Here is a 54322-nt window from a genome sequence, read left to right as displayed (position 1 = left end):
GAGGGCGGCGGAGGAGGCCCAGGCGGCCCTTTCGGGAAGCCTCTTCCCGCTGGACGAGGAAAGGGGGCAGTACCGGGTGGTGGCGGGGGGGTACACCCTGGACTTCGCGCCCCTGGAGGGGGGCCTCGAGGACGACCTCTTACGCCGGGACTACCGCCTAAACGCCCTGGCGCTCCTTAGGGGTAGGGTCTTTGGCCTACGGGGGGTGGAGGAGGACCTGAGGAGAAGGGTCCTGGTGCCCGTGCGGGAGGAAAACCTCTACGGGGACCACCTGCGAAGCCTTAGGGCTGTGCGCCTTGCCGCCAGCCTGAGCCTCGGGCTCCCCAAGGCCACGCGGGCGGCCCTGAGGCGGCACGCGGCCTTTCTCCAGGGAAACCCCCACCTCCTCCCCGCCCGGGAGCGGGTGCGGGAGGAGCTCACCCGGCTTCTCCTCTCCCCCAGGGCGGCTTTTGGGCTTGGGGTCTTGGCGGAGGTGGGCCTTTTGGAGGTGTACCTTCCCGAGCTGGCCTTCCTGGTGGGCCTGGAGCAGGGCGGGGTGCACCACCTGGACGCCTGGCGGCATACGCTTTCGGTCCTCTTCCACCTCCTTTGGCTCTGGCCGGAGGCCCCTCTCTCCGCGCGGCTCGCCGCCCTCTACCACGACGCAGGCAAGCCCCTCACCCGCCGTTTTGACCCCAAGGTGGGGCGCTTCCGCTTCCTGGGCCACGCGGAGGTGGGGGCGGAGGTGGCCCGGGCCGCCTTGGGCTTTCTGGGCTTTTCCAAGGAAGCGGTGGAGGAGGCGGCGGGGCTCATACGCCGGCACATGGACCGCCCCCCCGAGGAGAAAAAAGCCCTAAGGCGCTTTTACTTCCGCCGCCAGGCCCTCCTCCCCGCCCTCCCCTACCTGCAGGCCGCAGACCGCCTGGGGGCCAAGAAGGTGGCGGAGGAGGCCTGGGCCCTCCTTTGGGCCTACCAGGAGGCCCTGAAGACCCCCCTTCCCCAAAAGCCCCTCCTCTCCGGGGAGGAGGTCATGGCCCTTTTGGGCCTGAAGCCGGGGCCAGAGGTGGGGCGGGCCCTGGAGGCCCTCCTCGAGGCCCAGGCCCTGGGGGAGGTGGAAACCCGGGCCGAGGCGGAGGCCTTCCTCCTCGCCCGCTTCGCGCTAGGCTAAGGGGCATGAGGCTTTGCCTAAACCCACCCCAGGTGGTCCCTACGGAAGGGGGGTTTCTGCTCCTGGACCCCTACGGGGTTTTTCCGGAGCCCGTCTTTGTCACGGAGGGGGGGCTTTACCTCCTGAGGCTCCTCGAGGGGAAGACCCTGGAGGAGGTCCAGACCGAACTCCTAAAGCAGGGGGTCCTCCTCCCCAAGGAGGAGCTGGAAGGGTTCGTCAAGGCCCTAGAAGGCGCAGGCCTCCTCCTCACGGAGGAGGTGGAACGGAGGCTCAAGGAGGCGGAGGAGGAGCTCAAGCGCGAGCGCCCCATGCGCCTGGCGGGCCGCTCCTACCCCGAGGAAGGAGAGGCCGCCCGGGCCTTCCTGAGGGCCTTCCGGGCCAGCTTCCCCGGGGAAGGGCGAAGGGCCGAGGTCCTCCTCATGCCCCACCTGGAGCCCTCCCGGGTCCCCGAGGCCTACGGGGCGGCCCTGGCGAGCCTGGAGAAGACCCCGCCCCCCGAAAGGATTTACCTCCTCGGGGTGGCCCACCGGCCCCTCAAGGAGAAGGCCGCGGCCCTCCCCGTGCCCTTCGCCACCCCCTTCGGCCCCGCCGAGCCCGACCTAGAAGCCCTCCAGGCCCTGGACGCCCTCCTGCCTTTTGAGCTCTTCAACACCCCTTTAGCCTTCCGGGAGGAACACAGCCTGGAGCTTCCCCTCTTCTTCTTGAAAGGGGTCTACCCCGAGGCCAAGCTCCTCCCCCTTCTCATCGGGGAGCGGAGCCCCGAGCTCGGGGAGGCCCTTAGGGTGCTCATGGGGGAGTTCCCGGGCCTTTTGGTGCTGGCGGTGGACCTCTCCCACGTGGGGCCCCGCTTCGGGGACCGGCCCTTAGACCCCGCCCTGGCGGAGGCCGCCCGGGAAAAGGACCTGGGCTTCCTGGAGAGGCTCGCCCGGGGGGAGGCGGAAGGGGCCCTGGCCCACCTGGGGAGGAACCCCACCCGCATTGACGCGGTGGAGGTGGCGGCCACCCTCCTCCCCCTCCTAGAGGGGCGGCAGGGGGCGGTCCTGGCCTACCGGCTGGACCTCGAGGCCCCCACCCTAAGCGCCGTGGGGGCGGGGACCGTAGCCTTCTAGGAACCCCACCCAAGCTTGCGCTTCGGCGGGGGCCCTGGGTTACCTCCGCCGGGCTCGGGCGGACCCCGCCTTGGCCTTCTTTGGGGCCTCCTCGCGGTAGGGCAGGAGGTCTATTTGCCGCAGGCGGGGGTTGGCCCCGGCAATGACCACCTCCATGGGGTCCCCCAGGCGGATGCGCGCGCCCTTGGGCCCGAGGAGGGCCAGGGCCTCCTCGCTGTAGGTGAAGGGCCCTAAGGCCTCGAGGCGCACCAGCCCCTCCACCCCATTGGGCAGGCTCACGAAGGCCCCGAAGGAGGCCACCCCCGTGACCCGGCCCGAGAAGCGCTCCCCCACGTGGAGCTCGGCCCACTTGGCCATGTAGTACTTGGTGAGCTCCCGTTCCGCGGCCTCCGCCTTCCTTTCCATCTCCGAGGCGTGCTCGGCCACCTGGGGGAAGGTTTCCAGCCAGCGCGCCTTCTTGGCCGGGGTGAGGGTGCGGCGGAGGAGGGCCTTCAGGACCCGGTGGACCACGAGATCGGGGTAGCGGCGGATGGGGCTCGTGAAGTGCAGGTAGTGGGCCATGGCCAGGCCGAAGTGGCCCAGGTTCTCCGCGGCGTAGCGGGCAAGCCTAAGGGAGCGCAGGACCAGGTTGGCCACCACGGGCTCCTCGGGGCGGCCCTTGGCCTCCAGGAGCACCCGCTGGAGGGCCTTGCCCTCCACCTCCTCCGGCAGGGTGTAGCCGAGCCTTTGAAGGGCGGTCCTTAAGCGGCCGTAGGCCTCCTCCAAGGGCTCCTCGTGCACCCGAAAGAGCCCGGGGAGCCCCTTTTTCACCAGGTGCTCGGCCACGGCCCGGTTGGCAAGGAGCATGAGCTCCTCAATGAGGCTCCGGGCCTTGGGCTCCTGCTGGGGGATGAGGTGGAGCTCCCCCCCCTCCCCCACCTCCACCTTCACCTCGGGGAAGCTGAAGTCCAGGGCCCCCTCCTCCAGCCGCCTCTGCCGGAGCCTTTGGGTGAGGTGGAGGAAATGCCTTAGGTCCTCCGCCAAGAAAGCGTGCTCCTCAGGGAGGCCAAAGCCTTCCGCAAAGGCCTCCACCTCGGTGTAGGTGAGGCGGGCCACGCTGCGGATGACCCCTTCCGCGAAGCGCACCCGCTTCACCTTCAGGTCCTTGTCCAGGTGGAAGAGGACGGAAAGCACCAACCGGTCCTCCCCCGGGACCAAGGAGCAGACCCCGTTGGAAAGCCTTTCCGGGAGCATGGGGAGGACCCGGCCCGGGAGGTAGACGCTGGTCCCCCTCAGGAAGGCCTCCCGGTCCAGGGGGCTTCCCTCCTTCACGTAGTGGGAGACGTCGGCGATGTGGACCCCGATGCGGTAGCCGTCGGGAAGGACCTCGATGTGGATGGCGTCGTCAAAGTCCTTGGCGTCCACCCCGTCTATGGTGAAGACCCTGAGCGCGCGGAAGTCCTCCCGCCGCCTTAGCTCCGCCTCGGGGATGGCAAGGGGAATGGCCTCCGCCTCCTTTAAGACCTCCTCGGGGAACTCCGCCCGGAGGCCGTACTTGGCGATGACGGCCTCGGTTTCCGTCTCGGGGCTATCCCCCTCCCCCAGGTACTCCAAAAACTCCCCGTAGGGCCTTCTCTCGTAGTGGACCTGGACCACGATGCGGCTCCCCCGCTTGAGGCCGTGGAGCCCCTCGGGGTGGAGCTTGAGCTCGGGCAGGCCCGGCTCGTCGGGGATGAGGACGGCGTACCCCCTTCGGAAGTCCAGGGTGCCCACCAGGCGCTCCCGGGCCCGCCTAAGAACCCGTTCCACCACCCCCCAGGGGCGGCCGTCCCGCCCAGGGGGCATGACCCGGGCCTCCACCACATCCCCCGGCCAGGCCTCCCCCGTGTACCCCGGGGGGATGAAGAGGTCCTTCTCCCCAAGGCGCACGAAGCCGTACCCGTCCCGGTGGATCTGGATGGGCCCCTGGACGCGGTTTGGAAGGTAGTAGAGGCTCCCCTTCTTCTCCAGAAGCCCTTTGCGCACCAAGGCCTTGAGGTAGGCCTTGGCCTCGGCCTTGGGGATCCCCAGGCGGCGGAAGACCTCTTCCAGCCGGTGGGGCCGTCCCGTCCTTTTGAAAAACTCCAGTAAGGTTTCTTCCATCCTATAAGAGCCCTTCCAGGGCTTTTTCCGTGGCCTTGAGGCTTTCCTCCAGGGCGGAAAGGGCCTCGTCCACGTGTTCCTTGCCGATGATGAGGGGGGGCTCGAGGCGCACCACCTTGGGGTTGTTGAGCCCGAAGGCGGTGAGAACCCCCCTTTCGGCCAGCTCCGCCACCACCAGGGCCCCGATGTCCGCGTCCTGGAACTCCACCCCCAGCATGAGCCCCCGGCCCCGCACCTCGGCGATGAGGTGGGGGAAGGCCTCGGCCAAGCCCTTAAGCCCCTCCATCAGGTAAGCCCCCACCTCCAGGGCCCGCTGGGGCAGGTTTTCCTCCAGGGTGACCTCGATGGCCGCCAGGGCCGCCGCCGCGGCCAGGGGGTTGCCGCCGAAGGTGGAGGAGTGGTAGAGGGGGTTTTCCTTGAAGACCGAGAACACCTCAGGCCGCCCCACGCAGGCCCCGATGGGCATCACCCCACCCCCTAGGGCCTTGGCGCTGGTGAGGAGGTCCGGGGCGACCGCTTCCCATTCTACACCCCAAAGCTTCCCCGTGCGGCCTAGGCCGGTCTGCACCTCGTCAGCGATCATCAGGGCGCCCCACCTCCGGGTGAGCTCCCGCACGCCCCTCAGGTACCCTTCCGGGGGCACCCGGATCCCCCCTTCCCCCTGGACGGGCTCCACGATCACCGCGGCCACGGTCTCGTCCATGGCCTCTTCCAGGGCCTTAAGGTCCCCGTAGGGCACCACCCGCACCCCGGGAAGGAGGGGCTTGGCCGGGTCCTGGTACTGGGGCCTGGGGGTGAGGGAAAGCGCCCCCATGGTCTTCCCGTGGAACCCCCCCTCGGTGGTCACCAGGGTGGGGCGGCCCGTGTGGGCCCGGGCGAGCTTGATGGCCGCCTCCACCGCCTCCGCCCCGGAGTTGCCGAAGAAGACCATCTCCAGGCCCTCGGGGGTGATCTCCGCGAGCTTGGCGGCGAGCCTGGCGGTGGGCTCGGAGACCAGGACCCGCACGGACATGGGCATGCGGTCCAGCTGGCGCTTCACCGCCTCCACCACCTTGGGGTGGCGGTGGCCCAGGTTCAGGGTGCCGTAGAGGCCCAGGAAGTCCAGGTAGCGCTTCCCCGTGGTATCCCAGACGTAGGGCCCTTCCGCGTGGGACTCCACCCGGTCCAGGCCCGTGAAGCGGAGAAGGCCCGCAAGGCCAGGGTTCACGTGCCGCTCAAAAAGGGTGAAGGCATCGGTCATGGGCCCATTGTATAGGGCCTGAGGCGCTGTAGGATGGCCTCGGGGATGCGGGCGGCCCGCCCCTCCACCTGGCAGAGGTGGCGGGTGAAGCCTTCGGCAAGGAGTCCCTTGGGCCCCTCCACCCGGTAGGCGAAGCGGAGGGCGCGGGAGGAGAGCTCCGCCAGGCGGGTGCGCACGAGGACCTCCTCCCCAAAGCGGGCGGGGGCGCGGAAGGTGAGGCCAAGCTCCACCACGGGGAAGAAGACCCCCCTCGCCTCCACCTCGTGGTAGGGCAGGCCCACCCCCTCCAGGAAGTCCACCCGGGCGGCCTCGAGGTAGACCGCGTAGACCGAGTGGTGGACCACCCCCATCTGGTCGGTTTCCGCGTAGCGGACCTTGATGCGGGTCAGGTGCTCCATGGGCGGAACTCCAGGCGGGGAAGGTGGCGCAGGCGCACGCGGCGGGCCAGGGCGGACTGCAGGCGGGAAGAGAGGCGCGCCAAGGCCTTAAGGGCCTCCCCCGCCTCCCCGAAGGCCTCCACGTAGACCGTGAGGAGGCGGCCGTCCGGGGAAAGCTCCACCCCCTCCACGGTGAGGAGGAAAAGCCGGGGGTCATCCAACCCCCGGATCTCCTCGGCCAGGGCCCGCTTCAGTTGGGATTCCAGGTGGGCCCTTCCATGCCCCATGCCCTTAGCTTACCCCGTTTTGGGGCAGGCCTACTCCAGGGCCTCAATCCCCGGCAGGGTCCCCTTCTCCAAAAACTCCAGGCTGGCCCCGCCCCCGGTGGACACGTGGCTGAAGCGGTCCTTAAGGCCTAGGCGGTTCACCGCGGCCACCGAGTCCCCGCCCCCCACCACGGTGAAGGCCCCCTGGAGCTCCGAAAGGGCCCGGCCCACCTCGAGGGTCCCCTCGTCAAAGGGGGGCACCTCAAAGACCCCCATGGGCCCGTTCCAGAAGGCGGTCTTGACCCCGGAAAGGGCCTCGCGGAAAAGGGCCCGGGTCTTGGGGCCGATGTCTAAGCCCATGTAGGGGATGGGGATGGCGTCCGCGGGGAAGACCTGGGTCTCCACCCCGGCCTCTATCCTTTGGGCGGCCACCACGTCCACGGGGAGGTAGACCTTCACCCCCAAGGCCTCGGCCCGGGAAAGGAGGTCCTTAGCGAGCCCCAGGCGGTCCTCCTCCACCAGGCTCTTCCCCACCTCGCCCCCCAAGGCCTTAAGGAAGGTGAAGGCCATGGCCCCCCCGATGAGGAGGCGGTCCACCTTGGGAAGGAGGCTTTCCAAGACCCCGATCTTGTCGGAGACCTTGGCCCCCCCGATGACCACCGCGTAGGGCTTCTCGGGGTCTTGGAGAAGGCGGGAAAGGGCCTTCACCTCCCTCTCCAGGAGGAAGCCCGCGTAGGAGGGGAGGAGCCTCGCCACCCCCACCACGCTGGCGTGGGCCCGGTGGGCGCTCCCGAAGGCGTCCAGCACGAAGGCCTCCCCAAGGCGGGCGTAGCGGGCGGCAAGCCCGGGGTCGTTCTTCTCCTCCCCCGACTCAAAGCGGACGTTCTCCAAAAGGGCCACCTCCCCCGCCTTTAGCCCCTCCACCGCCCTAAAGGCCTCCTCCGAGCCGGGAGGGTGGGGGACGAAGCGCACCCCGGGGAGGTGCCGGGCCAGGGCCTCGGCCACGGGGCCCAAGGAGTACTTGGGGTCCGGCCCCTTGGGGCGGCCCAGGTGGGAGAGGAGGACCAAGGAGGCCCCCCCTTCCAGGAGGTGGCGCAGGGTGGGGAGGCTTTCCAGGATCCGGGTTTCGTCCTGGACCACCCCTCCTTGGATGGGCACGTTGTAGTCCACCCGCACCAGGACCCGCTTGCCCTTAGGGTCTAGGTCCCGCAGGGTGCGCATCTAGACCCCCTTCTTGAGGACCAGCTCCACCAGGTCGGCCACCCGGTTGGCGTAGCCCCACTCGTTGTCGTACCAGGCGAAGACCTTCACCAGGTTGCCCAGGGCCTTGGTGAGCTTGCCGTCCACGATGGAGGAGTGGGGGTCCATGACGATGTCCTGCAGGACGATCTCGTCCTCGGTGTAGGCCAGGATGCCCTTCAAGGGCCCCTCCGCCGCGGCCTTGAGGGCGGCGTTCACCTCCTCCGCGGTCACCTCCCGCTTGAGGAGGGCGGTGATGTCGGAGATGCTCCCCGTGGCCGTGGGGACCCTGAGGGCGGTGCCGTCAAAGCGCCCCTTGAGGCTGGGAAGGACCAGGGCCGTGGCCTTGGCCGCCCCGGTGGTGGTGGGGATGATGTTGATCGCCGCGGCCCGGGCCCGGCGCAGGTCCTTATGGGGCAGGTCCAGGACCCGCTGGTCGTTGGTGTAGGAGTGGACGGTGGTCATGAGGGCCCGCTCCACCCCAAAGGCCTCCTCCAGGACCTTCATCACCGGGGCCAGGGAGTTGGTGGTGCAGGAGGCGTTGGAGAGGATGTGGTGCGTTTGGGGGTCATACTGCTCGTGGTTTACGCCGAGGACGATGGTGACGTCCTCCCCCTTGGCGGGGGCGGTGATGATGACCTTCTTGGCGCCGGCCTCGAGGTGGGCCTTGGCCTTCTCCGCGTCGGTGAAGACCCCGGTGGACTCCACCACCACGCTCACCCCCGCCTCCCGCCAGGGGATCTCCTTGGGGTCCTTCACCGCCGTGGCCCGGATGGCCTTGCCGTCCACGTAGAGGTTCTGGTCGTCGTAGCCCACCTCCCCGGGGAAGCGGCGGTAAATGGAATCGTACTTGAGAAGGTGGGCCAGGGTCTTGTTGTCCGTGAGGTCGTTGATCAGGGCCACCTCCACGCCCCGAGCGTGGAGGATGCGGAAGACCTGACGCCCGATGCGGCCGAATCCGTTGATGCCTACCTTCATAGCGTTCCTCCTTCCGCCCCCAAAGGGGCCTTAGGGGGCATTCTACCCCTTATGGGGAAAGGGAAAGCCATAAGGAAGGATGGGGGTGGGGATAAGCCCCTCTAGGGGTGGGCTTCGGGAAAGGAGCGGGCCAGGAAAAAGGCCAGCGCCCCGGCCAGAAAGGGCGGCACGCTCAGGAAAAAGCGGAAGGCTTCATCCGGGCGGGGGCCAGGGTGCTCCCCGCTCACATACCCGAAGAGCAGGGCCAGGAGGGCGAAGGTCAATCCCTGCAAAGGTCCAGAAAGCCGCCCGATGAACCCGTTCACGCTGAAGTAAACCCCCTCCCGCCGGGTGCCGGTGGCCTCCGCATCCCGGTCAATGATGCCGGCGATGATCACATCCCCCAGGACCAGGACCCCGCTCAGCCCCAGGGCTACCCCTGCCCCGGCGAGAAGGGCCTGGGGCAGGGTGTGGGGCAGGTAGAGGAGAAGGCTGGCCAGGGCCAGCACCCCGATGGCCGCCATCCAGGCCCGCTTGCTCCCCCAGGCCACAGCCCACCGCGCCCAAAGGGTCACGAGGGGCACGGCCAGGAGGAAGGTGGCCCCGAAGAGCAAGGACGCGGCCTCCGGTCCTAGACCCAGGCTGTAGCGCACGTAAAAGGGGATCCCCGCCCCCAAAGTGCCCAGGACGAACTGCAAGAGGGCGTTGGCCAGGGCAAAGATCCAAAAGGCCCGGTTGGTCAGGGTGTAGCGAAAGGCTTCCAGAAACCCCACGGCAGGGGTTTTCTGAGCCTCAGGGTCCTCCCGGCACCCTAGGAAGGACACCAGGGCCAGGATCCCCCCAAGCCCCGCGTAAAGGAGGGCCGTGAGGGCAAAACCGATGCGGTCAAAAAGCAAAGGGGAAAAGGCCAGGCTCACGATAAGCCCCACCATCTGGAAGCCCTGCCGGAAGGCGTTGGCCCGGGCCCGCTCCGCCAGGGTGCGGAAGAGTTCGGGAAAGAGGGCCATATAGTTGACCCAAAGAAGGGCAGAGAAGGTTTCAAAGAACAGGAGGGCCAGCAAGCAGTACCAGAACAGGGCCGGCCCCCGGAAAACCTCAGGCACGGCAAAGGTCAAGACAAAGGCCAGCAGCAAGAAAGGAAGCCCCCCGATGAGCCAGGGGCGACGGCGGCCCCAGGGGGTGCGGGTGCGGTCGGAGAGGTAGCCAAACATAGGGTCGTTCACCGCGTCCCAGAGGGAGTACACCGTGCGGGCCAAGGCAAAAGCCCCCACCGCCAGCCCTAAAACATCCACGTAGTAATAGGCAAAGAAGGTGCCAAAGGTCTGGGACGGGAGGATGAGGCCCAAAGTGCCCAGGGCGTAACGCCAAGGAGGGGTCTTCACCGCCCCCTCCGCCAGGCCTCCCCCACCGTCCGCCAGGTGAGGGGGACAAACTCCTCCAGCACCCTCTTCACCTCTGGGTCCCGAAGGAGGGCCAGATCGGCCGACCGGCCCTCCCCATCGGGCAAGGCCGCGTTCTCCGGGGTGGGCAGGGCCGCGTGGTGGATGAGCTGGTACACCCCCGGTCCCAAAGCAGCCAAACGCTCCACCAGCCAGGCTTTCCGCTCCGCGGGCGGCACCCCGTACCCGTCCAGCACCCAGACTTTGGGGAAAGGGGCCCGTTCCAGGAGGCGCTTGAGTTCCGGGAGGAAAAGGGGCGGGGGGCCAAGCTCCTCCAGGTTTTCCGGAAGAAGGGGGGGCAGGCCGTGCCGCTCGGCCAGACGCAGGTACACCTCGGCCAGCTCCGGGCGCAACACCGCCCCCATGTGGGCGTCCAGGTGGGTGGGGTCCAGGCCCCAGGCCCGGGCTAGGCGCACCTGGGCCTCCAGCTCCTCCTCCACCTCCCCGGGGTCCAGGTGGGTCCAGGCGGCCTCGAGGGTGGGCCAGAAATGGCCGGTGGGGTCCCGTAGGCTCTTCCCCGGCGTTAGGGGCCGGAGACGGGGCGCGGGCAACTCGCTGGTCAGGGTGAGGTGAACCCCCAGGTCCGCCCCCCTAAGCCCCACCCCCCACCCCCCTGGGACCATGACCGAGCCGGTAGGAAAGCCCAGCGCCCGGTAAGCCTCCGTCTGAGCGTGGGTTAGGCCTAGGTCGTCGTGGTGGAGGAGCAGGACCCGCTTGCCCGAAAGGCCCAGCGCCTCCCAAACGTTCCTTACCATGCCGTCCCCCTTTCATGGATGGGCTCGAGGTATTCCACCGCCACCACCGTACGGGACCAGAGCCGCTCCCCCTCCCACGCCTCCCCCAGCAAACGGTAGGGCCCTGGGGGCAGTTGGCGGAGGGCCTGGACCACGGGCAGGAAGCCCGCCTGGACCTCCGCGGGGGCCTCCCAGAGCTCCATCAGGTGGAAAACCCGCTGCACCTCTCCCGGGCCCAGGACCACCCGCCCCTCCCAAAGGGCCAGGTTTTGCGGGCCCTCCAGGCGCAAGCGGATCTCCAGCTCCACCGCCCGCTCCAAGTCGGAGACCAGCCAGACCTCCATGAGCGGAGGCCCCCCCACCTCCAGCCGCTCCCGGTAGGGCACCAGGGAGAGGAGGACGGGGCTGCTCGCCTCCCGGAGGGCGAAAAAGCCTTTCTTGGGCACCCGGTCCACGTCCAAAACCGCCCAGGTGATGCCCTCCCAGGGCTCCACGAACATGAACTGGAAGTACCCCACCACCTCCCCCTTGGCCCGGCGGTAGGCGTGGATGGCGAACCGGAGGAGCTCGGCCTGGTAGGCCTGGGAGGCCTCCACGAAGGCCTCGAGGCTCTCCCCCATCCCCACCCCCGCCACCCGGAAGGTCTCGTGGGGCTGGAAGTTGTGGTAGGCCCAGACCCGCCAGTCCGGGGGCCAGGCGGCCTCCCCCAAGACCCGCCTTAAGAGCTCCGCCCGGGGCAGGGCCTGGGCCCCAAACTCCGAGGGAAGGGGCTTTCCGGGCAGGGCCAGGAAGTCCCGCAGGTGGCCCCAGTACCAGCCGGGGTAAGGGTGTTCGCGGAAGTCCGAGGCCTCCTTCACCGGCCGGGTGGGGTCGGCCGCCCGGAGCTCGGCGGCCACGAGAGGAGCCAGGGTCTTGCGGTTGTGGGCGGGCTCGTTGTGGGCGCACCAGAGGTAGATGGAGGGATGCGCCCCCAGGAGGTCCACCATGGCCCGGGCCTGGCGGAGGGCCTCCCGCAAGAAGGCCTCGTCCTCGGCGTAGCCCCACTGGAGGGGAAAATCCTGCCAGACCAGGACCCCTTCCCGGTCGCAGGCCCGGTAGAAGGCAGGGTGGGTCACGTGGGCGTGAACCCGGACCGCGTTGAGGTTGGCCTCCTTGAGGAGGGCCACATCCCGGGTGGCGGCCCCCTCCCCGTAGGCCGCAAGCCACTGGGTGGGGATGATGTTGGTCCCCCGGAGGAAAAGCCGCCGCCCGTTTAGGAGAAGCCAGCCCTCCCCATCCAGGGCCACGGTGCGGAACCCCAGGGGGACGGAGAGGCTGGCCCCGAGGAGCCTGGCCTCGAGGCGAAACAGGTGGGGAAACCCCCGCTCCCACACCTCCCATAGGGGCATCTCCGGCAGGTCCCAAAGGAGGCGGTAGGTCCGCCTTCCCGGCTCCAGGGCCAAGGGGGCCTCCCGGTTCAGGGCCTCCCCGGGAAAGTTCTCCGGCACCAGGCGAAGCTCGGCCTTCCCATCCAGGGCCCTCAAGGCGTCCACCTCGAGCTCCACGAGAAGCCGCCAGCCCCCGGGCCTGGGGCTTAGGCGGTGACGGAGGGCCAGGAGGGCCGCCTCGGGCCGGAAGAGGACCTCCACCCCACCCCAAAGCCCTCCCGTCCCCCGCTCCTGGCCCCTTTCCGTGGTTCCCCCGGGGCGGCAGTCGTGCTGGCCGAAAATACCCTTCACCTGCCGCTTGAACCGGGGCCAGCCGGGGTCCTTGGGGGCCGCCACCCGGAGAAGGAGCTCCTCGCCTGGGGGAAGCTCCAAGAGCCAGGGTTCAAAATACCCCTCGTGCCGCCCCAGGTAGGCCCCCTCCAGCCAGGCCTCCTTAGAGTAATCCCCCAGGACCCTGATGAAGCGCCGCCCCTCCCCCTGGGGCACCTGGAGGCGGTACCAGCCCGCCTCGGCCTCCACGCCCTCCAGGCTCCACTGGTGGGGTAGCGCCACTTCCCGCCAGCCCACCCCTGGAAGCTCCCCAGGTCGCCCCGCTCCATGGGCCAAAAAATGCGCCCTCATCCCTTCACCTCCAACCGGGCCTCCCGAAAAGGAGGAAGGCGAAGCCGCCCCTCCCTCGCCCCGTACCAGCGCCCCTCCACCCAGGCGCCGAGAAGCTCTTTCCCGTGAAGCCGGACCCCAAGCCCCTCCCAGGGCCAGGGGTAGGCCCCTTCCTCTGCCCAGAGCAGGCGACCCCCTTCCAGGCGAAACCGGTCCAGCCGGAAAGGCCCCTCCCCTTCCCCCTCGTCCCAGTAGAGGAGGCCCTCGGCCCGGCCTTCTCGGTCGGGGTAAAGGTGCAGGGTGAGGCCCTCCCCCTCCAACAGGGGCAGGGCGGCGCCGCCCCAAACGAAAAGGGGAATCCTGTCCAAGGGGGCTTCAGCCTGGACCTCCCCCGGGCCTTCCAGGAGGCGGTCCGTCCAGAACTCGTACCAGGGCCCGCGAGGCAGGGGCACGGAGCGCCCCCTCACCCCCTCCTCCAGCACCGGGGCCACCAGGAGGGCCTCCCCCAGGAGGAAGGCGTCCTCGGCCTCCGCGCTGGGGTCCAGGAAGAAGAGGGGCCGGACGGGGGGCAGGCCGGTCTGGGAGGCCTCCCAGGCGAGGGTGTAGAGGTAGGGTAAAAGGGCCTGGCGCAGTTCCAAAAAACGCCGGACCACCGAGAGCACCGGTTCGCCAAAACGCCAGGGTTCCCGCCTGGGGGTGGTGATGGCGGAGTGGACGCGGAAGAAGGGCATGAAAGCACCCACCTGGAACCAGCGCAGGAAGAGTTCGGAAGAGGGGTGGCCGCTGAAACCCCCGATGTCCGAACCCGTGTAGGGCACCCCGGAAAGTCCAAGCCCGAGCACGATGCCCACCGTGCGCCTCAGGGCGGGCCAGGAGCTCTCCACATCCCCCGTCCAGTTCCAGGCGTAGCGGGCAAGCCCGGCCCAGCCCGAACGGGAAAAGAGGAAAGGCCGCGCCGTTTCCCCCTTCAGGGCCTCGTAGGTGGCCCGGGCCATGAGAAGGCCGTAGAGGTTATGGGCCAGGCGGTGGTCCCCCTCCTCCCCCTCGAGGGCGTGCCGCGTGGGAAGGGGGAAGGTGGGATCCCCCCAGGCGGCGAAGGCCGCGGGCTCGTTCATGTCCAGCCAGAACCCCCCCACCCCCAGGCGCCAAAGTGTTTGGACCCACCGCCCCCACCAGGCCCGGGCCCTGGGGTGGGTGAAGTCGGGAAAGGCGCACCACCCCGGCCAAACGGGGGCCTTGAGAAGCGCCCCCCCAGGTAGGGTGCAGAACACCCCCTCCCTAAGGCCCTCCTCGTAAGGGGGAAACCCCTTTTCCGCCTTCACCCCGGGGTCCAGGATGAGCACCGTACGCACCCCCTTGGCCCGGAGGTCGGCAACAAGCTCCTCCAGATGGGGAAAGCGGTCCCGGTCCACGGTGAAGACCCGGTGGCCCTCCATGTAGTCGATGTCCAGGTGCAGGGCAGAAAGGGGCAGGCCCCGGGCCAAAAACCCCTCGGCCACCTCCCTCACCTCCTCCTCGGTGGAAAGCCCCCAGCGGGCGTAGTGGAACCCCAGGGCGAACCGCGGGGGCAAGGGGGGCCGGCCCACAAGGGCGGTGTAGGCCGAGAGGGCCTCCTTTGGGTCCCCGGGGAAGAGGTGGTAGCGGAGGGCGCCCCCCATAAAGGTCCAGAGGGCCTCCTCCGGTTGGGAGAGGTCCACCAGGGCCTCGTGGGGGTTCTCGTAGAAGACCAGGTGCCCGCCCTCAGGCCCCTGAGAGAGAAGGACAGGGATGGTGAGGTAAAGGGGACCCTCCTCGGGGCCATAGCTTCCCCCCACATCCCGGTTCCAGAGGCGGTAGGCCCGCCCCCTCCGGTCCAAAGGGGCCGCCACGGAGCCCAGGCCATAAAGCCTCTCCCCCGGGGCCAAGGCCACCCGGTGCCGCCAGGCCTCCTTCCGCCTCTCGGGCAGGGCCTCGCGCCGGAAAACCCGCCCCGCCCTGAGGAAACGGAGGCCCTCCGGCCCCACCTCCAGTCGCACCCCCTGGGCCTCCAAGGCGAAGCGCCCCTCCCGCTCTTCCCTTAGGGGCTCTATGGGGGAAAGCTCGGGGTTCCAATAGGAAGGCGGCAGGCGGCCCGGGCTCCAGGTGAGGCGGAGGCCCCAGGGGAAGAGGAGGGCCTCGAGCTCGGCCTCGGGGAAGCGGAACCGGGCCCCGCCGGGAAGGGCCTCCATGGCCAGGGGAGGTCCCACAGGGCGCCAGGGGCCCTTAGGGGGAGGGAGGCGCCGGTTCCAGGCGTCGCGCACCAAGGCATAAAGGAGGGCCCGCCGCGCCCCCGCGGAGCCGATGTACCGCAAGGAAAGAAGGGCCCTTTGCCAGGGGTGCTCAGCCATGGGCCCACCCCCTCCAAGCCCTAAGGCATCCTTGTCCATCCGGTTTATCCTGGGGTTTTTCCATAGGCCTTTTCCCTAGGGTAACCCCCTAGCCCATCCGCCGCAAGGGGCCACCCCAGGGAGGGCGGGCCGGAAAGCTCAGGCTCCGGCCAAGCGCGCCCTAAGGTGGGCCAGGATCCCCTCATCCAGCTCAGGGCCCCCGGCGTAGCGCTCCTCCAGGTTCTCCACCCCGAGGAAGGCCCTGAGGGCGGCCTCCGTGGCCTCGTCCCAAGTCCCCGTGGCCTCTCCCCCATAGTAGCCCGCCCGCCTTAGGGCCTCCTGGAGCCAGCGGATCTCCTCGGGGGTCAAGGGGCGCTTCTCCTTGGGCCGGGAGAAGAGAAGGCGGTGAAGGTCAAGGAGGCGGAAGAGCTCGGGCACGGGGTCGGGGTGGTCGTCCACCCGCAGGTCCACGTAGCGGTCGCTAAAGCCCCCATACCCCTTCCCCGCGCCCACCACCAAAAGGGCCGCGGACTGGCGCCCGCGCCGGTCCCCCCCCGCCCGGTCCCCGGCGAGGAGGGCTTCCACGAGCCTTTCGGGCAAGGGGAGGTCTTCCTTAAGGAGGAAGGTCTCCACCATGGCCTCCACCACCTCGGGGCCCGTCAGGAGGTTCCCCTGGGCGGCGAAGCCCGGTCCGGCCCGCCCTCCGGCCCAGGGGTGGCAGGCCTCCCCGGTGAAGGTGAGGCTCTCCCCGCTCATGGCCACCAGGCCGAACTGCCTCAAGGGGAGGTCCCGGTCCGTGCGGCGGAAGGCCTCGAGGACCGCCTCGGGGCTACCCCCGGCCTCGAGGATGGCCAGGGCCCTGGGCCCGTAGGTGGTGTTGGCGTAGGACTGGGTGGCCACCGCCCCCACCCCGGCCCGGGCGTAGGGCACCACCGCCCCCACCGCCAGGAACTTGCTGGCCACGGCCACGCCCAGGTCCCCCGTCCTGGGGTCCTGGGCCACCAGGGAAAAGGTGGCGACGGGCTCCATCCCTCCAGCCTACACCTTGACCCGTAAACCCTTTACCTATAGCTTGGTTGACGAACCCGAAGGGGTTCGGAAAGGAGACGGTATGAAGGAAACCCAAGCCCTGCCCTACCTACCCCTGGCCAAGGCCCTCTGGCCGGGGAGGACCCTGGGACGCGACCTGAGCCTCGTCCTGGCGGGAAGCCTCTTCGTGGCCCTCCTGGCCCAGGTGAGCGTCCCCCTCCCCTTCACCCCGGTGCCCATCACCGGCCAGACCCTGGGGATCCTCCTGGTGGGGGCCGCCCTGGGGAGCCGGCTCGGCTTCCTGGCCCTTCTCGCCTACCTCCTGGAAGGGGCCATGGGCCTGCCCGTCTTCGCGGGGGGCGCGGGGGGCCTGGCCAAGATCCTGGGGCCCACGGGGGGCTTCCTCCTGGCCTTCCCCCTGGCCGCGGGGCTGGTGGGGCTCTTGGTGGAGCGCCTGGGCCTGGACCGGAGCTTCCCCGGCACCCTCCTCGCCATGCTCCTGGGGAACGCCCTCCTCTACCTGGTGGGCCTTCCCTGGCTTTGGGCCTGGCTTATGGGGGCGGGGAAGGCGGTGGGGCTTTCCGGGCTTCTCGCCCTGGGGCTTTTCCCCTTCATCCCCGGGGACCTGGTGAAGGCCATCCTGGCCGCGGCCCTGCTCCCCTCCGCCTGGCGCTATCTGGGGCGTAGGTGACCCTGGCCCTTTTGCACCTCGCCCCCCGGGAGGACCCCTGGGCTACCTTGAGGGCCGTGCGGGCCTACGCCCTCGAGGCCCAGGCCCGGGGGGCCTCCCTCCTCCTCCTACCCGAGCTCCTCTTCGGGAAGACGCCGGTCCTGGGGTTGGAGGAGGCCCTAAAGGAGCTGGCCGCGGAGGCCGGGCTCCTCCTCCTCGCGGGGTACATGGCGGAGGAAGGCCGAAGGCGCAAGAACCGCCTCGCGGCCTTCCCGGAAGGCCCCTCCTACGACAAGGTCCACCCCTACCTGGCGGAAGGGGAGGAGGGGGACGAGGGCGTGACCCCCGGGGAGGGGCCGGTCCTCCTCCGGGCGGGCATGGTGTTTGGCCTCGCCCTCTGCTACGACCTGGACTTCCCCGAGCTCTTCCGGGCCTACGCCCTAGGGGGGACGGAGGGGTTTTTGGTGGGGGCGGCCTGGCCCGGGGCCTACCGGGAGCTCATGACCGTCCTCGCCCGGGCCCGGGCGGCGGAGAACCAGGCCTACCTCCTCCTGGCGAGCCGCGAGGACACGGGAAGCCCCTCCCTGGCCGTGGGCCCGGATGGGCGCCTCCTTAGGGTGCGGGAAGAGGAAGGCCTGCTCCTCTTCAGCCCCGACCTCGAGTTCCAGCGGGCCTACCGGGCCAAGTACCCCCTCCTCCGGCACCGCCGGGAGGAGGCCTATCGGGTAAGATAGGCCCCGTGCGGCCTACGCTGGAGAACCGTCGCGCCCGCCACGACTACGAGATCCTGGAAACCTACGAGGCCGGGATCGTCCTCAAGGGGACGGAGGTCAAGTCCCTCCGCCAGGGCAAGGTGGACTTCACGGGGAGCTTCGCCCGCTTTGAAAACGGCGAGCTCTTCCTGGAAAACCTCTACATCGCCCCTTACGAGAAGGGCTCCTACACCAACGTGGACCCCAGGCGCAGGAGGAAACTCCTCCTCCACAAGCACGAACTCCGGCGCCTCCTAGGAAAGGTGGAGCAAAAAGGGCTCACCCTGGTGCCCCTGAAGATCTACTTCAACGAGCGGGGCTACGCCAAGGTCCTCCTGGGCCTGGCCCGGGGCAAGAAGGCCTACGAGAAGAAGGCGGACGACAAGAAAATGGCCGTGCGCCGCGCCCTGGAGGAGCTATGAGGAGCTGGGTCGTCCTTTTCCTTTTGGGGTTGGCCCTGGCCCAGGCCCCCAAGCCCCTGAAGGTGGGGGCCCTCACGGGGGAGGCCCTCTACCCGGGGGGGCGGGGGGTATCCTACGGGGAAGCGGGGCTTTTGGCCCGGGGGCTGGGCCTGGCCCTCTGGCAGGGAAAGGACCAGGTGGCCCTGGGCCTGGGGGCCCGCTACAAGGCCTTCCCCCTGCTGGACAAGGAGGCCGAGGCGGCGGCCAGGGGGGCCGCCTGGCGGCAGGGGGAGAAGGTCTACGTGCCCTTGCGCCCCCTGGCCGAGGCCCTGGGCCTCCAGTACCGGGCCCAGGAAGGGGTCTTCCTCACCCTCCCCTGGGCGGCCTACCTGGGGGCGGAGGGGGAAAACCCCCGGGTCTTCCGCTTTGACCGGGAGGTGAACGCGGTGGTGCGCCCCGAGGGGGTTCTCTTCCTCTTGGCGAGAGGCGAAGGGCCCGGGCTGGAACAGGAGGCCTTGGGCCTTTTCCTCCCCCTTCCCACCCCCCCCGACCGGGTCTACTACCCGGGCGGGGGGCGGGTGGTCCTGGCCTGGGGGCGCGCAAGCCCTAAGCCCACCGTCCTCCTGGACCCCGGGCACGGAGGGGAGGACGCGGGGGTGGAGGCGGGGGGGCTTAGGGAAAAGGACCTCACCCTGGACCTGGCCCGGAGGACCGCGGCCCTTCTCCCCGGGGCCCAGCTCACCCGCACGGGGGACCAGACCCTGAGCCTTGGGGAAAGGCTGGCCCTGGCGGAGCGGGCCTCGGTGGTGGTCTCCTTCCACGCGGCCCAGGGCGCAGGGATCGCCCTCTACCTGCCCAAGGACCGCCCCTCACCCCTCGCGAGGAGCGCGGAAGGGCTCCTAGCAACCTCCCCCCCCGACCGGGCCCGCCTCCTCAAGGTCTACGCGGGCAGCCCCGAGCGGCTGGCCCAGGCTCTCGAGGCCGCCTTCGCCAAGCGGGGCCTGGTGGTGGCCCGGGCGGAAGGCCCCTACGCCCTCACCCGGGTGAGCGGGGCCGCGGTCCTCCTGGAGGTGGGCCTGGAGCGGCTGAAGACCCCCGAGGCCCGGGCCCAGGTGGCCCAGGCGGTGGCCGAGGCCATCCGGGCCTACTTGGAGTGAAGCCATGCGCGCGTTCCTGACTTTTTGGAATCTCTTCGGTTTAATCCTCTTCCTCCTAGGCCTCTGGCTTTACGGGGCGAGCCAAGCCCCAGAGGGCCCCAAAGCCCTCCCCCTCCCGGCGGAGGAGGCCCGGCCCACGGCCCTGGCCCTGGTCCTCCACCGGCCAGACCCCCCCCAGGGCTTCCGGAAGGAAACCCTCACCCAGGAGCTCCCCCCGGGGGCCGACCCTCACCAGGCGGCCCTAAAGGCCTGGAGCGAGGCCCTCTCTGCCCCCTTGCCCAAGGCCATCTTCCCCGTGGGGAAGACCCTGGTGGTGGACCTGCCCAAGGACTTCCTAAAGGGGCTTTCCGTGGGGGAGGAGGCCTACCGGGTGTACAGCCTGGCCTACACCCTCCTCGCCACCTTCCCCCAGTACGAGGCCGTGCGCTTCCTGGCGGAAGGGGAGCCCGTTCCGGGCCTCGCCCACCTGGACCTTAGGGAGCCCATCCGCCTGCCATGAAGACCTGGCGCCTGGACCGGCTCGTCCTGCAGGGGTTCAAGTCCTTCGCGGAAAGGACCGTCCTGGACTTCCCCGACCCCGTGACGGGCGTGATCGGGCCCAATGGCTCGGGGAAGAGCAACCTGGTGGAGGCCATCCGCTTCGCCACCGGGGCCCGGGCCCAGGAGCTTAGGGGCCAGGAGCTCAAGGCCTTCCTCTTCCAGGGGGGGGAGGGCCGGCCCCCCAAGGGCTTCGCCGAGGTGCGGCTGGAGCTTTCCCGGGGGGCGGAGCGCCTGGTGGTGGAGCGGAGGATTGAGGGAGAGCGGAGCCAGTTTAGGGTGAACGGCAGGCCCCTAAGCGCCAAGGCCCTGGCCCTCCACCTCTCGGGCACGGGGCTGGGCCGGGGGGGGTACGCCATCGTGGGCCAGGGGGAGGTGGGGGCCCTTCTGGAGGCCCCGGAAGAGGTCCTCCTGGCCCACCTGGAGGAGGCCGCGGGGCTCAGGCCCGTGGCCGAGGCGGGCCGGGCCACGGAGGAAAGGCTAAAGGAGGCTTTAGCCCTCCTCGCCGCCAAGGAGGAGGCCCTAAGGGAGAAAAGGGGGCGCCTCGAGGCCCTAAGGGGAGAGGCGGAGCGGGCAAGAAGGGCCCGGGAGCTCGCCCTCCTGGCCCTGGCCCTCAAGCGAAGCCTCCTCCTCGCCCGCAAGGAGGAAATAGAGGCGGAGATGGCCGAGGCCAAAGCCCGGCTCCAGGCCCTGGAGGGGGAAGAGAGGGCGCTGGAGGAGGGGCTAAGGGGCCTCTTGGAGCGGCGGGAGGCCCTACAGAAGGAAGAGGAGGCCCTAAGGGGAAGGCTGGAGGCGGTGCGGCTTGGGCTTAAGGAGGAGGAGGGGCTTAGGCGGGAGCAGGAGGAAATGAAGCGCCTCCTCAAGGCCCTAGACCGCCCCAAGCCCGAGGAGCCCGGGCCCCCGCCCCCCGCCCCCAAGGAGGCCCCGGAGGCCCTAAAGGCGAGGCTTAGGGCCCTAAGGGAAGAGAAAAGGCGCCTGGAGCGGGAACGGGCCCTTTGGGAGGAGGCCCAGAGGCGGCACCTGGAGGCCCTGGCCCGCTACGAGGAGCGCCTTCGGGCCTTTGAGGAAGCCCAAAGGGAAAAGGAGGCCTTGAAAGCCCTTCTTCAGGAAAAGGAGCGGGCGCTTGGGGCTTGGGAACGGGCGGCGGAGGAACGGCGGAAGCGGGAGGCCCTCCTCCGGGAAAAGGAGGCGGCCCTCCAGGCCCTAAGGGGGGAAAGGGAGCGCCTGGAGCGCCTTTTGGCCTCGGGGGCCGACCTGCAGGAGGGGGCCAGGCGGGTGCGGCGCCTAGAAGGGGTGGTGGGGGTGGTGGCGAACCTTCTGGAGGCCCCAAGGGGCCTCGAGGTGGCCCTGGAGGCCGCCCTCGGCCCCAGGCTCCACTGGGTCCTCACGGAGGACGAGGAGGCGGCCAAAAGGGCCATCGCCCTCCTCAAGCGGGAGGGGGGGCGGGCCACCTTCCTCCCCCTGACCCTCCTCCGCCCCCCACCGCCCCCCACCCCCCGTCCCGCCCCCGGCCTCCTGGGGCCCGCCCAGGCCCTGGCCCGCCTCCGGGTGCCCGGGGAGGCGGAGGCCGTGCTAAGGGTGCTCTTCGGGGACACCCTGGTCTTCCAGGACCTGGATAGCGCCCTGGCCTACCTGCGCTCGGGAGGACGGGAGCGCCTGGTGACCCTGGAAGGGGAGGTGCTGGAGCGCTCCGGGGCCATCAGCGGGGGAAGGCTTAAGGGGGGCGGGGAGGTCCTCCTCCTCCGGGGAAGGGTGCGGGCGCTCAAGGAGGAGGAAGCCCAGCTGGAAGGGGAGGTGGAGGCCCTGAAAGCGGCCCTGGCCCAAACCCCCGCCCCTCCCCTTCTGGAGCTCAAAGGGGAGGTGGCGGCCCTAAGGGCGCGCCTCTCCGCCCCCCTCCCCCCAAGGCCCACCCCCCCTTCCCCGCCCCCGGCCTTCGCCGGGGAGGCGCGGCTTAAGGCCCTGGAGGAGGAGCTCCCCAGGCTGGAAGAGGCCCTAGAGGGGGCCGAGGCCCACGCCCGCTGGCGGCTTCTCCAGAAGGCTTGGGAGGAGTGGAGGGGGCTTCAGGAGGAGAGGGCCAAGGTGGAGGCCAGGCTTGCGGAGCTGGGGGCCCGCCTGGAAGGGTACGCCCCCCTCAGGGAGGAGGCCCAAAGGCTGGAAGGGGCCCTAGGGGAGGTGCGCCGGCATTTGGCCCTCCTGAGGGAGGAGGAGGCCAAGGCCCTCACCCGGAAAAACGCCCTCCTTGCGGAAAGGGAGCGCCTGGCCCTCCTCCTGGCCCGCCGGGAGGCCACCCTCGAGGAGGTGGAGCGGGAGCTTTCCGAGCTTCCAGAAGGGGAGAGGATCCCCGGCTCGAGCCGCGCCCTGGCCCAGCGCCTGGCCCAAACGGAACGGGAGCGGGAGGCGTTGGGCCCGGTGAACGCCTTGGCGGAAGGGGAGCTTGCCCGGCTGGAAGAGGCCCTGGCGGGGGAGGAAAAGGAGGTGGCGGAGGCCACGGAGGCCCTTCTCCGCCTCGAGGCCGAGGCCAAGGCCGTGGAGGCCCAGTACCAGGAGGAGCTTAAAAGGAGCTTCGCCCGCTTCCAGGAGGCCTTCCGGGGCTACGGGGAGGCCCTTCTTGGGGCCAAGGCGGAGGTCAGAAGGGAGGGCAAGGGGCTTCGCCTTTTCCTCCTCCCCCAGGGGAAAAGGGTCCAGGACCTCCGCCTCCTCTCCCTCGGGGAGAAAACCCTCGGGGCCTTGGCCTTCCTCTTCGCCCTAGGAGAGCTCCAGGGGGGGCTTCCCCTGGCCATCCTGGACGAGGTGGACGCCGCCTTGGACGAGGCCAACCTGCACCGCTTCGCCCGCTTTTTGGCCTCGGGGCGGCAGTTCATCCTGGTCACCCACCAGAAGCGCACCATGGAGGCCTGCCACGCCCTCTACGGGGTGACCTCCGAGGGGGGGGTGAGCCGGGTGTACTCCATCCGCAAGGAGGTGGCCTATGACGCTTGAAGCCTACCAGGAAGAGGCCCGGAAAACCGCCCTTTACCCCGAGGCCTACCGCCTCCTCTACCCCACCCTGGGGCTCGCAGGGGAGGCGGGGGAGCTGGCCAACAAGGTGAAGAAGGTGCTCCGGGACCACGGAGGGGTGCTCACGGAGGAGGCCCGGGAGGCCCTCCTATGGGAGCTCGGGGACGTGCTCTGGTACGTGGCCCAGGTGGCCACGGACCTGGGGGTGAGCCTCGAGGCCGTGGCCCAAAAGAACCTGGAAAAGCTCCGCTCCCGGGCGGAAAGGGGCAGGATCGGGGGTTCGGGGGACAACAGATAAAAACGATAACCGCTTGCACTAAATACCCCATGGTGGTATAGTACCCCTCGGCCCTATGGGCCTAGGAGGTGCATCGTGAGCGAGACCAACTTCACCCTACCCCGGCTCAACGAGCCCGCCCCCGACTTCGTGGCCAAGACCACCGCGGGCGAACTCCGGCTTTCCGACCTGAGGGGCAAGTGGGTGGTCCTCTTCAGCCACCCCGCGGACTTCACCCCGGTATGCTCCACCGAGTTCCTAGCCTTCGCCCGGCGGCAGGAGGAGTTTGAGGCCCTGGGGGTCCAGCTGGTGGGCCTCTCCATAGACTCCATCCACGCCCACCTGGCCTGGCTCAAGGACCTGGAGGAGATGTCGGGCCTCACCATCAACTTCCCGGTCATCGCCGACCTGGACATGAAGGTGTCCCGGCTCTACGGCATGATCCACCCGGCCGCCAGCGAAACCGCCGCGGTGCGGGCGGTGTTCATCATTGACCCCGAGGGCATCCTCCGGGGCATGCTCTACTACCCCCTCACCACCGGGCGCAACATTGACGAGATCCTGCGCTTCATCCGGGCCCTCCAGTTCACCGACCGCACCGGCCTCAACACCCCCGCGGACTGGCAACCGGGAGACCCCGCCATCGTGAAGCCCCCTGCCACCCTGGCCGACCTCAAGGCGGACGAGGCCAAGAAGGGCGAGTACACCGAGTACCGCCGCTGGTACCTGCGGCTGAAGAAGGTGGACTAAGGGCACACCCCAGCCCCAAAGGCGCACCCCCCGGGGCTTCCGGGGGGTGGCCTTTTCGGGGAAGACCCTCAGTCAAAGATGTCAAAGATCTCCAGGAAGCTCTTTTTCTTCTTGTAGGGCTTCCCCTCCTTGCGGTAGTAGGCCTCCCGTTCCTCCTCGTAGGCCCGCTCCACCTGGCGGACCTCGGAAAGGAGCTTCTCCAGCTCCCCCTTGTCCAGCCAAACCCCCCCGCACTGGGGGCAGACGTCCAGGAGGACCCCCCGCCGCTCCACCTCCTTCATGCCCACGCCGCAGTTGGGACAGACGAGAAGGGGCATCTACTCCTCCCTCCGGCCCATGAGGAGGCTGGCGTAGTAGAGGAGGGTGGCCAGGGAGCTGGCCAGGGCGGCCACGTAGGTGAGGGCGGCCCAGGTGAGGACCTGGCGGGCGGGCCCCATCTCGGACGGGGCCAGGAAGCCCATGCGCCTTAGGAAGTCCAGGGCCCGCCTCGAGGCGTCAAACTCCACGGGCAGGGTCACCAGCTGGAAGAGGGCCACCGCCAGGAAGAGGTAAAGCCCCAGCTTGGCCAGGCCCAAGGCCCCCATGGCCAGGCCCAGGATGACCAGGATGGGCCCCAGGTTGCTCCCCAAGGAGGCCGCGGGCAGAAGGCTGGCCCGCACCCTGAGCCAGGCGTAACCGTGGGCGTCCTGCACCGCGTGCCCCACCTCGTGGGCGGCCACCGCCAGGGCGGCGAGGCTTGGGGAAGCGTAGTTGGGTTCGGAAAGCCGCACCGCCTTGGCGTGGGGGTCGTAGTGGTCGGTGAGGGCCCCCGGCACGGGCTCCACCCGCACCTGGGTCAGGCCGTGGGCGTCCAGAATGGCCCGGGCCACCTCGGCACCCGTCATCCCCCGGGCATTGGCCACCCGGCTGTAGCGGGCAAAGGTGGCCTGCAAGGCCCCCTGGATGGCGAGGCTGGCCACGAAGACCACGCCCATGAGTAAAAGCGCGAGAATGTCCATCTCTCCCTCCTTTCCCTAAGGGAGTAGCAAAAGGACCGAGGCCACCCTAAGGGTGGTCTCGCCATGCGCCTCAAGCGCCCCAGCCGGCCGGGGAGGACTCCCGTCTTGACGACCGGCTGGCCCCTGGTTGGGGCGGCTACTCCCCGGGTGTATTTATACCACACCCGCCCTCCGGGCACAAGGGCATCCTGGGAAATGTGGGTTAGCTTTCTTAAGTTTTCACGCTCAAGGGTATAGTGGGGGGCGGAGGTGCAGCATGGCCTACGCGCATCCCGAAGTCCTGGTGAGCACGGAGTGGGTGGCCGAGCACCTGGAAGACCCAAGGGTGCGGGTCCTGGAGGTGGACGAGGACATCCTCCTTTACGACACCGGCCACATCCCGGGAGCCCAGAAGATCGACTGGCAGCGGGACTTCTGGGACCCGGTGGTGCGGGACTTCATCGACGAGGAGGGCTTCGCCCGGCTCATGGAGCGGCTCGGCATCTCCAACGACACCACCGTGGTCCTCTACGGGGACAAGAACAACTGGTGGGCGGCCTACGCCTTCTGGTTCTTCAAGTACAACGGGCATAAGGACGTGCGCCTCATGAACGGGGGCCGGCAGAAATGGGTGGAGGAGGGCCGCCCCCTCACCACCGAGGTCCCCTCCTACCCCCCGGGCCGCTACGAGGTTCCCTACCGGGACGAGTCCATCCGCGCCTACCGGGACGACGTGCTGGAGCACATCCTCAAGGTGCGGGAGGGCAAGGGGGCCCTGGTGGACGTGCGGAGCCCCGAGGAGTACCGGGGGGAGCTCACCCACATGCCCAACTACCCCCAGGAAGGCGCCCTCCGGGCGGGACACATCCCCGGGGCCAAGAACATCCCCTGGGCCAAGGCGGTGAACCCCGACGGCACCTTCAAAAGCGCGGAGGAGCTTCGGGCCCTCTACGAGCCCTTAGGGGTGAGCAAGGACAAGGACATCGTGGTCTACTGCCGCATCGCCGAGCGCTCCAGCCACTCCTGGTTCGTCCTCAAGTACCTTCTGGGCTACCCGCGGGTGCGGAACTACGACGGCTCCTGGACGGAGTGGGGCAACCTGGTGGGGGTGCCCATCGCCAAGGGGGAGGAATAGTACCCCGCCAAAGCGAAAGCTTCGGCGGGGGCCCCAGAAAAAGCTCAGCCCTTCTTGGGCATAGGAGCCTTCTTCAGGGCCTCCTCCGCCAGGCGCCGGCCGGTGGGGGTGTCCGCCAGGCCCCCCAGGCCCGTCTCCTTAAGCTCCAGGGGGAGGAGGCGGCCGATGCCCGCCATGGCCAGGATGACCTCGTCCGGGGGGATCACGCTCCGGATCCCCGCCAGGGCCATGGAGGCCGCGCTCACCGCGTGGACGGCGTAGAAGCCGTTGCGCATCACGCAGGGGACCTCCACAAACCCCCCCACGGGGTCGCAGACCAGGCCCAGGGTGTTCTGGAGGGCCAGGGCGGCCGCGTGGGCGCAGGCTTCCGGACTGCCCCCCAGGAGCTCCGTCACCGCGGCCGCGGCCATGGCGGCGCTCGCGCCAATCTCCGCCTGGCACCCCCCGGTGGCCCCGGCGATGTAGATCTGGCGGTTGATGATCTTGGCCACCCCCGCGGCCAGGACCATGGGCATGAGGAGGTCCTCGTCGGGAAGGCCCAGGTGGTCGGCCACGCCGAGCAGGGCCCCCGGCAGGGTGCCCGCGCTCCCCGCGGTGGGGGCGGCCACGATGCGGCCCATGCGGGCGTTCTCCTCGTTCACCGCCATGGCGTAGGCCTGGACCCGCTTGAGGAGGGGGTCCTTCAGGGGGTCAGGGGCCTCCCAGAGGGTCTTGGCGTTCTTCCCCACCATCCCCGCCACACTGGGGGCATCGGAGGAAAGGCCCCGGCGGATGGAGTCCCGCATCACCCCAAGGCGCTCGGCCATCTTCTTTAGAACTTCCTCCCGGCTTAGGCCGGTCTCCTCCAGGTCCTCCTGGAGTACGTGTTCGGAGGCCCGGCCCGAAAGGCGGGCGAGCTCGTTCAGGGTCAGGGGCATGGCCTTAGTATAGGGAAGGTGCGCCTCCTCATCGCGGACGACCACCCCCTCTTCCGCCTGGGGCTTAAGGTGGCCCTGGAGGAGGAGGGGCTTTTGGTGGTGGGGGAAGCCAAGGACGGCCTCGAGGCCCTGGAAAAGGCCCTAGCCCTAAAGCCGGACGCGGTGCTTCTGGACCTGAAGATGCCGGGGCTGGACGGGATCGCCTGCACCGAGGCCCTAAGGGCCCGGGGGTTTTCCGGCCTCATCGCCCTCCTCACCACCTACCAGGAGCCCGCCCTCCTCCTCAGGGCGAAGCGGGCCGGGGCGGACGCCTTCTTCTCCAAGGAGCTCTCCGCGGCAGAGCTCAAGGAGCGCCTCCTCCGGGCGGCCCGGGGAGAGGAGGCGCTCAGACCCCCGGACCTCCCCCCCCTCACCCCCAGGGAGGAGGAGGTCTTAAGGCTCCTGGCCCAGGGGCTTCCCGCCAAGGCCATCGCCCGGGCCCTGGGGGTTTCCCCGGACACGGTGAAGGACCACCTGGAAAACCTCTACGCCAAGCTCTCCGCCAAGAACCGGGTGGAGGCCCTGGAGCGGGCCCGGGCCCTGGGCTTTCTGCCCTAAAGGGCAAGGGCCCCAAGGGAAACCCCTGGGGCCCCTTTCGCGGGGGGCGTTAGGCCTCCTCGCCCCCCTGGGGCTTGGCCTCCTTGGCCTCGCGGGCCACCTTCTGGTCCTGGGCGGTGCGGCGGCGGTCCACCTTGAGCTTGCGGCGGATCTCCCGCTCGGAGAGGGAGCGGATGAAGTAGAGCTTGGCCCGGCGCGCCCGGCCCCGCTGGACGATCTCCACCTTGTCGATGAGGGGGGAGTTCATGGGGAAGATGCGCTCCACCCCCACCCCGTAGCTCACCTTGCGCACGGTGAAGCTGGAGTTGTAGCCGTTGCGCTTGATCTTGATGACGATGCCCTCAAAGTTCTGGATGCGGGTGCGGTTGCCCTCCTTGACGCGGTAGGCCACCCGTACGGTATCCCCGGGGCGGAACTCGGGCAGGTCGGTGCGTTCGTAGCGGGACTCCACCACCTTCAAAAGCGCTCCACGGTTCATGCTGCCTCCTTACCCCAGAGGAACCCTTAAGGGTTCATGGGCAAACAGCCTTTAGTTTAGCCCTCCCGGTCCAGTTCCGCAAGCCAGGCCACCTCCTCCCGGCTAAGGCGGGCCCGCCCGAGAAGCTCCGGGCGGAAGAGGAGCGTGCGCTTCAGGGCCTCCTTCCGGCGGAAGCGGAGAACCTCCCCGTGGTGGCCGGAAAGGAGGACCTCCGGCACCCCCATCCCCCGGAAGAGGGGGGGGCGGGTGTAGTGGGGGTAGTCCAGAAGCCCCCGGACGAAGGAGTCCTCCCGGTGGCTTAGGGGATCGCCGATGACCCCGGGGACCAGGCGGGCGGTGGCCTCCAGCACCGCCAAGGCCGCCACCTCCCCCCCCATGAGGACGTAGTCCCCCACGGAGAGGACGCGGGTGGCGAAGGCCTCGAGGCGGGCATCAAACCCCTCGTACCGCCCAGAGAGGAGGACCAGGTGGGCCTTCTGGGCCAGCTCCTCCGCCACCTTCTGGGTGAAAGGGGCCCCCGCCGGGGAGAGGAGGATCACCTCGTCCGCGGGGAGGACGGACTCCAGGGCGGCCACGGCCACATCCGGGCGGATGACCATCCCCGGGCCCCCCCCATAAGGGGTGTCGTCCACCGTGCGGTGGGGGCCGAGGCCGAAAGCCCTTAGGTCCACCACCTCCACCTGGAGGAGGCCCTTGGCGATGGCCTTCTGGATGAGGGACTCCTCCAGCCAGGGCCGGACGAGCCCCGGGAAGAGGGTGAGGATGGAGTAGCGCACCGCAAAACCCCTTTCAGGGGCCCCCGCCAGCTTCGGCGGGGCGCTTAGTCAAAGAGGCCGGGGATGGGCTCCACCAGGATCCGGCCCTCCTCCACCGTGACGTAGGGGGCCTGGAGGGGGACGAGGCGCTCCCTTTGGTCCCGAAGCCGCTCCCCGATTCCGCGGATCACCAGCACGTCCTGGGCCCCCGCGTCCAGGATGTCCGCCACCTCCCCCACCTGCTCCTCCCCCACGTAGACGGGAAGGCCCACCAGGGCGAAGTAGTAGTACTGGCCCTCCTCCAAGGGGGGGAGGTCCTCCACCTCCGCGTAGACCCGGAGGCCCACCAGGGCCTCGGCCAGCTCCCGGGTGGAAACCCCCGCCAGGTGGAGGATGAGGTCCTCCCCCACCCGGTAAAGGTCCTCCACCGCCCGAAACCCGTGCCCCTCCACGTAGACCCGCTCCAGGTGGAGCACCACGGGCTCCCCCCGGAAGCGAAGCCCGCCCTTTAGGGCGTAGGGGGCCCCGAAACGGCCGATCTCCACCAGGCGCATCCTTCCCTCCTTAGCGCACCTCCACGCCCACCTTGCGCTTGGCGTAGGCCCGCACCAGGGTGCGGATGGACTCTATAACCCGCCCCCCCTTGCCGATGAGGCGGCCCTTGTCCTCGGGGTCCACCTCCACCACGTAGACCGGCCCCTCCGGGGTGCGCCGCTCCACCACCCGCACCCGTTCGGGGTGGTCCACCACGCTCCGCGCCAGGTACTCCACCAGGTCCTTCATCCTTCCCATCCTACAAAAGAAGAGGGGCCGCCTGGCCCCCCTTCCCCACAAGAGGCCTCAGGCTTCCTTGCGGAACACCCCCGCCTGGCGCAGGAGGCGGCGGGCGGTGTCCGTGGGCTGGGCCCCCACGGAGAGCCAGTAGCGGGCCCGCTCCACGTCCACCTTGAGCCACTCGGGGGTGGTCTTGCGGGGGTCGTAGTAGCCGATCTTCTCCAGGTACGCCCCGTCCCGCTTGTTGCGGGCATCCGTCACCACGATGCGGTAATGGGGGTTGTGCTTGGAGCCGAACCGAGAAAGGCGGATCTTGACCATGCGTTACCTCCGTATTCCCATGAATCCCCGGCCTTTGCGCTTCTCCAGGGACTTCATTAGGGCCTTGGTGTCCTCAAAGGCCTTGATGAGCCGGTTGATCTCCTGAACGGTGGTGCCGCTCCCCTTGGCGATGCGGCGGCGGCGGGAGGCGTTGAGGATCCTGGGGTCCTTGCGCTCCTCGGGGGTCATGGAGAGGACGATGGCCTCGAGGCGCTTCAGGGCCTTATCGTCCACCTGGAGCCCCCCTAAGCGGTTCGCCCCGGGGAGCATGGAGAGGATCTCGGAGAAGGAGCCCAGGCGCTTTAGGCCCTGCATCTGCTTGAGGAAGTCCTCCAGGGTGATCTCCTTGGCCGCCTTGGGGGCCTCGGCCTCAAGCCCTGCGGCCCGCACCTTCTCCGCCAGGGTGGCCACGTCCCCCATGCCCAGGATGCGGCTCGCCAGGCGGTCGGGGTAGAAGGGCTCGAGGCCCTCCGGCTTCTCCGAAACCCCAGCGAAGTAGATGGGCTTGCCCGTGACGTGCCGGGCGGAAAGCGCGGCCCCACCCCGGGCGTCCCCGTCCAGCTTGGTGAGGATGAGGCCCGTGACCCCAATCCGCTCGTCAAAGGCCCGGGCCACCCCCAGGGCCTCCTGGCCGGTCATGGCGTCCAGGACCAGGAGGACCTCGTCGGGGTTCATGACGGCCCTGAGCTGGGCCAGCTCCTCCATGAGGGGCTCGTCGATCTGCAGGCGGCCCGCGGTGTCCACCAGGATGAGGTCCCGCACCTCCCGGCGCGCGGCCTCCTCCACCCGGCGGCGGATGGACTCCGGGCTCTCCCCATCCCGCACCTCCAGGACGGGCACCCCGATCTTCTCCCCCAGGATCCTAAGCTGGGCCCGGGCCGCGGGGCGCTGGGTGTCCGCGGCCACCAGGAGGGGGCGGCGGCCCTTGGAGCGGTAGTGGAGGGCCAGCTTGGCGGCGGTGGTGGTCTTGCCCGAGCCCTGGAGGCCCACCAGGAACCAGAGGTTCCTCTCCTTGAGGGTGGGCTGGCGGACCTCGCCCCCCAAGGCCTCCTTCAGGGCCTCGTACACCGTGGCCAGGACGATCTCCGCAGGGGTGAGGCTCTCCAGGACCTTCTGGCCCAGGGCCCGTTGCCGCACCTCCTCTATGAAGGTGCGGGCCACCTCCAGGTTCACGTCCGCGTCAATGAGGGCCCGGCGGATCTCCCGCAGGGTGTCCTTCAGGTCCTCCTCGGTGATCCGGCCCCGGCCCCTCAGCCGGTCTATGGCCTCCTGGAGTCTGGCCGCCAACCGCTCAAACATGCGCTACCCCTTGGCCCCACACCCGGGACCGCGCTCCAGGATAGGCCAGCCCCCCTTAGCGTGTCAACCTCAATTTTTCTGATATTTCTAGCGGGCGCGGTTGACAGGGCCCCGGGGGCTTCCTAGGCTGGAAAAGGTTATGGGCGAACGACTGCCCTCGAGTCCCAGGCCCTGAGGGCCGCCCAAGGGCGGCCTTCGGGCAGAAAGGAGGCCGCCTTTGGAAACCGTCCTGAACCCCTTGGTCCAGGCCCTGGAAGAGGGCGACACCTTAAAGCTGAAAAGCATCCTGGAAAACACCCACCCCCAGGCCCTCCTGGAGGTCTGGGACGAGCTTAAGGGGGAGCACCGCTACGTCCTCCTCACCCTGCTCCCCAAGGAAAAGGCGGCGGAGCTCTTCTCCCACCTTCCCCCCGAGGCCCAGGCGGAGTACCTGAAAACCCTCCCCCCCTGGCGGGTGCGGGAGATCCTGGAGGAGCTCTCCCTAGACGACCTGGCGGACGCCTTCCAGGCGGTGGAGGAGGAAGACCCCGCCTTAGCCCAGCGCCTGAAGGCCGCGTTGGATCCGGAAACCCGGGCGGAGGTGGAGGAGCTCACCCAGTACGAGGAGGACGAGGCGGGCGGCCTCATGACCCCGGAGTACATCGCCCTTAAGTCCTCCATGACCGTGGAGGAGGTCCTGCGCTTCCTGAGGAGGGCCGCCCCCGACGCGGAGACCATCTACTACCTCTACGTGGTGGACGAGGAAGGGCGGCTCATCGGGGTGCTCTCCTTGAGGGACCTCATCGTGGCCGACCCCAGGACCCGGGTGAAGGAGATCATGAACCCGGAGGTGATCTTCGTCCGCACGGACACGGACCAGGAGGAGGTGGCCCGCCTCATGGCGGACTACGACTTCACCGTCTTGCCCGTGGTGGACGAGGAGGGGAGGCTGGTGGGCATCGTCACCATTGACGACGTGGTGGACGTGCTGGAGGAGGAAGCCACGGAGGACATCCACAAGCTGGCCGCGGTGGACGTGCCGGACCTGGTCTACAGCCAGGCCTCCGCCCTTCAGCTTTGGCTGGCCCGGGTGCGCTGGCTGGTGATCCTCATCCTCACCGGCATGCTCACCAGCTCCATCCTCCAGGGGTTTGAAAGCGTCCTGGAGGCGGTCACCGCCCTGGCCTTCTACGTGCCCGTGCTCCTGGGCACGGGGGGGAACACGGGCAACCAGTCCGCCACCCTCATCATCCGCGCCCTGGCCACCCGGGACCTGGACCTTAGGGACTGGCGGCGGGTCCTCTTCAAGGAAGCCCTGGTGGGAAGCCTCCTGGGCCTCACCCTGGCCCTCCTCCTCCTCCTCAAGGTGGCCTGGGACGGCCACCCCGCCCTCCTCCCCGTGGTGGGGGTGGCCCTCTTCCTCCTGGTCCTCTTCGCCAACCTGGTGGGGTCCATGCTCCCCATGGCCCTTAGGCGGCTTGGGGTGGACCCCGCTTTGGTCTCCAACCCCCTCATCGCCACCCTTTCCGACGTGATGGGCCTCCTCATCTACCTGACGGTGGCCCGGGTCCTCCTCCACCTCTAAGGAGATGGGTATGCGGATGATCGTGGAATGGACCAAGGGCAGCCCCCTGCGCCACGCCTGGCAGGGGGGAAGGCTCGTTCCCCTAGGGGAGGACCGGCCTGCCCCGGTGAACTACGGCCTCCTTCCGGGGCTCTTGAACCCCGCGGACGGGGAGGAGGTGGACGCGGTCCTCCTGGGCCCGCCCCACCCCCTGGGCGAGGCGGAGGGGGAGGTGGTGGGCCTCCTCTCCTTGGCCGACGGGGACCACAAGGTGGTCCTGGCCGGGGAAGGGCACCGAGGGGAGGACCTCGAGCCCCTCCTCGCCTGGTTCGCCCCGGAAAGGGCCCCGAGGCTCCTTCCCAAAGAGGCCGCCTTGGCCTTCCTGGAGGAGAGGAGGCGGGAACGGGACCGGTACCTGGGGGCCCTTTTGGGCCTGGCCGTGGGGGATGCCCTGGGGGCCCAGGTGGAGTTCATGCCCCAGGGGAGCTTTCCCCCGGTGACGGAGATGAAGGGGGGCGGCCCCCACCGCTTAGGCCCCGGGGAGTGGACGGACGACACCGCCATGGCCCTGTGCCTGGCGGAAAGCCTGGTGGAAAAGGGGTTTGACCCCCTGGACCAGATGCGCCGCTACCTCCTCTGGTACCGGGAAGGGCGCTACAGCCCCAAGGGGCACTGCTTTGACATCGGGAACACCACCCGGCGGGCCCTGGAGCGCTTCCTAAGGACCGGGGACCCCTTCTCGGGGCCCGAGGAGGAGGGCTCTGCGGGGAACGGAAGCCTCATGCGCCTGGCCCCCGTGGCCCTGGCCTACGCCAGGAGCCCAGGGCTTTTAGCGTACGCCCGGCTTTCCGCCCGCACCACCCACGGGGCCCGGGCCGCCCTGGAGAGCACGGAGGTCCTGGCCTGGCTCCTAAAGGAGGCCCTCCTGGGCCGGCCCAAGGCGGAGCTCCTGGCCCTGGAGCCTTTCCGGGACCAGCCCCTCCACCCCGATGTGGCCGAGGTGGTGGGGGGGAGCTTCTGGCGGCGGGCCAAGGCCGAGGGGTACGCCCCAAGAACCCTCGAGGCCGCCCTCCACGCCTTCGCCCACACAGGAAGCTTCGCCGAGGGCATGCGCCTCGCGGTGAACCTAGGGGGGGACGCGGACACCGTGGGGGCGGTCTACGGCCAGCTGGCCGGGGCCTACTACGGACGGGAGGCCATCCCGGAGGCCTGGCTTGGGCCCCTCTACCTGAGGGAACGGATAGAGGAGCTGGCCTTCGCCCTCTACAGGATGAGCATGGCGTCCCCCAAGGAGTAAAAGCGGTACCGCTCCGCCACCGCCAGCCGGTAGGCGGCCATGGTCCTTTCGTGGCCCAGGAAGGCCGCCACCAGCATGAGGAGGGTGGAGCGGGGCAGGTGGAAGTTGGTGAAGAGGGCGTCGATGGCCTTGAAGGCGTAGGGGGGGCGGATGAACAGCCTCGTCTCCCCTGCCCCCGGCACCACCCCCTCCCCCTCCCGCCAGGCGCTCTCCAGGGCCCGCACCACGGTGGTGCCCACCGCCACCACCCGCCGCCCCTCCCGCTTGGCCCGGTGGATGGCCTCCGCGGTGGCCTCGGGGATCTCGTAGGGCTCGGCGTGCATCTCGTGGCGCTCGGGGTCCCCCTTCACCGGGCGGAAGGTGCCGGGGCCCACGTGCAGGGTGAGGAAGTGGAGCTCCACCCCCATCCCCTTTAGCCTTTCCAAAAGCCCGGGGGTGAAGTGGAGGCCCGCGGTGGGGGCGGCCACGGAGCCCGGGCGCTTGGCGTAGACCGTCTGGTAGCGCTCCAGGGGGACCTTGGCCTTGATGTAGGGGGGAAGGGGCACCTCCCCCACCTCCTCCAGGTGGGCCTGGAGGTCCCCTTGGAAGCGGAGGAGGCGGACCCCATCCCCTTCCACCCCCACCACCTCTGCGAAGAGCCCCTCCACGGGGGCGAGGTCCCTAGGGGAAAGGAACCGAAGCCGGGTGCCGGGGGGGGCCTTCCGGGCCGGGCCCAGGAGGGCTTCCCATAGCCCCGGGGCCCTTTCCCGCACCAGGAGGACCTCCACCCTGCCCCCCGTGGGCTTCTGGGCCAGGAGGCGGGCCGGGATCACCTTGCTCTCGTTGAAGACCAGGACATCCCCCGGGCGGAGGTAAAGGGGCAGGTCCCGCACCCGGCGGTGCTCGGCCCTAAAAGGGCCTTCCCGGAAGAGCACCATCATCCGGGCCATGTCCCGGGGCTCCGCGCCCTCCTGGGCGATGAGCTCCGGGGGAAGGGGGTAGTCGTAGGCCTCGAGGCTCATCCCTTAGGGGCCATGAAGGCCTCGGGGATGTCCGGGAGGTGGGTGAAGCGGTCCACCGCGTCGATGAGCTTCTGGGCGGTGGTCTCCCGGAAGGCGATGACCTCCACCCGGATGCCCCGCTCCATGAGGACCTCCAGGATCTCCACGAAGTCCCCGTCCCCGCTGCCCAAGACCACCACGTCCAGGTAGGGCATGAGGCGCACCATGTCCGCGGCGATGCCCATGTCCCAGTTGCCCTCGTAGATGGGCCTTCCCCCCTCCCCCGTTTCCTTCAGGGTGAGGTACATGCGCCGCACCTTGTAGCCGATGGTGGAGAGCTTGTAGATGAAGGGCCAGGCGGAGGTGTCCCCCTCCTTCTCCACCACGTAGGCCGTGGCCCGCACCAACCGCCTCCCCCCCACCGCAAAGCGGAGGAGGCTTTCAAAGTTCACGTTGCGCTCGTAGTAGTCCCGGGCGGAGTGGTAGAGGTTCTGGGTGTCCACGAAGACCCCCACCCGCTGCTCCCGGTAGTGGCCAAGGGGTTCAGGCTCCATCGGCCACCATCTTAGCGAGTTCCGCCACCCTTCCCGCGAGGGCCTCCGCCACCTCCTCCACCAGTCCTGCGGGCCCCTCCACCATGACCCGCACCAGGGGCTCGGTGCCCGAGGGGCGGACGTTCACCCGCCCCAGGCCCTGAAGGGCCCGCTCCGCCTCGGCGATGGCCTCCCTCAGGGCGGGGTGGGCCATGACCCGGGCCTTGTCCGCCACCCGGACGTTTTTCAGCACCTGGGGGTAGAGGGGGAGGGCCTCGTACCAGTCGGCAAGGTCCCCCCCAAGCGCCTTTAGGGCCTTTAGGACGAAGAGGGCGGTGAGGAGCCCGTCCCCCGTGGTGTGGTGCCGCCTCAGGATCACGTGCCCCGAGGGCTCCCCCCCGAGGTGGAGGCCCTTTTCCTTCAGCATCTCCAGCACGTACCGGTCCCCCACCGCCGCCCGGTGGAAGGCGATGCCCTCCTCCTTTAGGCGCACCTCCAGGGCCATGTTGCTCATCACCGTGCCCACCACCCCCTCCTCCCCTAGGGCCTTGGCCAGGAGGTAGAGGGCGTGGTCCCCGTGGAAAAGCCGCCCCTTCCGGTCCACAAAAAGCGCCCGGTCCCCGTCCCCGTCAAAGGCCACCCCCAGGTCCAGGCCGAGCTCCACCACGAAGCGGGCCAAGGCCTCGGGGTGGGTGGAGCCGCAGGCCCGGTTGATGTTCCGCCCGTCCGGGGTGTTGAAGAAGGCCAGGACCTCGGCCCCCGTCCGCTGGAAGAGCTTGGGGCCTAGGCGGTAGGTGGCCCCGTGGGCGAGGTCCAGGCCGATCTTTAGCCCAGAGAGGTCCGGGGCGTGCTCCAGGAGGAAGTCCAGGTAGAGCCGTTCCGCCTCCCGGAAGTCCCCCACCGTGCCCACGCCCCTCAAGGGGTGGGCCTCCTCCAAAAGGGCCTCGATGGCCTCCTCCGCCTCGTCGGAGAGCTTTTCCCCGTCGGGGCCGAAGAACTTGATGCCGTTGTCCTGGTAGGGGTTGTGGCTGGCGGAGATCACCGCCCCGGCGGTGGCGGAAAGGGCCCGGGTGAGGTGGGCCACCCCGGGGGTGGGGAGGACGCCCAGGTGCTCCACCCGCACCCCCTGGCCCAGAAGCCCCGCGGCCAGGGCGGCCTCGAGGAGGTCCGAGGACTCGCGGGTGTCCTTGGCCAGGAGGACCACGGGCCTCCTCTCCCGCGCCCGGAAGTAGGCCCCCGCCGCCTGCCCGAGCCTCAGGACGAACTCCGGGGTCAGGGGGGGCTTCCCCACCTCCCCCCGCACGCCGTCGGTGCCGAAGTAGCGCCGCATCGGGGGCACTATACCAGAAAGCCCCCCGGGGGCCTCCCGGGGGGCTCGGCCGGGCCCCTTCAGTAGGGGGTGGTGAAGGGGCAGGCCTCAGGCCCGGGCTGGACGAAGGTGCGGTTGTTGTTGGCCCAGTCCAGGGCGTCCTTCAGGGCCTCCTGGTAGCTCCGCCACGGGTCGCCGCTAAAGGCGGTGGGGTGGGCGCCGAGCTCGGCGTTGGCCTCATTGATGAGGTCCCCCACCCGGGCGAAGCCCGCGGGGTTAGCGCTTAAGGTGCCGGGGGCGTAGACCAGGGCGTTCGGGTTCACGAAGCCGGCCCGCACGTTGAGGGCCATGGCCGCCATCTGGGCGGAGAGCATGTAGGCCATGTTGGTGGCGTTCGCCCCAAGGAGCCAGGTGCGGAACTGGGCGTAGCCCGTGGGGTCAAAGGGGTTGCCTGAAGCGTCCACCAGGTTGAGGCTGCTCAGGTAGGCCAGGGTGCCCGCCATGCCGCCCGGCATACCGTTCATGGCCCGCTCGCCGTTCTTATTGCTCCAGAAGCCTATGGTCCGGCCGCCCCCCGGCCCCAGGCAGACGTTGCCGAAGTTGGGCCCCGGAGTGTCCGTGGCGCCCACGCTCACCGTGCCCGAGGTGGGGGTGGTGTTGATCCACTGGCCTGCGGGCCACCAGCCGGGCGGGGGCGGGACCTCCGTCACGGTGTAGGGGCCGGTGTTGGGCATGACCAAGAAGCTGTAGCGCCCCAGCGAGCCCGACTCCGTGCTGGTGTACCCCACCTCTGGGGGCTCGGGCGGGGTAAGCTCTATGCGCCAGCCGCCGATGGGGAGCTCGCCCTCATCCCAGAGCCCGTCGGTGTCCGTGTCGTACCACTTGTAGCCGTAGATGGCCACGGGGCGGGGCTCCTCCTCTCCCCCACCGGAGGAGCGCACCTTGAAGTTGTCCGTCTTGCTCCGGTTGGGCAGGAACCCGAAGACCCCTTCCCCAGGCCGGTAGTCCGCCACCGGGGTGAGCCAGACCTTGTACTCCCCGCCGGGGTTGGGGGTGTCGGCGAAGGGGTAGAGCTGCACCACCACCGTGTTCACCCCGCAGCGGATGACGGTGTTGTAGGCGTGGGTTCCCGTATAGGCCGTGAAGAAGCCCCCGGACACGGTGATGACCCCGTTATCGGGGCCGTAACCGGAAAGGAGCACGCTCCCCGAGGGGTCGGTGATCTGGAAGTAGTACTGGCCGTCGGGCAGGCCCTGGGCAGAGCAGGTCTGGGGGCCGCCGTTCAGGTAGACATCCTCCTTGCGGTCGTAGACGTTCCCGTTCACCAGGGTCCCGTCCCCGAGGGAGGTGAAGATGGCCCCTTGGAAGCCGCCCCCACCTCCGCCGCCTCCCCCCTGGGCCTGGGGGTCCAGCTGACCTGTAGGCCCCGAGCAGGCCCAGAGGAGAAGGCCCAAAACCCCTACAACGGTATACCATCTATGCTTCATTGCCCCACCTCCTCACCTCCCACCTTAGAAAGGCCAGGAAAACCTGTCTTCCCCCAAAAAGGGTAGGGGGAAGGTCGGGGGCAGGCCGAGACTTAAGACCTAGGACTTTAGGCGGAGCACCAGCTCCACCCGCCGCCGCACCCCCAGCTTGGCGAAGACGGAGGAGAGGTGGGCCTTCACCGTCTTCTCGGAAAGGCCGAGCCGCTGAGCGATCTCCCGGTTGGAAAGCCCCTCCGCCGCCAGGTGGGCCACCAGCTCCTCCCGGGGGGTGAGGCGGGAAGGGGTGGGGTTCCAGAAGGCCGCCAGGAGGCGGCGCTCCGCCCAGACCTCCCCCCGGGCCACCGCGGGGAGGGCCTTTTCCAGGACCTCGAGGCCCTGGTGGGGGTACAGGTACCCCCGGTAGCCCAGGCGCAAAGCCCCCTCCGCCAGGTGGGGGCTGGCCAGGAGGGCCAGGGTGGCGGGGAGGGGGGGCGGCCCCTCCAGGTGGGTGAGGAAGACCAAGGCCAGCTGGGCCTTTTGGGGGTCCGGGACCACCTCGTGCCCCAAGGCCTTCAGGCGCTCCGCCAGGGCCTCCTCCAGGACCTTGGCCCCCAGGTTGAGCCAGATGCGGGCCATTCCAATCCCATCCTAGCGCTTCGGATAAAATCCCTCCCCATGAAGGAAGGATTGCAAGCGGCCTGGCCCGTGGCCCTAGGCTATTTCCCGGTGGCCGTGGCCTTCGGGATGCTGGGGGTAGGGGCCGGGCTTTCCCCCTGGACGGTGGCGCTCATCTCCCTTCTCGTCTTTGCCGGGGCCGCCCAGTTCGCCCTGGTGGGGCTTCTCGCCACGGGAACCCCACCCCTCCTTTCAGCCCTCCTCGCCCTCCTCCTCAACCTCCGCCACGCCTTCTACGGCCCCGTCCTCAAACCCTACCTGACAGGAAGCCCCCTCCTCGCCTTTTTCCTCACCGATGAGGTCTTCGCCCTAGCCCTGCACAGGCTTCCAGAGCTTCCCGAAGGGAAACGGCCGGGCTTCTTCCTGGGCCTTGGCCTAGGGGCCTACGCCAGCTGGAACCTGGGCACCCTGACGGGGGCGTTGGGGGCCCAGGGGCTTAAGGCCTTCCCCGCCCTGGCCCAAGGCCTCACCTTCGCCCTACCCGCCCTCTTTTTCCTCCTCGCCCTTCCCCATCTGAAAAACCCCGTGGCCCTCCTGGCAGGGGGCGTGGCCCTGGCCTGCCACCTTGGGGGCGAAACCGCCTTGGGCCTTCTCCTGGCGGGGGCCATCGGGCTTTGGGGAGGAAGGCCTTGACCCTGGCCCTCCTGCTCCTGGCCCTGGGCACCTATCTCCTACGCCTCTTTCCCTGGCGCTGGGGGCGGAGGTTGGGGGTGGGCCAGGTGGGGCCCAGCCTGGTGGTGGCCCTCTTCCTGGTTTCGGCCTTCTCCCCCCCACCCTCCCCGGAGTGGGCGCGGGTGGCCCTGGGCCTCTTCGGGGTCTACGCCGCCGCCCGGGCCACGGGCCACCTGGGCGCGGCGATCCTCCTAGGAGTGGCCCTGTACACCCTCCTGAGCTTGGGGGGCTAGGCCTTGGCGGAAAGCCAGTCCTCCCCCATCCCCACCTCCACCTCCAGGGGGACGGAGAGGGGGTAAACCCCTTCCATGGTCTCCTTGGCCAACTGGGCGGCCTCCTCCGCCCGCGCCTTTGGGGCCTCCAAGACCAGCTCGTCGTGCACCTGGAGGAGGATGCGAACGCCCAAGGGCCTGAGCCTGGGGAAGAGCTTCACCATGGCCAGCTTCATGAGGTCCGCGGCGGTGCCCTGCACGGGCATGTTGAAGGCCATGCGCTCCGCCGCCTCCCGCACGCTCTTCACCCGGGCGTTGAGGTCGGGCACGTAGCGGCGGCGGCCGAAGAGGGTCTCCACGTACCCCTTCTTCCGCCCCTCCTCCAAGGTTTTGGCGATCCAGGCCCGCACCTTGGGGAAGCTCTGGAAGTAGCGCTCGATGAAGGCCGCCGCCTCCTCGTAGGGGATGGAGAGCTCCTGGGAGAGGCGGTGGGCGGACATCCCGTAGAGCACCCCGAAGTTCACCGTCTTGGCCGCCCGGCGCATGGCCCCGTCCACCCCCTCGGGGGGCACGCCGAACATCCAGGCGGCGGTCTCGGTGTGGATGTCCTTCCCTTCCCGGAAGACCCGGATGAGGTTCTCGTCCCCCGAGAGGTGGGCGAGGACCCGGAGCTCGATCTGGCTATAGTCCAGGGCCACCAGGAGATGGCCCTCCTCGGCAATGAAGGCCTTGCGGATGCGCTGGCCTAAGGGGGTGCGCACGGGGATGTTCTGCAGGTTGGGGTCGGAGCTGGAGAGGCGGCCCGTGGCGGTGGCCGTCTGGTTGAAGCGGGTGTGGAGCCGGCCGGTTTTGGGGTGGACCAGCCTGGGGAGGGGGTCTATGTAGGTGCTCTTGAGCTTCATGAGCTCCCGGTACTCCAGGATCCGCCCCACGATGGGGTGGGCCTCCCTTAAGAGCTCCAGGACGGCGGCGCTGGTGGAGCGCTTGCCCGTCTTCTCCGTCTTGCCGATGGGGGGTAGGCCGAGCTCGTCAAAGAGGACCCGCTCCAGCTGGTCCCTAGAGTTCAGGTTGAAGGGGTGGCCCGCCAGGCGGTGGACCTCGGCCTCGAGGCGCTCCAGCTCAAAGGCCACCTCCTGGGAAAGGGCCTCCAGGTAGGGCACATCCAGCCGCACCCCCGTGGCCTCCATGTGGGCGAGGACCTGGGCGAGGGGCCGCTCCACCTCCCGGTAGAGCCAAAGGAGCCTTTCCTCCTCCGCCACCCGGGGGTAAAGGGCCTGCCAGAGCCTTTCCGAAAGGAGGGCCCGGGCGGCGGCGTCCTCCTTCCACTCCCCCCCGTACCGCCGGGCCACCCCCTCGGGGTTGGTGTTCCCCGGGTCCAGGAGGTAGGCGAGGAGCATGGGGTCGTCCCCCGGCGGGATCTCCCGGCCCTCCCTCAGGGCCAGGACCGAGAGGTCCTTGGCGAGGAGGCCCCGGATCTCCTTCAGGTCCTTTAGGGCCCCCACGGGGTCTTCCGCCCGATGGACCCGCCCCTCCTTGGCCCCCGCCAGGGCCAAAAGCTCCGCCCACATGGGCTCGGGGCGGGAGAGGAGGAAGCCCAAAAAGGCCCCTCCAGGCGGGGGCCAGGGGGCCTCCTCCGCCTCCTTGGGGGCCTCCAGAAGGCCGAACTCGTGGAGGAGGCTTCCGAACTCAAGCCGCTCCAAAAAGGCCTTAAGCCCCTCCCAGTCGGGCTCCCGCCTCTTGGCGAAGTCCACCTCCAGGGGGAGGTCGGTGCGGAGGCGGGAAAGCTCCAGGGACATCTGGAGCTTATCCAGGTTATTCCGGATGGCCTCCCGCACCCTTTCCGGCTTCACCTGGTCCAGGTTCTTTAGAATCGCTTCCAGGCTACCCCACTCCTTCAGGAGCTTCAGGGCGGTCTTCTCCCCGATGCCGGGCACCCCGGGGAGGTTGTCCGAAGGGTCCCCCACCAGGGCCCGGTACTCCACCCACCTCTCCGGGGAGAGGCCGTAGCGCTCCTGGAGCCACCCGGGGGTCAGGACCTCCCCCTCGGGGTGGAGGAGGTGGATCCGGTCGGAAAGGAGCTGGTAGAGGTCGCGGTCCGCGCTCAGGATGCGCACCTCGTACCCCTCCCTTTCTGCCTTCTTGGCCAGGGTGGCGAGGACATCGTCCGCCTCAAAGCCCGGGACCTCAAGGCGCACGAGGCCCAAAAGGTCCACCAGCTCCTTGATGAGGGCGAGCTGCCGGGGAAAGTCCTCCGGGGTGGGGGCCCGGCCCGCCTTGTAGGCCTCGTAGGCCTCGTGGCGGAAGGAGGGGGCCTTGGCGTCAAAGACCACGATGGCCACCTCCCCATCCTCCTTCAGGGCCTTGAGGAGGCTTTTGGCGAAGCCATAAACCGCCTGCACGGGCTCGCCCCGGCTGGTGGTGAGGCCCTTGAGGGCGAAAAAGGTGCGGTAGGCCAGGTGGTGGCCGTCCACCAGGAGGACCCGGCCCTTGGGCTCAAAGAGGGGCAGCATCCCTCACATTCTACGGACCCGGCCCCGGGTGGCCTCGGTGAGGGCCTGGGCTAAGGCCTCGAGGCGGTCCTTGGGAAGCCTCAGGCGCAGGAGGACCCCTTCCTCCCGGTACTCCTCCGCCACGGGTAGGCCCCTAAGGGCCCGGTAGGCCGCCCCCACCTCGGCAAAAGGGACCAGGAAGGCCGCCTCGGCCCAGTCCACGATGGGGACCTTCCCCGCCCGCCTCAAGGCCTCCGCCGCCATCCCCCCGTAGGCCCGCACCAGCCCCCCCGCCCCGAGCTTCACCCCCCCGAAGTAGCGCACCACCACCACGGCCACCCGGTCCAGGCCCTGGGCCTCTATGGCGTGAAGGATGGGGCGGCCCGCGGTGCCGCTGGGCTCCCCGTCGTCGGAGAAGCGGTAAAGGGGGCCGATCCGGTAGGCGTAGGGGTTGTGGGTGGCCTCCCTTTCCGAAGCCCATTCCAAGAAGGCCAGGGCCTCCTCCTCCGAGGCCACGGGGGCCGCCTTGGCGAGGAAGCGGCTTTTCCCGATGACCTCCTCGTACACCACAGGTTCGGCCAAGGTCATACGGCCTCCCCTAAAGCCCGAACCCAGGGCACCCCCTGGGCGTGCAGGGCGTGGGCCAGTTTCAAATCCACCGTCAAAAGCTGGGCCCCTTTCTCTTCCGCCAAGGCCACGTAAAAGGCGTCGTAGGCCCGCTTTTGCCCCAAAGCCCCCGCCCAGCGCAAAGCCCGAAGGGCCAGAGCTTCATCCTCGGCGAAGCGGTCGGGAAGCTCTAAAAGGATCTCCAAGAGCTCTTCCGCCTCCCCTTGCGCCATCCTGCGGGCAAACACCAGGGCACGGAGAACCGAGGCCACTTCCGCGGCAAAAAGCCGGGGCACCCACACCTCACCTTTTGGAGCCTCCTCCCGCCAGAAGGCCTCCGCCTCCTTCTGGGCCGGATGGGGCAGGACAAGGGCTAGGGCAAGGGAAGCATCAACCACCCAGTAGATCTTGGACACGCCCCTCCCTCACCTCTTCTAAAAGGCCCTCCAAACTCAGGCCCTCCAAGGAAATCCGCCCCCTAAGGGAAGAAAGCCGCCTCAAGGCTTCGCTCCTGGAAACCTCCCGAAGACCTTTGTCCAAAAGCTCACGGAGGACTTCGCTGGCACTTACCCGGCGGCCTCGCTTCTGGCTTAGCTCCTGGGCCAGGGTTTTCAGCCGGATCCACTGGTCCTCTTCCAGAGAAACCCGAATCCGCCGGTACCCCATAAGGGCATTCTACCCTTTTCCCAAGGCCCCCAGGGCCACCCGCTCCATGCCCACGGGGTCCGGCAGGAGGCCCGTCCAGATCCGGAAGGCCAAGGCCCCCTGCCAGGCCAGCATGGGAAGGCCGGTCTGCACCCCTAGGCCCCGGGCCTTGGCCTCCTTTAGGAAGCGGGTCCAAAGGGGGCGGTAGACCAGGTCCACGGCCACTCCTTCGTCCGGAAAGAGCCCCGGGGGGAGGGGGGTGGCCCCGGGATCGCCTAGGCCCACCGAGGTGGCGTTCACCAGGAGGTAGGCCGCCCGGGCCGCCTCCAGGGGCACCGCCTCGAGGCCCATCTCCTCCGCCAGGGCCTGGGCGCGCTCCGGGGTGCGGTTCCAGACCCAGACCTCAAGGCCCGCCCCCTTCAGGGCGTAGGCCACCGCCCGCCCCGCCCCCCCCGCCCCCAGGACCAGGGCCGGGCCCCTTAGGGGAAAGCCCCCGGCCTCCAAGGCCATGAGGAAGCCGGGGGCATCGGTGTTGAAGCCGAGGAGGTGCCCCTCCGCCGAAAGGACGGTGTTCACCGCCCCGATGGCCCGGGCCTCGGGGGAAACCCAGTCCAGAAGGGGCAGGGCCCTTTCCTTGAGGGGCACGGTGAGGTTCACCCCCCTGTACCCCCGGCGGACCTCCTGAAGCCTCTCGGAAAGGGCCTCCGGAGGGGTGTCCAGGGCCTCGTAGGTGCCCCGTAGGCCCAAGGCCGAGAGGGCCCAGGCGTGCATGGCCGGGGAAAGGGAGTGGGCAATGGGGTGGCCTAAGACCGCCAGGCGGAGCATGCCCCCCATCTTACCCCGCGTTCCTCAGGCCCGCCGCCACCCCCAGGATGGAGAGGAGGAGGGCCTTTTTCAGGGCCTCGTCCTCCGCGCCCCCGGGGGCGCGGTAGCGGCGGAGGAGCTCCACCTGCAGGAGGTTGATGGGGTCCACGTAGGGGTTCCGTAGGGCGATCTGGCGCTCCAGGGTCTTCTGGTTGTGGAGAAGGGGGGCCTGGAAGACGGCCTCCAAAAGGGCCACCGTCTTCCGGTACTCCTCCGCGATCCGGTCAAACAGGGGCCGGAGGGGCTCGGGGACGAGCCTTAAGTAGAGCCGGGCCACCCCCAGGTCCGCCTTGGCCAGGGCCATGGCCGCGCTCTCCAGGGTGGTGGCGAAGAAGGGCCAGCCCCGGTACATCTCCTGGAGGAGGGAAAGGGGCAGGCCTTCCAGGGCGGAAAGCCCGTACCAGCCGGGGAGGAGGAGCCGCACCTGGGTCCAGGCCATGACCCAGGGGATGGCCCGGAGGTCGCGGATGTCCCGCACCCGGCCGTGGCGGTAGACGGGGCGGCTGGCGATGGGGAGTTCCCCGATCTCCCGGATGGGGGTGAGGTGCTCGAAGAAGGGGAAAAAGCCCTCGGCCTGAAGGAGGGCCCGGTAGCGCTCCACGCTTAAGGCGGCGGCCTCCTCCAGGGCCTCGAGCCAGGAGGGCCTGGGGTCTTCCCCCTCCGCCAAAGCGGCCAGGGCGAAGTGGTAGAGGAGCTGCTCCAGGTGGCGCACGGCCAGCTCCACATGCCCGTAGCGGTCCGCCAGGGCCTCCCCCTGCTCCGTGAGGCGGAGGCGGTGGCCCACGCTCCGTGGGGGCAAGGAGGCGATGGCCCGGCCCGCGGGGCCCCCGCCCCTCGCGGTGGAGGTGCCCCGGCCGTGGAAGAAGTGGACCTTAAGTCCCGCCTCTTCCCCCACCGCCGCCAGGGCCTCCTGGGCCTGGTAAAGCGCCAGGTTGGCCGCCAGGAAGCCCGCGTCCTTGTTGGAGTCGGAGTAGCCGATCATCACCTCCACCCCGCCCCGCCCCCGGGCGTGGGCCAGGAAGACGGGGTTCTGGAGGAGGCGGCGGAGGACCTGGGGGGCCCGCCCTAGGTCCTCCAGGGTTTCAAAGAGGGGCGCCACGTCGTAGGGGAGGGGTTTTCCTGGGCGGTAGTCCCCCACCTCCCGGGCGAGGAGGAAGACCGCGAGGACATCCCTAGGCCCGTGGGCCATGGAGACCACGTGGGCCCCCCGGTCCCGCCAGGCCCTTAGGGCCCCGAGGGCCACCCTTAAGGCCTCCCCCTCCGGGGCCTGGCCCACGGGGAGGAGGGGGCGCGGGGTCTTGAGCTCCTCCGTGAGGAGGGCCTCCTGGGCCTCCTCGGGAAGGCCCAGGAAGTCCGGGTGCACCCCCCCAAGCCGGAGGAGCTCGGCCGCGGCCTCCAAGAGCTTCCCCGACTCCTCCCTAAGGTCCAGGGGGGCCAGGGCCAGGCCGAAGGCGGAGAGGCGGGCGGAAAGGGGCCTAAGGAAGACCCGGGCCACCTCCCCCAGGCCCGCCTCCTCCAGGCCCCGTTCCGCCTGGAGGAGGGCCCGGGCAAAGTCCTCTTCGGAAAGGGCCTCCCCCTCAAGCTTGCCGTACAGGGCGGCGAAGTAGCGCCGGTAGGGCTCCCCGGGAAAGCGCTCCACCCCCTCCCCCCCTTCCCGCACCGCCCGGGGCGCGGGAAGGCGGGCCTCGGAGAGGGAGAGGTCCCGCACCAGGGCCTCGAGCTCCGCCAGGTAGCGCTCCTTGGCCACCCGCCGGGCGTAGGCCGCGGCGAAGGCCGTGACCTCGGGGGTCACGAAGGGGTTCCCGTCCCGGTCCCCCCCGATCCAGCTCCGGAAGCGCACGGGGCTTTTCAGGCGGGGCCTTTTCCCGTAGACCCGCTCAAAGGCGGCCTCGAGGCGCTCTAGGAGGAGGGGCACCGCCTTCCAGAGGGTGGTGGGCAGGTAGTAAAGCCCCCCCTTGATCTCGTCCTCCACCGAGGGCCGGGCCTTGCGCACCTCCTCCGTGGCGTAGAGGAGGGCCACCCGGGCCTTGAGCTCCTCCTTATCCCCCCTTTCCAGGACCTCCTGGATCCTCTCCAGGTGGTGCCTCAGGGTGCGGCGGCGGGTCTCCGTGGGGTGGGCGGTGAAGGTGAGGAGGAGCTCCAGGCGGTTTAGATGGGCCTCCGCCTCCTCCAGGGAAAGCCCCCGGGCCTTCAGGGCCTGGGCTAAGGCCAAAGGCCCCTCGGGCCTTGGGGCCTCCGGGGTTTCCGCCTCCGCCCGGAGGCGGTTCACCCGCACCCGGTGGCGCTCCTCCGCCAGGTTCACCAGGTGGAAGTAGTGGGTGAAGGCCCGCACCAAAGCCTCCGCCTCGGCCACGGAAAGGGCCCCCGCCTTGGCCAAAAGGGCCTCCCCCGCCCCCTCGTCCCCCTGGCGGCGGGCCTTGGAGAGGAGGCGCACCTCCTCCACCAGGGCAAAAAACCGCTCCCCCGAGACCCTCCCGATGGCCTCCCCCAGGAGGCGGCCCAGGAGGTCCACCTCCTCCTTGAGGAGGGAAAAGGGGTCTTCCCTCACGGCTCCTCCCACACGTAGGGGCTGATGGAAAGGGGCCGCCCCCCCGAAAACTCCAGCTCGGTGGCGTGGAAGCGGGCCTTCCCCTCCGCCGCGCGGAAGGGCTGGGGGCGGCCGGTGAGGAAGCGGGCCAGGAAGGTCTCCACCTCCCCCCCGATGATGGAGCGGTAGGTGCCGGTCATGCCCACGTCGGTCTGGTAGAGGGTGCCCTTGGGGAGGGGCCCCGCGTCTAGGGTGGGGACGTGGGTGTGGGTGCCCAGCACGGCGGAGACCCGGCCGTCCAGGTAGTGGGCCAGGGCCATCTTCTCGCTGGTGGCCTCCGCGTGGACCTCCACCAGGACGTAATCCGCCCGCTCCTCCAGAAGGAGGCGGTCCAGGGCGCGAAAAGGGTCGTCCAGGGGGTCCATGAAGACCCGGCCCATGACCTGGACGAAGAGGAGGCTCTCACCCCCCGCCTCGAGGCGCCACCACCCCCGCCCCGGGGTGCCCGGCGGGTAGTTCAGGGCCCGCACCACGGGCTCCGTTTCCAGAAGCTCGTAGACCTCCTTGTGGTCCCAGGCGTGGTTGCCTAAGGAGACGAGGTCCACCCCCGCCTCCCTCAGGCGGCGGTAAGCCCTTTTGTCCAGGCCCTTTCCCCGGGCGGCGTTCTCCCCGTTGGCGATGACCAGGTCGTAGTGGGCCCGGATGTCGGGCAGGTGGAGGGCCACGGCCCTGAGGCCGGGCTCGGCCATCACGTCGCCGATGAAAAGAACCCGCATGGGGGCATTATACGCACCCCACGCGGGGGGCCTTCAGGCTAGCCCACCTTGATGTAGGCGTAGCCCTTGCTCTGGAACTCCCCCAAAGCCCCCACGCCCGAGGGCACCCACTTGATGAAATCGTCCGGGCGGAGCTTGTCCTTGGGGATGTTGTTGCGGGTGAAGGTGATCTCGCAGATGTAGAACTCCACCCCCAGCTGGGCCAGCTGGCGGATGCGGCCGAAAAGGGCCTCCCGGTCGTACTGGGTGCTGGCCCAGGGGGTTCCTTCCAGGTCCTTCAAGAAGGGGTGTACCCCGGCCCCGTGGGCCACCACCACGATGCGGATCTTGAAGGGGTCGTTGTCGTAGACGGAAAGGTGGTTGGCGATGTTGGTGAGCATCTGGCCGAAGCGGGTGGGGTCCCCAAAGTCCGCGTGGTAGACCACGGCCACCGGGGTTTCCTTCTTGAATTGGGCGTACTCCACCCGCTCGTTGGCCTGGGCCCTGAGCAGGGACGAAGCCCCGAGAAGCGCCGACACCCGAAGAAGCCACCTGCGGCTGATCCCGTTCACTTTTCCCCCCTTAGAAGGCAAGGGTACAGCCAAGGGGCCTAGCGCGCAAGGGGGGTACGCTACTGGGCCGAGGAGGAGCGCCTTTGCAGGAGGTAGACCACCCCGTAGCCGATGGCGGCGATGATGAGAACCGGCACAACGTAGGTGAGGAGGGTCCAGATCAGGCCGGAGATGGCCAGGAGGAGCTTGCCCAAGAAGGTGAAAACCCAACCCCCCACCCAGAGGAAGAGGAGGACCCCCACCACCACCAGAAGGCCGAGGACCACCCACTCCAGGATGTCGCGCAGGGTGCGTTCCATAAGGAAAGGATACACTAAAAACCGTGGACCGGCGGCAACCCTACCGCACGGAGGAGGGCATCGTGGTGGGGCGGAAGGTCCTGCCCCAGGGCGACCTCCTCCTGCGCTTCGTGACGCCGGGGGGGAGCCTCGAGGCCCTGGCCAAGAAGGGAAGCCGCCCCACCGGGCGCTCGGGGCGGCTTTCCCTTTTCCACCACGTGCGCTTCCAGCTCTACGCCAAGGAGGAGGCCCTCCCCCTCCTCACCCAGGCGGAGCTTTTGGGGAAGCTCTTCGGCCTGGAAGAACCCCGGCGCTTCCTCCTGGCGGGCTTCCTCGCCGAGCTGGCCTACCGCCTGGCCTCCCCCGAGGCGGCGGGGCGGGTTTGGCCGGTCTTCGTTTCGGGCCTTAGGGGCATCGCCAAGCACGAAAACCCCCTCCTTCCCCTGGTCTGGGCGGGCTGGCGGGTGGTGAAGGCGGGGGGGCTCGCCCCCGACCTCCGGGGAGAGGGGGAGCGCCTGAAGGAGGGGCGGCTGGGGGCGGAAGGGGTCTACCTGGGCCCCAAGGGGGTGGAGGCCCTCTGGGCCATCCTCCACCTGCCCGGGGGGGAAGCGTTGGGCCACCTGGAGGAGGCCCCTTTGGAGAGGCTCTTCCTGGCCCTCAAGGCCCACGCGGAGGCCGCTTTAGGCCCCCTGCAGGCGGGGGCCCTTTTGGGTTAGGAGGCCAAAACCCGCTCCTCCAGGCCCTTCAGCAGGCTTTCTATGTTCTCCTGCATGAGCTTCTGCACCAGCTTCTGCAACAGGCCCCCAAAGATGGGGATGGTGAGCTCGTAGGTGAGGGTGAGGACCACCCGGGTGCCCTCCCCCTCGGGGAGGAAGGCCCAGGTGCCCTCGTAGCGGTCAAAGTCCCCCTCGGGGGACCAGAACCGGTTCTTAAGCCCGGCGTCGTCCCACTCCTCCTCCTCCAGCCAGCGCACCTTCTTGCCCATGGCCACCGCCACCCACTCGCTTTTGGTGCGGTGGCCCTCCTGGGCCAGGACCCGAAGGGTCTCCACCTCCTTGAGGTAGGGCTTGAGGCCCTCCAGGTCCTTGGCCAGGGCGTAGACCTTCTCCGGGGGGGCGGGGATGAAGCGTTCGGCGCGAACCTCAGGCATGGGCCCTTTTTACCCCTTTTCCTCCTCCTGGGCAAGCCGGTAGGCCTCGAGGGCCACCCCCAAGGGGAAACCCCGCCCCAGGAGGAAGCGCACCGCCTTGGCCTTGTCCTTCCGGTGGGGGTAGCGGAGGAGGACCTTTAGGGCGTCCTCGAGGGAGGCCTCCCCCACCGCCTCCTCCGCCACCTCCTCGGGGACCCCCCGGGCCAGGAGGAGGGCCTTGAGCTTCAAGGGCCCGTACTTGCGGTGGGTGTCCACAAACGCGCGGGCGAAGGCCCTATCGTCCAGGTAGCCCATGGCCTTAAGGCGCTCCAGGACCTCCGCCACCGCCTCCTCTGGAAAGCGGGCGGAGAGCTTCTCCCTAAGGCGCCCTTCGCTGTAGGCCCGCCCCGCAAGGAGCCTTAAGGCGTAGGCCATGGCCTCCTGGTAGGCCCCCATCCCCCTTAGGGTAACCTAAGGCCCATGCGGGTCTTCGCCATCGCCGACCCCCACCTCTCCCGGCTCCACCCCAAGCCCATGACCGTCTTTGGGCCGGCCTGGGCGGGGCACCCCGAGGCCTTCTTCCGGGGCTGGCGGCGGGTGGTGGGCCCGGAGGATCTGGTCCTCGTCCCCGGGGACATCTCCTGGGCCATGCGCCTAGGGGAGGCCCTCCCCGACCTTTTGGACCTCGCGGCCCTCCCCGGGAAAAAGGTTCTCCTGAAAGGAAACCACGACTACTGGTGGCCCTCCATCAGCCGCTTAAGGGCCGTCCTCCCCCCGGGGATGTACGCCCTGCAGAACGACGCCCTGGTGCTGGAGGGGGTGGCGGTGGCGGGAACGCGGGGCTGGCAGTACCCCCCGGAGACGGAGGAGGAGGCCCGCGTCTTCGCCCGGGAGGTGGAAAGGCTCAAGCTCTCCCTGAAGGCTTTGGAGGGGCAGGACTACAGGAAGCTGGTGGTGGCCTTCCACTTCCCCCCCTTCGGACCCAAGGGGGAGGCCTCGCCCCTTTTGGAGCTTGCGGCGGAGGCGGGCCCCCAGGCCATCGTCTACGGCCACCTGCACGGGGCCGACCCCGAGAGGCTCCCCCAGGCCTACCGGGGCATCCCCCTCCACCTGGTGGCCGCGGACGCCCTGGGCTTCCAGCCCAAGCTCATCCTGGAAGACGCATAATGGGGGCGTGATCACGGCCTTCGTGCTCATCCGGGCTAAGGGCCAGAGGATAGGGGCCCTGGGGGAGGCCATCGCGGAGATCCCTCAGGTGGCCGAGGTGTACTCCGTCACCGGGCCCTACGACCTCATCGCCCTCCTCCGGCTTAAAGACCTCGAGGAGCTGGACCAGGTGGTCACCCAGGGCATCCTGGGCCTGGACGGGGTGGAGCGCACAGAAACCCTCCTGGGCTTCCGGGCTTACCCCAGGAAGCTCCTGGACCAGGGCTTTGCCCTGGGGGAAGGTTGAAGGGGCCCCTGGCCTTCCTCCTCCTCCTGCAGGGGGGGCTTCTCCTCCTGGGGGGAGGGGGAATGCTCCTCCTGGGCTTCCCCTGGGGGCCCAAGGACCCGTGGGTGGACCTGGGGCTTGCGGGGGCGCTTTTCCTCCTCCTTTTCGGCCTGGAGGCCCTTTTCGGCCGCCTCTTCCCCGCCTCCTTTAAGGAGGCGGAGGCCCTCCACCGGGCCCTGGGGCTCGCCCTAAGGCGGGCAGGGCTTGGGCCCATGGCCCTCCTCTTCCTGGCCCTCCTCTCCGCCTTGAGCGAGGAGGTCTTCTTCCGGGGCTTCCTGCAAAGCCTCCTCTCGGGGTGGGTGGGGGGGTGGGGGGTCCTCCTCCAGGCCCTCCTCTTCGCCCTCTTCCACCCCGCCCCCCGGGCGGCCTGGGCCTACCCCCTTTACACCGGGGTGGCGGGGGTCCTGTTCGGTCTGGCCTACGCCCTCTCGGGAAGCCTCCTCCCGGGGGTTTTGGCCCACTTTCTCCACAACGCCCGCGGATTTTACGAGATCGCCCGCCAGGCGTAGCGCCCCAGGGCACATTCCCTCCCTCCTCTCCTGCTAAAATGAGAGGGAAGCTATTCCCAAAGGGGGTATGGAGGAGGGCTATCCATGACGGAGCTGGACTTCATCCGCCAGCGCCAGGACGTAGAGGCCTACCGGGCCTTAAGCTGGGAGGGGAGCTTCGCCGACTACCTCCGCCTCCTCAAGGAGGACCCGAGGCCCCTAAGGACCAGCTTCCAGCGGGTCTACGACATGATCCTCTCCCACGGGGTGGAGGAGCGCACCCTCTTTAAGGAGAAGCTCCTCCACTACCCCTTCTTTGACGACCCCTTTGAGGGGGGACGGGACGCGGTCTTCGGGCTGGACAAGCCCCTCATGCGCCTGGTGGCCACCCTAAAAGCCGCCGCCCACCGCCTGGGGCCGGAGCGGCGCATCCTCCTCCTCCACGGGCCCGTGGGCTCGGCCAAGAGCACCATCGCCCGCCTCCTCAAGAAGGGCCTCGAGGCCTACAGCCGCACGGAGGAGGGCCGGCTTTACACCTTCTACTGGAAGGCGGAGGAGGGCCCCTTCCCCTGCCCCATGCACGAGGAGCCCCTCCACCTCCTCCCCCCCGAGCTCCGGGAGGCCTTTTTGGAGGAGCTAAGGCGCCTCCACCCAGACTACCCCTACCCCCTGGAGGTGGAGGGCGACCTCTGCCCCGCCTGCCGCTTCCAGATGCGGGAGGCCCTGGCCCGGCACGGGGGGGACCTGGCGGCGGTCCTGGAAAAGGAGATCGTGGTGAAGCGCCTGGTCCTTTCCGAGAAGGACCGGGTGGGGATCGGCACCTTCCAGCCCAAGGACGAGAAGAACCAGGACTCCACCGAGCTCACCGGGGACATCAACTACCGCAAGGTGGCCATCTACGGCTCGGACTCCGACCCCCGGGCCTTCAACTTTGACGGGGAGCTGAACATCGCCAACCGGGGGCTGGTGGAGTTCATCGAGATCCTCAAGCTGGACGTGGCCTTCCTCTACGACCTCCTCACCGCAAGCCAGGAGCACAAGATCAAGTCCAAGAAGTTCGCCCAGACGGACATCGACGAGATTGTACTTGGGCACACAAATGAACCTGAGTACAGAAAACTCCAGGCCAACGAGTACATGGAGGCCCTGCGGGACCGGACCATCAAGATCGACGTGCCCTACATCCTCCGGGTGTCCGACGAGGTGAGGATCTACCAGCGGGACTTCGCCAAGACGCGGGGGAAGCACATCGCCCCCCACACCCTGGAGATGGCCGCCACCTGGGCCGTCCTCACCCGCCTCGAGCCCCCAAGGCGGGCCGGGCTCACCCTCATGCAGAAGCTCAAGCTCTACGACGGCCGCCTCCTCCCCGGATGGACGGAAGAGGCGGTGCGGGAGCTCATGGCCGAGGCCAAGCGGGAAGGCCTGGAGGGGATCAGCCCCCGCTACATCCAAGACAAGATCTCCAACGTCCTGGTCACCTCCGAGGAGCCCTGCATCAACCCCTTCATGGTCCTGAACGAGCTGGAGGAGGGCCTAAAGCACCACTCCCTCATCTCCGACGAGAAGACCCGCGAGCGCTACCGGGCCCTTCTCCAGGAGGTGAAGGCGGAGTACGCGGAGATCGTGAAGAACGAGGTGCAGCGGGCCATCGCCGCGGACGAGGAGGCCCTGAACCGCCTCTTCCACAACTACATCGACCACGTGAAGGCCTACGTCCTGGGGGAGAAGGTGAAAAACCCCTACACCGGAAGCCCCGAGCCCCCCAACGAGCGGCTCATGCGCTCCATAGAGGAACGCATAGACATCCCCGAGTCCCGCAAGGACGACTTCCGCCGGGAGATCATGAACTACATCGGGGCCATGGCCCTGGAGGGGCGGCAGTTCACCTACAAGGACAACGACCGCCTGCGCCGGGCCCTGGAGCTCAAGCTCTTTGAGGACCAGAAGGACACCATAAGGCTTTCCGCCCTGGTTTCGGGGGTGGTGGACCCGGAGACCCAGGCCAAGATCGACGTGGTGAAGGCCCGGCTCATCCGGGACCACGGCTACTGCCAGCACTGCGCCGCCGGGGTCCTGGAGTTCGCCGCCTCCCTCTTTGCGAGAAGCGAGCGATGAGGCCCATTGAGCGGGACCTGGAGCGCTTCAAGGAGATCGTCCGCGGGGAGGTGAAGAAGCGGGCCCGGGAGTTCCTGACGCGGGAGGAGCTTTTCGGGGAGGTGGAGGGGCGGATCGTCTCCATCCCCCTGCCCCAGCTGGAGCTTCCCAAGATCGTCTACCGGGACCCCTTGGGGGAAGGCCTCCTGGGGGGAGGCCCGGGGGAGGAGGCCTTGGGCGCGGGGGGGCACATCCCGGTGGCCGAGCTGGAGCTGGAGGAGTTTTTGGACCTCATGGGGGAGGCCCTGAGGCTCCCCAGGCTCAAGCCCAAAGGGGAGGGGGAGGTGACGGAGGAGGCCTTCCGCTACACCACCATCGCCCGAAAAGGCCCCAGGGGCCTCCGCCACGTGCGCCGCACCCTGAAGGAGGCCCTGAAGCGCACCCTGATGAGCGGAAGCTACGCCCCGGAAAGCCCCAGGCTCAGCCTCGAGCCCGAGGACTTCCGCTACCGGGCCCCCAAGAAGCGCCCCCGGCCCCACGCCCAGGCGGTGGTCCTCTTCGCCTTAGACGTCTCGGGGAGCATGCGGGAGGAAGAGCTTAAGCTCGTCAAGACCCTCTCCTTCTGGATCACCCTCTGGATCCGCCGCCACTTCCCCAGGCTGGAAAGGCGCTACCTCCTCCACGACGCCGAGGCCTGGGAGGTCTCGGAGGAGGAGTTCTTCCGCGCCCGGGAGGGCGGGGGGACCCGGCTTTCCAGCGCCCTCCTTCTGGCGGAGGAGATCCTGAAAGGCTACCCCGAGGCCTTCTACAACCGCTACCTCTACCACTTCTCCGACGGGGAGAACTGGCACGGGGACACCCCCAAGGCC

The 54322-nt window shown here is 69.2% G+C and carries 57 protein-coding genes (2 of these 57 cut by a window edge); 22 read left to right on the top strand and 35 right to left on the bottom strand.

The window, feature by feature from the left end; genetic code table 11:
- A protein-coding gene (locus B043_RS0108065; protein ID WP_018461598.1) for an HD domain-containing protein crosses the window boundary here: on the top strand, positions 1 to 1147 show its 3' portion. Its footprint begins 134 nt before the window's first position; 1147 of the gene's 1281 nt are visible here — the last part of the coding sequence; its start codon lies beyond the left edge, outside the window; it ends in the stop codon at positions 1145 to 1147.
- Positions 1148 to 1152: 5 nt separating this feature from the next.
- Positions 1153 to 2256 (top strand): AmmeMemoRadiSam system protein B, encoded by a 1104-nt coding sequence (gene amrB, locus B043_RS0108060; RefSeq protein WP_018461597.1) that lies wholly within the window; start codon positions 1153 to 1155, stop codon positions 2254 to 2256.
- 39 nt (positions 2257 to 2295) lie between these two features.
- Here amrB and rnr read toward each other — a convergent pair whose 3' ends face one another.
- The 11 genes from rnr to B043_RS0108005 all read right to left on the bottom strand — a co-directional run bounded on the left by rnr (position 2296) and on the right by B043_RS0108005 (position 16030).
- Positions 2296 to 4377 carry a ribonuclease R gene (rnr, locus tag B043_RS0108055; RefSeq protein WP_018461596.1) on the bottom strand — a complete coding sequence of 694 codons (2082 nt, stop codon included), beginning with the start codon at positions 4375 to 4377 and terminating at the stop codon, positions 2296 to 2298.
- A 1-nt stretch (position 4378) separates the two neighbouring features.
- Positions 4379 to 5617, bottom strand: a complete 1239-nt coding sequence (locus B043_RS0108050) for an aspartate aminotransferase family protein (RefSeq protein ID WP_018461595.1) — start codon at positions 5615 to 5617, stop codon at positions 4379 to 4381.
- The gene (locus B043_RS0108045; protein WP_018461594.1) at positions 5614 to 6015 is read right to left on the bottom strand and encodes an acyl-CoA thioesterase; all 402 of its coding nucleotides are present in this window, start codon (positions 6013 to 6015) and stop codon (positions 5614 to 5616) included. The genes B043_RS0108050 and B043_RS0108045 overlap by 4 nt, the downstream gene beginning before the upstream one ends.
- Positions 6003 to 6281: a ribosome-binding factor A gene (locus B043_RS0108040; RefSeq protein ID WP_016329168.1), complete on the bottom strand. Its 279-nt coding sequence runs from the start codon at positions 6279 to 6281 to the stop codon at positions 6003 to 6005. Before B043_RS0108040 ends, B043_RS0108045 begins: the two co-directional genes overlap by 13 nt.
- A 30-nt stretch (positions 6282 to 6311) precedes the next feature.
- Entirely contained in the window at positions 6312 to 7481 is a 1170-nt protein-coding gene (locus B043_RS0108035; protein WP_018461593.1) for a phosphoglycerate kinase, read from the bottom strand.
- Positions 7482 to 8477 carry a type I glyceraldehyde-3-phosphate dehydrogenase gene (gap, locus tag B043_RS0108030; RefSeq protein ID WP_018461592.1) on the bottom strand — a complete coding sequence of 332 codons (996 nt, stop codon included), beginning with the start codon at positions 8475 to 8477 and terminating at the stop codon, positions 7482 to 7484. It abuts the gene before it with no gap.
- A gap of 101 nt (positions 8478 to 8578) precedes the next feature.
- Entirely contained in the window at positions 8579 to 9838 is a 1260-nt protein-coding gene (locus B043_RS0108025) for an MFS transporter (protein ID WP_018461591.1), read from the bottom strand.
- Positions 9835 to 10650, bottom strand: coding sequence for a carbohydrate deacetylase (locus B043_RS0108020; RefSeq protein WP_018461590.1), 816 nt, complete (start codon positions 10648 to 10650; stop codon positions 9835 to 9837). The genes B043_RS0108025 and B043_RS0108020 overlap by 4 nt, the downstream gene beginning before the upstream one ends.
- Positions 10644 to 12677 carry a glycoside hydrolase family 2 TIM barrel-domain containing protein gene (locus B043_RS0108015; RefSeq protein WP_026234190.1) on the bottom strand — a complete coding sequence of 678 codons (2034 nt, stop codon included), beginning with the start codon at positions 12675 to 12677 and terminating at the stop codon, positions 10644 to 10646. The genes B043_RS0108020 and B043_RS0108015 overlap by 7 nt, the downstream gene beginning before the upstream one ends.
- Positions 12674 to 15022, bottom strand: a complete 2349-nt coding sequence (locus tag B043_RS0108010) for a glycoside hydrolase family 31 protein (protein WP_038036990.1) — start codon at positions 15020 to 15022, stop codon at positions 12674 to 12676. The genes B043_RS0108015 and B043_RS0108010 overlap by 4 nt, the downstream gene beginning before the upstream one ends.
- Before the next feature lie 138 nt (positions 15023 to 15160).
- Positions 15161 to 16030, bottom strand: a complete 870-nt coding sequence (locus B043_RS0108005; protein ID WP_018461587.1) for a DUF1028 domain-containing protein — start codon at positions 16028 to 16030, stop codon at positions 15161 to 15163.
- Between the two features lie 82 nt (positions 16031 to 16112).
- Between B043_RS0108005 and B043_RS0108000 the strand changes: the two genes are divergently transcribed.
- From B043_RS0108000 to B043_RS0107965, 8 genes are all read left to right on the top strand, one after another.
- Positions 16113 to 16721, top strand: a complete 609-nt coding sequence (locus B043_RS0108000) for a biotin transporter BioY (protein WP_018461586.1) — start codon at positions 16113 to 16115, stop codon at positions 16719 to 16721.
- Complete coding sequence (locus B043_RS0107995; protein ID WP_018461585.1) at positions 16718 to 17434, top strand: carbon-nitrogen hydrolase family protein; 717 nt, start codon at positions 16718 to 16720, stop codon at positions 17432 to 17434. Before B043_RS0108000 ends, B043_RS0107995 begins: the two co-directional genes overlap by 4 nt.
- A 5-nt stretch (positions 17435 to 17439) precedes the next feature.
- On the top strand, positions 17440 to 17874 hold the full coding sequence (gene smpB, locus B043_RS0107990; RefSeq protein WP_016329162.1) for an SsrA-binding protein SmpB: 435 nt from the start codon (positions 17440 to 17442) through the stop codon (positions 17872 to 17874).
- Positions 17871 to 19010 carry an N-acetylmuramoyl-L-alanine amidase family protein gene (locus tag B043_RS0107985; protein ID WP_018461584.1) on the top strand — a complete coding sequence of 380 codons (1140 nt, stop codon included), beginning with the start codon at positions 17871 to 17873 and terminating at the stop codon, positions 19008 to 19010. The genes smpB and B043_RS0107985 overlap by 4 nt, the downstream gene beginning before the upstream one ends.
- Before the next feature lie 4 nt (positions 19011 to 19014).
- On the top strand, positions 19015 to 19509 hold the full coding sequence (locus B043_RS0107980; protein ID WP_018461583.1) for a GerMN domain-containing protein: 495 nt from the start codon (positions 19015 to 19017) through the stop codon (positions 19507 to 19509).
- On the top strand, positions 19506 to 22526 hold the full coding sequence (locus B043_RS0107975) for an AAA family ATPase (protein ID WP_018461582.1): 3021 nt from the start codon (positions 19506 to 19508) through the stop codon (positions 22524 to 22526). The genes B043_RS0107980 and B043_RS0107975 overlap by 4 nt, the downstream gene beginning before the upstream one ends.
- The gene (locus B043_RS0107970; RefSeq protein ID WP_018461581.1) at positions 22516 to 22842 is read left to right on the top strand and encodes a nucleoside triphosphate pyrophosphohydrolase family protein; all 327 of its coding nucleotides are present in this window, start codon (positions 22516 to 22518) and stop codon (positions 22840 to 22842) included. The genes B043_RS0107975 and B043_RS0107970 overlap by 11 nt, the downstream gene beginning before the upstream one ends.
- 75 nt (positions 22843 to 22917) lie before the next feature.
- Positions 22918 to 23571: a peroxiredoxin gene (locus tag B043_RS0107965; RefSeq protein ID WP_016329157.1), complete on the top strand. Its 654-nt coding sequence runs from the start codon at positions 22918 to 22920 to the stop codon at positions 23569 to 23571.
- A 68-nt stretch (positions 23572 to 23639) separates the two neighbouring features.
- Here B043_RS0107965 and B043_RS0107960 read toward each other — a convergent pair whose 3' ends face one another.
- Both B043_RS0107960 and B043_RS0107955 read right to left on the bottom strand, forming a co-directional pair.
- The gene (locus tag B043_RS0107960) at positions 23640 to 23888 is read right to left on the bottom strand and encodes a TFIIB-type zinc ribbon-containing protein (protein WP_016329156.1); all 249 of its coding nucleotides are present in this window, start codon (positions 23886 to 23888) and stop codon (positions 23640 to 23642) included.
- Positions 23889 to 24569, bottom strand: a complete 681-nt coding sequence (locus tag B043_RS0107955) for a zinc metallopeptidase (protein ID WP_016329155.1) — start codon at positions 24567 to 24569, stop codon at positions 23889 to 23891. It lies immediately after the preceding gene.
- Between the two features lie 256 nt (positions 24570 to 24825).
- On the opposite strand from B043_RS0107955, the gene B043_RS0107950 reads away from it, so the two are divergent.
- Positions 24826 to 25683, top strand: a complete 858-nt coding sequence (locus tag B043_RS0107950) for a sulfurtransferase (RefSeq protein WP_018461580.1) — start codon at positions 24826 to 24828, stop codon at positions 25681 to 25683.
- 44 nt (positions 25684 to 25727) lie between these two features.
- On the opposite strand, the gene sdaAA is transcribed toward B043_RS0107950, so the two are convergent.
- Entirely contained in the window at positions 25728 to 26600 is an 873-nt protein-coding gene (gene sdaAA / locus B043_RS0107945; protein WP_016329153.1) for an L-serine ammonia-lyase, iron-sulfur-dependent, subunit alpha, read from the bottom strand.
- 18 nt (positions 26601 to 26618) lie between these two features.
- Between sdaAA and B043_RS0107940 the strand changes: the two genes are divergently transcribed.
- Positions 26619 to 27197, top strand: coding sequence for a response regulator (locus B043_RS0107940; RefSeq protein WP_016329152.1), 579 nt, complete (start codon positions 26619 to 26621; stop codon positions 27195 to 27197).
- A 49-nt stretch (positions 27198 to 27246) separates the two neighbouring features.
- Here the strand turns inward: B043_RS0107940 and rplS are convergent, their stop codons facing one another.
- Genes rplS through ffh form a run of 6 tightly spaced genes read right to left on the bottom strand, consistent with a single transcriptional unit; the run spans position 27247 to position 30824 of the window.
- Positions 27247 to 27675, bottom strand: a complete 429-nt coding sequence (gene rplS, locus B043_RS0107935; protein ID WP_026234189.1) for a 50S ribosomal protein L19 — start codon at positions 27673 to 27675, stop codon at positions 27247 to 27249.
- 56 nt (positions 27676 to 27731) lie between these two features.
- Complete coding sequence (gene trmD, locus B043_RS0107930; RefSeq protein WP_016329150.1) at positions 27732 to 28451, bottom strand: tRNA (guanosine(37)-N1)-methyltransferase TrmD; 720 nt, start codon at positions 28449 to 28451, stop codon at positions 27732 to 27734.
- Positions 28452 to 28495: 44 nt separating this feature from the next.
- On the bottom strand, positions 28496 to 28984 hold the full coding sequence (rimM, locus tag B043_RS0107925; RefSeq protein ID WP_018461578.1) for a ribosome maturation factor RimM: 489 nt from the start codon (positions 28982 to 28984) through the stop codon (positions 28496 to 28498).
- 10 nt (positions 28985 to 28994) lie between these two features.
- Positions 28995 to 29213 (bottom strand): KH domain-containing protein, encoded by a 219-nt coding sequence (locus tag B043_RS0107920; protein ID WP_016329148.1) that lies wholly within the window; start codon positions 29211 to 29213, stop codon positions 28995 to 28997.
- A 57-nt stretch (positions 29214 to 29270) separates the two neighbouring features.
- Positions 29271 to 29525, bottom strand: coding sequence for a 30S ribosomal protein S16 (rpsP, locus tag B043_RS0107915; RefSeq protein WP_016329147.1), 255 nt, complete (start codon positions 29523 to 29525; stop codon positions 29271 to 29273).
- Between the two features lie 3 nt (positions 29526 to 29528).
- Positions 29529 to 30824: a signal recognition particle protein gene (ffh, locus tag B043_RS0107910; RefSeq protein WP_016329146.1), complete on the bottom strand. Its 1296-nt coding sequence runs from the start codon at positions 30822 to 30824 to the stop codon at positions 29529 to 29531.
- Positions 30825 to 31041: 217 nt separating this feature from the next.
- Here ffh and mgtE point away from each other — a divergent pair, with 217 nt between their 5' ends.
- Both mgtE and B043_RS0107900 read left to right on the top strand, forming a co-directional pair.
- Positions 31042 to 32388: a magnesium transporter gene (mgtE, locus tag B043_RS0107905; protein ID WP_018461576.1), complete on the top strand. Its 1347-nt coding sequence runs from the start codon at positions 31042 to 31044 to the stop codon at positions 32386 to 32388.
- A gap of 10 nt (positions 32389 to 32398) precedes the next feature.
- Entirely contained in the window at positions 32399 to 33664 is a 1266-nt protein-coding gene (locus B043_RS0107900) for an ADP-ribosylglycohydrolase family protein (protein WP_018461575.1), read from the top strand.
- On the opposite strand, the gene queA is transcribed toward B043_RS0107900, so the two are convergent.
- The 5 genes from queA to B043_RS0107875 all read right to left on the bottom strand — a co-directional run bounded on the left by queA (position 33631) and on the right by B043_RS0107875 (position 38588).
- Positions 33631 to 34665, bottom strand: coding sequence for a tRNA preQ1(34) S-adenosylmethionine ribosyltransferase-isomerase QueA (gene queA, locus B043_RS0107895; RefSeq protein ID WP_018461574.1), 1035 nt, complete (start codon positions 34663 to 34665; stop codon positions 33631 to 33633). The genes B043_RS0107900 and queA overlap by 34 nt on opposite strands.
- Positions 34662 to 35198: a LabA-like NYN domain-containing protein gene (locus tag B043_RS0107890; protein WP_018461573.1), complete on the bottom strand. Its 537-nt coding sequence runs from the start codon at positions 35196 to 35198 to the stop codon at positions 34662 to 34664. Before B043_RS0107890 ends, queA begins: the two co-directional genes overlap by 4 nt.
- Positions 35188 to 36507 (bottom strand): phosphoglucosamine mutase, encoded by a 1320-nt coding sequence (gene glmM, locus B043_RS0107885; protein WP_018461572.1) that lies wholly within the window; start codon positions 36505 to 36507, stop codon positions 35188 to 35190. Before glmM ends, B043_RS0107890 begins: the two co-directional genes overlap by 11 nt.
- Positions 36508 to 36566: 59 nt before the next feature.
- A complete protein-coding gene (locus tag B043_RS0107880) occupies positions 36567 to 37973 on the bottom strand; it encodes a hypothetical protein (protein WP_155987415.1) in 1407 nt (468 codons plus the stop codon).
- Between the two features lie 99 nt (positions 37974 to 38072).
- Positions 38073 to 38588, bottom strand: a complete 516-nt coding sequence (locus B043_RS0107875) for a response regulator transcription factor (RefSeq protein WP_018461570.1) — start codon at positions 38586 to 38588, stop codon at positions 38073 to 38075.
- A gap of 39 nt (positions 38589 to 38627) precedes the next feature.
- Between B043_RS0107875 and B043_RS0107870 the strand changes: the two genes are divergently transcribed.
- Positions 38628 to 39260, top strand: coding sequence for an AzlC family ABC transporter permease (locus B043_RS0107870; RefSeq protein WP_026234188.1), 633 nt, complete (start codon positions 38628 to 38630; stop codon positions 39258 to 39260).
- Positions 39257 to 39532: a hypothetical protein gene (locus B043_RS0107865; RefSeq protein ID WP_018461568.1), complete on the top strand. Its 276-nt coding sequence runs from the start codon at positions 39257 to 39259 to the stop codon at positions 39530 to 39532. Before B043_RS0107870 ends, B043_RS0107865 begins: the two co-directional genes overlap by 4 nt.
- Here the strand turns inward: B043_RS0107865 and polA are convergent.
- The 8 genes from polA to B043_RS0107820 form a co-directional block, all read right to left on the bottom strand.
- The gene (polA, locus tag B043_RS0107860; RefSeq protein ID WP_018461567.1) at positions 39529 to 42021 is read right to left on the bottom strand and encodes a DNA polymerase I; all 2493 of its coding nucleotides are present in this window, start codon (positions 42019 to 42021) and stop codon (positions 39529 to 39531) included. The genes B043_RS0107865 and polA overlap by 4 nt on opposite strands.
- A gap of 3 nt (positions 42022 to 42024) precedes the next feature.
- Positions 42025 to 42588 (bottom strand): IMPACT family protein, encoded by a 564-nt coding sequence (locus B043_RS0107855; RefSeq protein WP_018461566.1) that lies wholly within the window; start codon positions 42586 to 42588, stop codon positions 42025 to 42027.
- The gene (locus tag B043_RS0107850) at positions 42585 to 43022 is read right to left on the bottom strand and encodes a type II toxin-antitoxin system VapC family toxin (protein WP_016329133.1); all 438 of its coding nucleotides are present in this window, start codon (positions 43020 to 43022) and stop codon (positions 42585 to 42587) included. Before B043_RS0107850 ends, B043_RS0107855 begins: the two co-directional genes overlap by 4 nt.
- Positions 43023 to 43281: 259 nt before the next feature.
- Positions 43282 to 44076 (bottom strand): shikimate dehydrogenase, encoded by a 795-nt coding sequence (aroE, locus tag B043_RS0107840; RefSeq protein WP_018461564.1) that lies wholly within the window; start codon positions 44074 to 44076, stop codon positions 43282 to 43284.
- 10 nt (positions 44077 to 44086) lie between these two features.
- The gene (locus B043_RS0107835) at positions 44087 to 46663 is read right to left on the bottom strand and encodes a phosphoenolpyruvate carboxylase (protein WP_018461563.1); all 2577 of its coding nucleotides are present in this window, start codon (positions 46661 to 46663) and stop codon (positions 44087 to 44089) included.
- Positions 46660 to 47418 (bottom strand): TIGR00282 family metallophosphoesterase, encoded by a 759-nt coding sequence (locus B043_RS0107830; RefSeq protein WP_016329129.1) that lies wholly within the window; start codon positions 47416 to 47418, stop codon positions 46660 to 46662. Before B043_RS0107830 ends, B043_RS0107835 begins: the two co-directional genes overlap by 4 nt.
- A 38-nt stretch (positions 47419 to 47456) precedes the next feature.
- Entirely contained in the window at positions 47457 to 47969 is a 513-nt protein-coding gene (locus B043_RS0107825) for a DsrE family protein (protein ID WP_016329128.1), read from the bottom strand.
- A gap of 59 nt (positions 47970 to 48028) precedes the next feature.
- Entirely contained in the window at positions 48029 to 48268 is a 240-nt protein-coding gene (locus B043_RS0107820) for a hypothetical protein (protein ID WP_016329127.1), read from the bottom strand.
- A gap of 23 nt (positions 48269 to 48291) precedes the next feature.
- On the opposite strand from B043_RS0107820, the gene recO reads away from it, so the two are divergent.
- A complete protein-coding gene (recO, locus tag B043_RS0107815; protein WP_018461562.1) occupies positions 48292 to 48963 on the top strand; it encodes a DNA repair protein RecO in 672 nt (223 codons plus the stop codon).
- Here the strand turns inward: recO and B043_RS0107810 are convergent.
- Entirely contained in the window at positions 48960 to 49397 is a 438-nt protein-coding gene (locus B043_RS0107810) for a type II toxin-antitoxin system RatA family toxin (protein WP_018461561.1), read from the bottom strand. The genes recO and B043_RS0107810 overlap by 4 nt on opposite strands.
- Before the next feature lie 9 nt (positions 49398 to 49406).
- On the bottom strand, positions 49407 to 49832 hold the full coding sequence (locus B043_RS0107805; RefSeq protein ID WP_018461560.1) for a regulatory protein RecX: 426 nt from the start codon (positions 49830 to 49832) through the stop codon (positions 49407 to 49409).
- Positions 49833 to 49856: 24 nt separating this feature from the next.
- Between B043_RS0107805 and B043_RS0107800 the strand changes: the two genes are divergently transcribed.
- The 5 genes from B043_RS0107800 to B043_RS0107780 all read left to right on the top strand — a co-directional run.
- Positions 49857 to 50543 carry a metallophosphoesterase gene (locus B043_RS0107800; protein WP_018461559.1) on the top strand — a complete coding sequence of 229 codons (687 nt, stop codon included), beginning with the start codon at positions 49857 to 49859 and terminating at the stop codon, positions 50541 to 50543.
- 7 nt (positions 50544 to 50550) lie between these two features.
- Positions 50551 to 50829: an Lrp/AsnC family transcriptional regulator gene (locus B043_RS0107795; protein WP_018461558.1), complete on the top strand. Its 279-nt coding sequence runs from the start codon at positions 50551 to 50553 to the stop codon at positions 50827 to 50829.
- On the top strand, positions 50826 to 51377 hold the full coding sequence (locus B043_RS0107790) for a CPBP family intramembrane glutamic endopeptidase (RefSeq protein ID WP_018461557.1): 552 nt from the start codon (positions 50826 to 50828) through the stop codon (positions 51375 to 51377). The genes B043_RS0107795 and B043_RS0107790 overlap by 4 nt, the downstream gene beginning before the upstream one ends.
- Before the next feature lie 84 nt (positions 51378 to 51461).
- Entirely contained in the window at positions 51462 to 53474 is a 2013-nt protein-coding gene (locus B043_RS0107785) for a PrkA family serine protein kinase (RefSeq protein ID WP_018461556.1), read from the top strand.
- Positions 53471 to 54322, top strand: the 5' portion of a protein-coding gene (locus B043_RS0107780; protein ID WP_016329119.1) for a DUF444 family protein. The gene runs 210 nt beyond the window's last position; the window shows 852 of its 1062 coding nt (coding positions 1-852); its start codon is at positions 53471 to 53473; the stop codon falls past the right edge of the window. Before B043_RS0107785 ends, B043_RS0107780 begins: the two co-directional genes overlap by 4 nt.

Source organism: Thermus oshimai DSM 12092 (assembly GCF_000373145.1).
In the GTDB taxonomy this organism is placed as follows: Bacteria; Deinococcota; Deinococci; order Deinococcales; family Thermaceae; genus Thermus; species Thermus oshimai.
The sequence above is the reverse complement of the archived record's forward strand: the minus strand, read 5'-3'. Positions and strand labels throughout refer to the sequence as shown.

Coding starts and splice junctions, on each gene's coding strand:
- amrB (WP_018461597.1), top strand. CDS start 1,153: ATGAGGCTTTGCCTAAACCCACCCCAGGTGGTCCCTACGGAAGGGGGG.
- rnr (WP_018461596.1), bottom strand. CDS start 4,377: ATGGAAGAAACCTTACTGGAGTTTTTCAAAAGGACGGGACGGCCCCAC.
- B043_RS0108050 (WP_018461595.1), bottom strand. CDS start 5,617: ATGACCGATGCCTTCACCCTTTTTGAGCGGCACGTGAACCCTGGCCTT.
- B043_RS0108045 (WP_018461594.1), bottom strand. CDS start 6,015: ATGGAGCACCTGACCCGCATCAAGGTCCGCTACGCGGAAACCGACCAG.
- B043_RS0108040 (WP_016329168.1), bottom strand. CDS start 6,281: ATGGGGCATGGAAGGGCCCACCTGGAATCCCAACTGAAGCGGGCCCTG.
- B043_RS0108035 (WP_018461593.1), bottom strand. CDS start 7,481: ATGCGCACCCTGCGGGACCTAGACCCTAAGGGCAAGCGGGTCCTGGTG.
- gap (WP_018461592.1), bottom strand. CDS start 8,477: ATGAAGGTAGGCATCAACGGATTCGGCCGCATCGGGCGTCAGGTCTTC.
- B043_RS0108020 (WP_018461590.1), bottom strand. CDS start 10,650: ATGGTAAGGAACGTTTGGGAGGCGCTGGGCCTTTCGGGCAAGCGGGTC.
- B043_RS0108015 (WP_026234190.1), bottom strand. CDS start 12,677: ATGAGGGCGCATTTTTTGGCCCATGGAGCGGGGCGACCTGGGGAGCTT.
- B043_RS0108010 (WP_038036990.1), bottom strand. CDS start 15,022: ATGGCTGAGCACCCCTGGCAAAGGGCCCTTCTTTCCTTGCGGTACATC.
- B043_RS0108005 (WP_018461587.1), bottom strand. CDS start 16,030: ATGGAGCCCGTCGCCACCTTTTCCCTGGTGGCCCAGGACCCCAGGACG.
- B043_RS0108000 (WP_018461586.1), top strand. CDS start 16,113: ATGAAGGAAACCCAAGCCCTGCCCTACCTACCCCTGGCCAAGGCCCTC.
- B043_RS0107985 (WP_018461584.1), top strand. CDS start 17,871: ATGAGGAGCTGGGTCGTCCTTTTCCTTTTGGGGTTGGCCCTGGCCCAG.
- B043_RS0107980 (WP_018461583.1), top strand. CDS start 19,015: ATGCGCGCGTTCCTGACTTTTTGGAATCTCTTCGGTTTAATCCTCTTC.
- B043_RS0107975 (WP_018461582.1), top strand. CDS start 19,506: ATGAAGACCTGGCGCCTGGACCGGCTCGTCCTGCAGGGGTTCAAGTCC.
- B043_RS0107970 (WP_018461581.1), top strand. CDS start 22,516: ATGACGCTTGAAGCCTACCAGGAAGAGGCCCGGAAAACCGCCCTTTAC.
- B043_RS0107960 (WP_016329156.1), bottom strand. CDS start 23,888: ATGCCCCTTCTCGTCTGTCCCAACTGCGGCGTGGGCATGAAGGAGGTG.
- B043_RS0107955 (WP_016329155.1), bottom strand. CDS start 24,569: ATGGACATTCTCGCGCTTTTACTCATGGGCGTGGTCTTCGTGGCCAGC.
- B043_RS0107950 (WP_018461580.1), top strand. CDS start 24,826: ATGGCCTACGCGCATCCCGAAGTCCTGGTGAGCACGGAGTGGGTGGCC.
- sdaAA (WP_016329153.1), bottom strand. CDS start 26,600: ATGCCCCTGACCCTGAACGAGCTCGCCCGCCTTTCGGGCCGGGCCTCC.
- rplS (WP_026234189.1), bottom strand. CDS start 27,675: ATGAACCGTGGAGCGCTTTTGAAGGTGGTGGAGTCCCGCTACGAACGC.
- rimM (WP_018461578.1), bottom strand. CDS start 28,984: ATGCGCCTGGTGGAGATCGGCCGTTTCGGGGCCCCCTACGCCCTAAAG.
- B043_RS0107920 (WP_016329148.1), bottom strand. CDS start 29,213: ATGAAGGACCTGGTGGAGTACCTGGCGCGGAGCGTGGTGGACCACCCC.
- rpsP (WP_016329147.1), bottom strand. CDS start 29,525: ATGGTCAAGATCCGCCTTTCTCGGTTCGGCTCCAAGCACAACCCCCAT.
- ffh (WP_016329146.1), bottom strand. CDS start 30,824: ATGTTTGAGCGGTTGGCGGCCAGACTCCAGGAGGCCATAGACCGGCTG.
- B043_RS0107900 (WP_018461575.1), top strand. CDS start 32,399: ATGCGGATGATCGTGGAATGGACCAAGGGCAGCCCCCTGCGCCACGCC.
- queA (WP_018461574.1), bottom strand. CDS start 34,665: ATGAGCCTCGAGGCCTACGACTACCCCCTTCCCCCGGAGCTCATCGCC.
- B043_RS0107890 (WP_018461573.1), bottom strand. CDS start 35,198: ATGGAGCCTGAACCCCTTGGCCACTACCGGGAGCAGCGGGTGGGGGTC.
- glmM (WP_018461572.1), bottom strand. CDS start 36,507: ATGCGGCGCTACTTCGGCACCGACGGCGTGCGGGGGGAGGTGGGGAAG.
- B043_RS0107880 (WP_155987415.1), bottom strand. CDS start 37,973: ATGAAGCATAGATGGTATACCGTTGTAGGGGTTTTGGGCCTTCTCCTC.
- B043_RS0107875 (WP_018461570.1), bottom strand. CDS start 38,588: ATGGCCCGCATCTGGCTCAACCTGGGGGCCAAGGTCCTGGAGGAGGCC.
- B043_RS0107870 (WP_026234188.1), top strand. CDS start 38,628: ATGAAGGAAGGATTGCAAGCGGCCTGGCCCGTGGCCCTAGGCTATTTC.
- polA (WP_018461567.1), bottom strand. CDS start 42,021: ATGCTGCCCCTCTTTGAGCCCAAGGGCCGGGTCCTCCTGGTGGACGGC.
- B043_RS0107855 (WP_018461566.1), bottom strand. CDS start 42,588: ATGACCTTGGCCGAACCTGTGGTGTACGAGGAGGTCATCGGGAAAAGC.
- aroE (WP_018461564.1), bottom strand. CDS start 44,076: ATGCTCCGCCTGGCGGTCTTAGGCCACCCCATTGCCCACTCCCTTTCC.
- B043_RS0107830 (WP_016329129.1), bottom strand. CDS start 47,418: ATGCGGGTTCTTTTCATCGGCGACGTGATGGCCGAGCCCGGCCTCAGG.
- B043_RS0107820 (WP_016329127.1), bottom strand. CDS start 48,268: ATGGAACGCACCCTGCGCGACATCCTGGAGTGGGTGGTCCTCGGCCTT.
- B043_RS0107810 (WP_018461561.1), bottom strand. CDS start 49,397: ATGCCTGAGGTTCGCGCCGAACGCTTCATCCCCGCCCCCCCGGAGAAG.
- B043_RS0107805 (WP_018461560.1), bottom strand. CDS start 49,832: ATGGGGGCCTACCAGGAGGCCATGGCCTACGCCTTAAGGCTCCTTGCG.
- B043_RS0107800 (WP_018461559.1), top strand. CDS start 49,857: ATGCGGGTCTTCGCCATCGCCGACCCCCACCTCTCCCGGCTCCACCCC.
- B043_RS0107785 (WP_018461556.1), top strand. CDS start 51,462: ATGACGGAGCTGGACTTCATCCGCCAGCGCCAGGACGTAGAGGCCTAC.